Here is a 57,671-nt window from a genome sequence, read left to right on the forward strand (position 1 = left end):
GAGCGATCGATGGGCGACACGAGCTTCGATGTCGACGGTGCGGTCTTCGGCTGGTTCGATCGCTGGCTGAAGGGCGACAAAAAAGCCTTCCCCGACTCGACGCCGCACGTCCGCTATTTCGCGATGGGTGCCAACCAATGGCGCAGCAACGAGAGTTGGCCGCCCAAGGGTACCAAGCCGCTGCGCCTGTATCTCGACAGCGGCGGCGACGCGAACAGCCTCAACGGTGGGGGCCGCCTGGTCGCCGCCGCGCCCGCCACGGATACGCCCGACCGCTTCCGCTACGATCCGATGAACCCCGTGCCGACGGTCGGCGGCGGCGACTGCTGCAACGGCGGCATCGTGATCCCCGGCGCATTCGACCAGCGCGGCGTCGAGATCCGCGACGATGTGCTCGTCTATTCGACCGAGCCGCTGACCGAGGCGATCGAGGTGAGCGGTTTCGTCGACGCGCTGCTGAACGTCTCGTCGAGCGCGGCCGATACCGATTTCGCGGTGAAGCTGGTCGACGTCGCGCCCGACGGCACCGCGTGGATCATCGGCGATACGATTTTTCGCGCCCGCTATCGCGATGGCTTCGACAAGCCGGCGATGATGCGTCCGGGAGAGGTGTATCCAATCAGGCCGTCGCCGATCGCGACGAGCATCCGTTTCGGCGTCGGCCACCGCATCCGCATCGAGGTGACTTCGTCCAACTTCCCCAAATTCGTACGCAACCTCAACACCGGCGGCCCGAACGAGCGCGAGAGCAAGGGCGTCGTCGCAACGAACAGCATCCACCATGCGCCCGGCCGACTGTCCTATGTCGAATTGCCCGTGGTGCGATGAACTTCGGGAAGGTTCTTCGGCTCGAAGGAAATGATTGACGATACCCAATTGGGACAATATCGTCCTGATTAGAAAATTTGCGAAATGGGGGATGATGATGTTATTTTCTCGACGACAGGCGATTTGCGCCGCCGGCGCAGCGCTCGCCGCCCCCCTTGCCGCGCCTTATATCGCCCGTGCGAATCTCCAGATCAGCCCCTTCACGAACCGCGCCTATTCGAAGCGCGCGATCGAACTGGTCCAGCGCGCGGTCGTCGTGGACATGCTGGCCCCGATCAAGATCGATTTCGATCCCAGCTATTATACCAAGGCGCTGAGCGAAAAGGAAACCGCGGACTTTCGCGCCAGCGGCATCAACGCCATCCATCACGCGGTGGGCATCGGCGGCCCGACGGCAAAGGAACAGGCGCTCAGCTTCTTCGCGATCTGGGGCAACTTCGTCGCGCGCAACAGCCATGTCTTTACCGGGGTCGACAAGTTCGCCGACATCCTGCGTGCCAAGAAGGACGGCAAGGTCGCGGTGATCATGGGGCTGCAGAATGCGGACCATTTCAACCGCCCCGCCGACGTCAAGACCTTCTATGAGATCGGGCAGCGCTGCGCCCAGCTCACCTATAACTCGCAAAACCGCATCGGATCCGGGTCGACCGACCGCGTCGACGGCGGCGTCAGCGATTTCGGCGTCGAGATCATCAAGGCGATGAACGAAGTCGGCATGCTGGTCGACGTGTCGCATTGCGGCGACCGCACAACCCTGGACGCAATCGAGATTTCACCGAAGCCGATCGCGATCACGCACAGCAATTGCCGCGCGCTGATCGACCATCCGCGCGTCAAGACTGATGAGGCAATCAAGGCCTGCGCCGCGAAAGGCGGCGTGATGGGCATCACCGGGGTGCGCAATTTCGTGAGCAAGACCGATCCGACGACGATCGTGAACTATGTCGACCATATCGACCATGTGGTGAAGCTTGTCGGCATCGACCATGTCGGCGTCGGCACCGATTCCGACCTCTATGGCTATGACGATACGTCGCCCGAGATGAACAAGATGCTGCGCGGCGCCTATAAGGACAGCTACGCCTTTCGCGAGAAGATCGACATCGACGGGTTCGACCACCCGCGCAAGATGTTCGATCTGACCGAAGAATTGCTGCGCCGCAAATATTCGGACGCGAACATCCTTGCGGTACTCGGCGGCAATTTCCAGCGGTTGCTGACCGCGACCTGGGGCGGTTGATGAACGCGCTGACCGACCGCCTTGCCGGTGCACTTGTGCTGCCGCAGCCCTATGTGCTGTTCCTGGGCGACACGACGATCGCCGGTTACGCCAAAACCGCCTTTGGGCTGAAGGATTGGGCGCCCGACAAATGTGTCGGCGAACTGCGGCTGCCCGGCGCCACGGTCACCACCGGGCTGGAAGCGCTCACCGCCGCCGAAGCGCGGGCACGCGGTGCGCGCGCGCTGGTGATCGGGGTCGCCAACCCGGGCGGGGTGATCCCGGCAAATTGGCGTGCATCGTTGATCGAGGCGCTGGAGGCGGGCCTCGACCTGATCGCGGGCATGCACATGCGTCTCGCCGACATTCCCGAACTCGCCGAAGCGGCGCACCGGCTCGGCCGCCAACTGATCGACGTGCGCGTGCCACCCTCGCAGCTTCCGGTCGGAACCGGGCGGAAACGCAGCGGCAAGCGGCTGCTGACCGTCGGAACCGACTGCGCGCTCGGCAAGAAATATACCGCGCTGGCGCTATTTCGTGCGTTCGAGCAGCGCGGCATCGACAGTGATTTTCGCGCAAGCGGTCAGACAGGCATCATGATCGCGGGCGGCGGCATCCCGATGGACGCGGTCGTCTCCGATTTCGAGGCCGGTGCGGCCGAGCTGTTGTCGCCCGATGCGCCCGCAAACCATTGGGACGTGATCGAAGGTCAGGGCGCGCTGACCCACCCATCCTATGCCGCGGTGTCGCTTGGCCTGCTCCATGGCAGCCAGCCCGATGTCTTCGTCGTCTGCCACGAGCCCGGCCGTACCGAGATGCTCGGCACCGCAGGCTATACGCTGACCAGCGTCGAGGAAGTGGTCGAACTCACGATGCTGCTGGGCCGACGGACCAATCCCGCGATCCGTTGCGGCGGCTTTGCCTTCAACACCTCGGCGCTCGACGAAGAGACGGCGACCGAGCTGATGGCGCGTGAGAGCGCGCGGCTGGGCCTGCCCGTGGCCGATCCGATCCGCGGCGGGCCTGCATTCGACGCCCTCGTCGATAGCTGCCTTGCATGAACCCCTTTGATCTTCGGAGACCTTGCATGACCCGATTCCCGGCCCTGCGCCGTACCGCATATGCCGCCGCGCTGCTCGGCTCGATCGCCCTGCCCTCCGTCGCCACGGCGCAATCCGCTGCGGAAACCAGCTATAGCATCCCGCAGGACCGGATCGGCGGGCTTGCCGATTTCGTCGACGGCGTGATGGCGCAGCAGATCGCGACGCGCGAAGTCGCGGGCGCCATTGTCACCGTCGTCTATCGCGACAAGGTGCTATTCTCGCGCGGTTACGGCTTTGCCGATATCGACAAAAGCGTCGCTGTCGACGGGCAGCAGACGCTGTTCCGACCGGGATCGGTGTCGAAGATGTTCACGTGGAGCGCGCTGCTGCAACAAGTCGAAGCGGGCCGCGTCGACCTTGACGCCGATGTGAACAAATATCTCGATTTCAAAATCCCCGAGTTCGAGGGCAAGCCGATCCGCGTGCGCGACCTTTTGTCGCACACGCCGGGGATGAGCGATGTCGGCGGGCTGACCGCACCGACGCCCGACAAGATCACGCCCTATGTCGAATGGATGAAGACGCATATTCCCGTTCGCCATTGGGCCCCCGGGACCGAGACATCCTATTCCAACTATGGCTCGGTGCTCGCCGGCTATATCGTCGAGCGCGTGTCGGGCGAAGCTTTCCCCGATTATGTCGAAAAGCATATCTTCGCGCCGCTCGGCATGAATGCCACGACCTTTCGCGAACCGCTGCCCGCCGCGCTCGCACCCCGGATGGCGTCGGGCTATCAGGTCAAGGACGGGCGGCTGGTGGCCGAACCGTTCGAACTGTTCAGCCCGGTGATGCCCGCTGGGTCGGGCACGAGCAGCGGCCCCGACATGGCCCGTTTCATGATGGCGATGATGAACGGCGGCGCGCTGGGCAAGGCGCGCATCCTGAAGCCCGAGTCGGTCAAATTGCTGATGACCGATTCGGTCGCCAACGCCCCCGGCCTGCCCGGCATGGCGCACGGCTTTTTTGTCGTTCGTGAAAAGGGCCCGCGCATGGTTGGGCATGGCGGCAACACCGGCGATTTCCATTCGAACATGATTTTGGCGCCCGAGGCCGGGCTCGGCTTCTTCGTCTCCGAGACCGGCGGCCAGGGCAGCTATGGCGGGCGGACCGAACTGACCGAAGCGCTGATCGGCCGGCTGTTCCCGGTCGCTCCCGCCCCGCGCATCGCCGCACCGGCGGGTGAGGTGCTGCCGCTCGGCGCCTATCGCGGCAATCGCCGCGACTATGCGCGCACCCCCAACCCCGAACGCGACCTGAAAATCGCAGCGGCCGGACCGAATGCCGTCACCGTCACCAGCGAGGGCAAAACCACCTATTGGGAACGCGTCGGCCCGATGCGGTTCGAACAGGCCACGGGTGCCCGCGCCGGCGGCCCTTACGAGCAATTGCTGTTCCACGGCGCCGAGGGGCGCTGGCGCCTGTCCTTCACGTCGCAACCGCATGTTCTCTATCATTTTGTCCAACCCTGAGGAGAAGCCATCATGAAGCTGTTGATCGCACTCGCGCTCTCCTGCGCGCCCGTCGCCGCCCTCGCGCAGACCGTCGCGGCCGATACGCCCGGCAAGCTCGCCAGCGGCGTGCAATATGTGCAGCCCAAGGACTGGACCGCATCGAAGCAGGGCCCCGCGCTCGTCTTCACATCGCCCGAGGGAGACCTGCGTATTGTGGTCGCCGAAATCGGCGCTGCCGCCGACGCCGCGGATGCCGCCGCCAAAGCCTGGGCGGTCGTCCGGCCGGGTGCCGTGCCGACGCAGCGCACCAGCACCGCGGCGCCTCCGGCCGACGGCTGGGACGAGCGCGTGAGCTTTGCCTATGAAACATTGCCGACCGAGCGCGCCGCGCGCTCGGCAAGCGCGCTGCGCAAGGGCACCGCGTGGACCGTGCTGATCGTCGATGGTTCGGCTGGTACCGCCGCCAAGCGCTCGGCCGCGATGTCGGTGGTGTCGCAGGGCCTTCGCCCGGCGGGTTTCCAGAAGGAAAGTTTCGCCGGCAAGACCGCGCACGAACTCACGCCCGAGCGGATCAAGCTGCTCACCGACTTCGTCGAGCAGAGCCGTGAGGAACTCGAAGTCCCCGGCGTCGGCTTTGCGCTGATCGACGATGGCAAGGTGCTGTGGCAGGGCGGCTTCGGCGTTCGCGCGCTCGGCTCGCCCGAAAAGGTCGACGAGCACACCAAGTTCATGATCGCGTCGAACACCAAGGGGATGACCACGCTCCTCCTGTCGACGCTTGCCGACGAAGGCAAACTGCGCTGGGACGAGAAGGTCGTCGACCTGTATCCAGAGTTCCGCCTCGGCAATGACGAGGTCACCAAGTCGGTACTGGTCAAGCATCTGATCTGCGCTTGCACCGGTTTGCCGCGCAAGGATTTCGGCTTCATCCTCGCCGACAAGGGACAGCCTGCCGCGGACACGTTCAAACAGCTTGCCGCGACGATGCCGACCAGCAAGTTCGGCGACCTGTTCCAATATAACAACCAGCTCGCCTCGGCGGCGGGCTATGTCGGCGGGCACATCCTCTATCCGAAGATGGAATTCGGCGCCGCCTATGACCGGGCGATGGAAGAGAAAGTCTTCAAGCCGCTCGGCATGAAGGACAGCACCTTCGATTATGCCGAGGGCATGGCGGGCAATTGGGCGGCGCCGCACGGCCTCGACATCGACGGCAAGGTGACTTTGATGTCGAACGACTTCAACTGGTCGCCCTATCCGTATCGCCCTGCGGGCGCAGCCTTTTCCACCACCGCCGACATGGTGCGCTATGTCCAGCTCGAACTCGGCAAGGGCATGCTCGACGGCAAGCGCCTGGTGAGCGAAACCAACCTGCTCGCGCGCCGGGAAAAAGGCGTGCAGGTCGGACCCGACAGCTGGTACGGCATGGGCCTGTTCCAGCGCGACGCATCGGGCGTGCAGGTCGTCACGCATGGCGGCACATTGGTCGGCTATCACAGCACCTGGTTTGCGCTTCCCGAGTCCGGTGTCGGCATGGTGATCCTGACCAACAGCGATCCGGGCGCATCGATGCTGGCGCCGACGCTCCGCCGCCTGCTCGAAATACTCTATGACGGCCAGCCCGAGGCGGCGCGCGATATCACCGCGGCGGCGACACGGATCAAGGCGCAGGCCGGTGCGAAGCGCGAGCGGTTGACCTATCCGGGCGACGCAGCGGTGCTGGCGGGCCTCGCCGGTCACTATCGCGACCCGTCGGTCGGGCAGATCACGATCAGCGAAAAGAACGGCCAGAAATGGATCAAGGCCGGCTTCGTCGAGGGGCCGATCGCGACGCGCAAGAATGCCGACGGCAGCATGTCGATCATCTCGGTCGGCCCCGGCAACATCGGCGTCGATGCGCTGGTCGGCACCAAGGACGGCAAGCGCACGCTCAGCATCAACGACGGCCAGCAGACGCAATATCTGTACGTCGAGGACTGAAAATCAGGGAGATTTCCGCATGACACGGCCGTTCGCGCTTGCCCTTGCCTCGTTGCTGCTGGTCGGCGCGGCCGCGCCTCCGCCCGCCGCCTATGACATCGTCATTCGCGGCGGCCGCGTGCTCGACGGCGCGGGCAATCCTTGGGTCACCGCCGACGTCGCGATCAAGGACGGCCGCATCGCGCGCGTCGGCGTGATCGAGACGAAGGGGAAACAGGAGATCGATGCGCGCGGCCGCTATGTCTCGCCGGGGTTCATCGACATGCTTGATCAGTCGGGACGCGTGCTGCTGCGCGACGGATCGGCGGCAAACAAGCTCCAGATGGGCGTCACCACGCTGATCGCCGGCGAAGGCGGAACCGCGGTCCCCGCGGGCGAACTCGCGGGTTATTTCAACACGCTCGAGACGCAGGGCATCGCCGTCAACTTCGGTACCTATTATGGCGCGATCCAGGCGCGCGTGAAGGTGATGGGCGATGGCGATGGCGCCCCGAACGAAACCCAGATGCGCGCCATGGAGGATGAGGTGCGTACCGCGATGAAGGCGGGTGCATTCGGCATTTCGTCGGCGCTCATCTATTCGCCGGCGAGCTTTCAGGCGACGGACGACCTTGCGCGGCTCGCTGCAATTCCGGGCAAATGCGGCGGCTTTTATGCGACGCATATGCGCGACGAGAGCGACAAATTGCTCGCCGCGATCGACGAGGCGGTCCAGATCGGCGAACGCAGCGGCGCGAAGGTCGAGGTGTTCCACATCAAGGCCGCCTATGCGCCGCTGTGGGGCAAGCTGATGCCGCAGGCGATCGCGCGGATCGAGGCGGCGCGGACGCGCGGCGTCGACATCGGCGCGAATATCTATCCCTATCGCGCCGGTGGCACCGGGCTCGACGTCACCGTTCCGACGCATGTCTTCGCAAAGGGCCGCGAGGCAGCGCATGAAGCGGTGCGCGATCCCGCCGTTCGTGTTCAGCTCAAAAAGGAACTCGCCGCCGGGCCGCAGGCGGACTGGTCGAACCTGGTCCATGCGTCGGGCGGGTGGAAGAATGTCGTGCTCGCTAACGGTCAGGCCGAACAGTACAAGCGCTTCAACGGCCAGAATTTCGCCGAGATCGGCAAGGCGCTGGGCAAGGATCCCGCCGACGCCGCGTGGGACATCTGGCTTGCCGCGCTGCCCGCGCGCGCGTCGGCGCTCTATTTCATGATGGACGACAAGGACATCGACCTCGCGATGAAACAGCCGTGGGTCAGCATCGGGACCGACGCCTCGGCAGCGGACAGCACGGTCGCCGCCGAAACCGCGGGGCGGCCGCATCCGCGCTCCTATGGCACCTTTCCGCGCATCATCGCCGAATATGTCCAGGCACGTCCGGTGCTGACGTTGCCCGACGCGATCCGCAAGATGACCGGCTGGCCGGCGCAGCGGCTAGGCCTCTCCGATCGCGGGCTGCTACGCGAAGGCATGCGCGCCGACATCGTCGTCTTTGACCTCGCGGCGATCAAGGACCGGGCGACCTATGAAGCGCCGACGGCAGCGCCCGAAGGCATCGGCGACGTGATCGTCAACGGCGTCGTCGCTCTGGCCAAGGGGCAACCGACCGGTTCGCGGAGCGGCAACGTCCTGCGTCATGCGTGCACCGCGATCTGAGCCAGCGACTTTTCAATCCGCCGTCACGTCAATCTCGCGCTGCTGGCGGATATCCGCCGATGACGATCCGGCCATGATCCGGTAGCGGCCGGGCACGACGCGCCATTTCCCCTGCTCTGCATCGAATTGCGAAAAGGCGCGGGGATCCAGCGTCACGCTGACGGTTCGGCGCGCGCCGGCCGCAAGGTCGACCTTGGCAAAGCCGCGCAGCGCGATCGGCAGATCACCGGCGGCGGGGGCGAGCGGCGCGACATAGATCTGCACCACTTCCTTGCCGGCACGCTTGCCCGTGTTGCGGAGCGTGAGTTTCGCCGACACCAGTTCGCCGCCGTTGACGCGCACAGGCGCCGACAGCGCCGAATAGGCGAAGCTGGTGTAGCTGAGCCCATGGCCGAAGGGGAACAGCGGCTTCACACCCTTTGTGACATAGCCGCGGTAACCCACGAGCAGGCCTTCGGAATAAGGCGTCTTGGCACCCTTGAGGTTGACCATATCGTCTTCGCTCCGGGCCGGGAAGGTCACGGGCAGTTTACCCGAGGGGTTGACCTTGCCGGTGAGCACGCTCGCGAGCGCCGCCGCGCCGCCTTCACCCGGCAGCCACATGTCGACGATCGCGGGTGCCTTGTCGGACCAGGGCATCGTCATCGCGGCGCCCGCATTGACGACGACCGCAGTCTTCGGATTGGCGGCGATGATCGCCTCGACGAGCTTGTTCTGGTCGCCCGGCAGGTCGAGCGAGGTGCGGTCATACCCTTCGCCTTCGGTTGTCGACGAGGAGCCGACGAACACAAGCGCGGCATCGGCACCGCGCGCCGCCGCGACCGCCTCGTCGAACGAGGGGAGCGGTTCGCGGATACCGAAGCTCAGATACTCATAGGGCGTCTGGCCGGTGACATAGTCGATGCGGATCGGATAGCTGCGCCCCGCTTCGAGCTGGACCGACACCGTCCGGCGCGGGATCGGGAAGCCGAGGACGTCGCGGATGTCGGGCTTTGACGCACTTTCCTTGTTGAGCACGGTCTTGCCGTCGAGCGTGATTGTCGCATTGCCGGTACCGCGCGTGCTGAATTCATAGGTGCCGCTCGTTTCGGGCCAGAACAGCCCCTCCCAGCGGAACGCCGCATAGCCCGTCACCTGCGGTCCGGCGATATTGCCGCTGATCCGCTTCAAAAAGCTCGTCGCGGTTTCGCGTTTCACCGGCTCGCCGCTCATGTCGGCAGTGGCGTAATAGGTCGCGGCGAGGCCAGTGACGCTGCGGTCGGTTCCGGGGCTGAACAATTTGGGGTTCGCGCCCGGCGGCGTTTCCTCATTGTCGACGCCGCGCGCGAAGTCGATCCTGACACCCGGCAGCGCAGCCTTGAGCGCCGCGAGCGGCGTGCTCGTCTCGAACGGTACGACAGCCGAGCTGCCGCCGCCCTGAATACGCACGACGTCGGCGTTCGGGCCGATCACCGCAAGCGTCTTGATCGACGATGGCAACGGCAGAACGCCGCTGTTCTTGAGGAGGACGATCGCCTCTTCGGCGGCGCTCTGCGCGAGCGCTGCATTGCGCGGGGTCGTTTCGGCGATCGGGCGTGCAACGCCGCGCTCGATCGCGCCGCTGCGCACGATCAACCGCACCATGCGGCGCGCATTGTCGTCAAGCTGCGCGGGGGTAACCTTGCCCTCTTCGACCGCCTTTTTGAGCTTTGGCCCGAAATGGTTCGGCGGTCCCGGCATTTCGAGGTCCATGCCAGCGTTGACGGTGGTCGCGGTCGAATGGACCGCGCCCCAGTCGGACACCACGAAGCCCTTATAGCCCCATTCGGTCTTGAGCAGGTCGGTCAGCAGCCAACGGTTCTCCGCCGCATGCGTGCCGTTAATCTTGTTGTACGATGCCATCACCGACCAGGGGTCGCCCTGTTTGATCACGGTCTCGAACGCCTGGAGGTAGATTTCGCGCAGCGTGCGCGGATCGACCACTGAATCGACGATGAAGCGGTTGGTTTCCTGATTGTTCGCCGCAAAATGCTTGAGCGACACGCCGATACCCGCGCCCTGTGCGCCCTTCACATAGCCGAGCCCGATCTGACCAGCCAGATACGGGTCTTCGGAGTAGGTTTCGAAATTGCGACCCCAGCGCGGGGTACGAACGATGTTGACCGTCGGTGCGAGCAGCACGTCGGCGCCATGCGCGATCGTTTCCTTGCCGATCGCCGCGCCGACTTTTGCCGTGAGGTCGGGATTCCAGGTCGCCGCCATCGCGACACCGACAGGGAACACCGTCGCGGGCTTACCCTCCGGCGAGCGCACGCCGGTCGGACCGTCGGTCATGCGGATCGAGGGGATGCCGAGCCGTTCGATCGGGTTCAGCGTCATCGAGCTTTCGCCCGCGAGCAGCAGGATTTTCTCGTCGAGCGTCAGCCGCCCCATCAGATCGTCGACACGCGCCTCGATCGGCGCGGATTTATCCTTGTAGATCATATCCTGCGCCTGTGCGCCGGACAGCGCCACCGTGGAGGACAGCAAACTTGCCGTCAGATAGGCTGTCCGGCCCTTCATCACTTGATCTCCGCCAGGTCCTTGGCGGTCGCGGCGAGCATCTCGTCGGTGATCTTGCCGTTCGAATAGGGTTGAAGCTGCGTCAGGCTGATCGCCTTGAACATCTCATATTCGGGCAGTGCGATCATGCCGGGGAAATGCTTTTCGATCACCGCCTTGCCCTTTTCGTCGGCGACGATGTCCTGCAGCGGGGTGTCGAGGTTGAACTTCGCATCGCTGGCGGGGGCAGCCGCGGCCGGTGCGGGCGCGGCGGGTGCGGGTGCCGGCGCGGTCGTGCCTTGAGCAAAGGCGGGAGCAGCGGCCATCAGCGCCGCAACAAATATGGCAGTTTTCATTCTACTTCTTCCTTTTGAAGATCGGCGACCATCGCTTCTCTGATCAGATATTTCTGGACCTTCCCCGTCACCGTGGTGGGGAATTCGCCGACGATACGCACGTAGCGCGGGACTTTATAGTGGGCGATCTGGCCGCGACAGAATTCGCGTATCGCTTCGGCATCGACGTTGGCATCGGGCTTCAACCGTACCCATGCGCACAGTTCCTCGCCCATGCGTTCGTCGGGGATGCCAACCACCGCCACATCCTCGACAAAGGGATGGCGATAGAGATAATCCTCGATCTCGCGCGGGTAGATATTCTCGCCGCCGCGGATGACCATATCCTTGAGGCGGCCGACGATATTGCCATAGCCCTCGGCATCGATCGTCGCGAGATCGCCCGAATGCATCCAGCCGTCGGCGTCGATCGAATCCGCGGTGCGTTCGGCCTCGTCCCAATAACCGATCATCACCGAATATCCGCGCGTGCAAAGCTCGCCGGCTTCGCCCGAGGGGACGATATTGCCACCGCCATCGACGATCTTGCATTCGAGGTGCGGCTGCACGCGGCCGATCGAGCCGACGCGGCGTTCGAACGGATCGTCGGGCGCTGTCTGGAAGCTCACCGGGCTGGTTTCGGTCATCCCGTAAGCGATCGTCACGTCGCGCATGTTCAGCCGCTCGACAACCTGCCGCATCAGCGGTTCGGGGCAGATTGCGCCGGCCATGCAACCGGTGCGCAGCGAGGACACATCAAAGTCATCGAAGCGCGGATGCGCGAGCACCGCAATGAACATTGTCGGGACGCCGTAGAGCGCCGTGCAACGTTCGGCTTCGACGGCGCGCAGTACGGCTTCGGGATCGAAACCTTCGGACGGATAGATCATCGCCGCGCCGTGGGTGATGCTGGCGAGATTGCCCATCACCATGCCGAAGCAATGATAGAGCGGCACGGGGATGCAGATGCGGTCGCCCTCCCCCAGCCCCTGCGTACGACCGACGAAATACCCGTTGTTCAGGATGTTGCGATGGCTGAGCGTCGCCCCCTTCGGCAGACCGGTGGTGCCGCTGGTGAACTGGATATTGATCGCGTCGTTGGGATCGAGCGCCGGGCCGATGGCGGCGAGACGCTGGCGGTCGGTATCGGTAGCAAGCGTCGCCGCATCGTCGAACGGCAGCCAACCTGGACGCGCTTCCGGACCGATGAGGATCAGCGAGCGCAGGGTCGGCAGACGTTCGGCGCGCAACTGACCGGGCGTGCTGGTGACCGCCTCGGGCGCGAGTTCCTCGATCATGCCCGGATAGTCGCTCGTCTTGAAGCTGGTCGCCGCGACGAGCGCCGAAAGGCCGACCTTGTTGATCGTATATTCGACCTCGGACAGGCGATAGGCCGGGTTGATCGTGACGAGGATCAGCCCGGCGCGCGCCGCGGCAAACTGGGTCAGCGTCCATTCGGCGCAATTGGGTGCCCAGATGCCGATCCGGTCGCCGGGATTGAGGCCAAGCGCAAGCAGTCCGGCGGCGAAAGCGTCGGACCGTTCGAGCAGTTCGGCGAAGGTCCAGCGAATGCCCTGCCCGACCGATACGAGCGCGTCGCTGCTCCCCCAGCGTTCGGCGGCAAGCGCGAGCGCTTCGCCGATCGTATGCTCGATCAGCGGCGGTTCGCTCGCGCCTGTCACATGGCTCGTCATTTCCCGGGCGCCTCGCACGTAAAGCTGGCTGCGTCGTCGGTCGAACCTTTGCCGTCCCACTTTGCGACCTTCGGAAATGCACAGAGCGGCCGCGTCCGCCCGGCCTTGGCGGGCAAGCCGATATAGGCGAACAGGTCGTTGTCATATTTGGTCGCGATGATCCGCTCTGGCGCTGGGCCGCCCTGCCGCCAGCCATCGAGTGCCGCCAGCGGATCGAAGTTGTTCGGTCCCGGTCCCGCAAGGCAGTGCGACATGCCGGGCACCATGAACAGGCGGACCGAAGTCGCCGTAGCCTTCGGGTTCGCCGCGACCAGGCGCTCGTAATAGTCGAGCGTATTCTGTGCCGGAATCCCGGCATCGTTCCAGCCGTGATAGAGGATCAGCTTGCCGCCGCGTTTGTAGAAGGCACCGAGGTCGGTGCTGTCCGCATCAAGATCGCCGCCGACCCGCGCCTTCGCCAACGCATAGTCGCGTTCGAGGTTGAAATCCGAAAGCTGCCAGTCGGGATTGGCGTGGACAAAATAGCGGAAGAAGGCGGTGCCGAACTTTACATGCTGCGACGTCTTGCCCGTCAGCCATTGTGACCAGGTGCCTGCCTCCGCCTCGGCGCCGGGTGCGAAACCGGGGTAGAAGCTCTTGCCTCCGGTCGTCTTTGGACCTTCGTAGAACAGCCTTGCGGTCGCGACTTCGCCCGGCGTCAGGCAATCGGCGCCATCGCCGCCTTTGCAGGCGAGTTTGGCCGGATCGAAATGACATGCGCGCGGATCGTCGATCACGCCATCCTTCACCCCGTCGAGCCCGTCGCACTGGCCGAGCGATGCGGCCTGGAGCAATTTCAGCTTCGCCATCGGCAGGTCGGCGCCGGGCTTGCCCGCCGCGACGGCGTTGTTGGCAAAGGCGCTCGCCATGCGCGTCCATGGCATCGCGGGGGCTCCCGCGATGATCGCGTCATAATCGGCCGGGTATCGCTGCGCGAGGGTCAGCGCCTGCCGCCCGCCATCCGAACAGCCATGGAAATAGCTCGCCGCGAGCGGGTTTTCGTAAAAGGCGGCGATCACCTGTTTCGCAGTCTCCGCGCCGACATGATTGGCGCGCCAGCCATAGTCGCGGATCTTTTCGGGCGCGTTCAGCGCCCAGCTTGCGTCGACATCGGCTTCGCTGAAATGCCCCATGTCAGTACCGACCGCAGCATAGCCCTTTTGCACCGCGCCGCGCATAAGCAGCGACGGCAGCAGCATGTTCGCGCCGAAACCGCCATTGCCCGCGCCGAGCAGCTTGCCGTTCCACCCCGCGCGCTCGGGTAACCAGACCTCGACCTTGATCGACGATCCGGGCACCGGCGACAGCGTAGCCTGTACGCGGCAGAAGGCGGCGGGGGCTGGAAGGCCGGGCTTGCCCGCCTCCAGATTGACCATTGCGCCGCCCGAAAGCGAGGTCGCGGCGTCGACCTTGCCGTCCTTCAGCGTCATGCCGGTCAGCGCTTCGCAGCTTCCGACCTTCTGCGCCGAGGAAGCCGGTGTCGGGGCGGGTTCGTTTGCGGTGCAGCCCGCGAGCAACGATCCGCCGGCGAGCAGGAGGAGCGATGCCGCCCTCATTTGCCGACCAGTCCCTGGCTGCGCAGCCATCCGGACATTGCGTCGGTCCATGCGTCGCTCGGTTTGCCGCTCTTCTTCATGCCGAAACCATGGCCTCCGCTTTCGTAAGTGACGATCGTGCTGCTCGCGCCAGCCGCCTTCCACGCCGCGGCAAGGCGGACGCTGTCGTCATATGCCAGCTTGTCGTCCTTTGCCGCTGCGACGAACAGCGGCGGCGCCTTCTTTGGCACCGCGATTGTGTCGGGCAGCAGGCCCGGATAGATGGCGATCGCGAAGTCTGGACGGCTCGCGGGCTTGTTCGCCGTCAGCGTCCATACCGTCACCGCGCCGCCCGCCGAAAAGCCCATCAGCCCTACCCGGTTCGACTTGATGCGATAGCGGGCGGCATTTTTGCGCACCCACTTCACCGCATTCTCGCCGTCGGCGGTCGCGAGCGGGCGCAGCGGTTCGACCGCTGTGCGCAGCGAAGGAAGATTTGCGAGATAGCGCATCATCTGGAGCGGAAAATCGGCTCCGGTTTCGAGCAGACGATATTTGAGTACGAACGCGGTGACGCCCTGGCTGTTCAGCCATTTGGCGACCGCCTCGCCCTCATTTTCGATCGACAGCATGTGAAAACCACCGCCGGGCGCAACGATTACCGCAGTGCCGTTGGGCTTATCAGCGACATAGGGCGTCAGCGTCGCGTCGGATACATTGCGCACGATCGTCCCGAACGGTCCGGTCTCGCGCACTTCCTTCGACGTCGCGGGAACGGGGTCGGACGACAGGCGGATCGCTTCCCACGCGCAGGCGGGGATCGCGACGATGGCGAGCGCGCCGGCGATGGCGGCAGTAAGGCGCATGGTCATGACTTTCATTATTTTCCGTCCCGTGCGGCGGCGATGGCAGTGAGCGCAGGCGTGGTTGCCGGCGCCATTGCGGTTGCGTCGATACCCATCGACAGAAGCTGCGGCCTTACGGGGTCGAGCCGTACCCATGCGGGAAGTCCGCTTCCGTTCGGATCGCCGGTTTTCGCGAAGTTGGTCCAATAGTCGCCAAGCTGCTTCGCGGCGGCGCGGTCGGCGGCGGTCGCGTCGGCGAGCAGGTTGCCGAACTGGAATGCGACGTCCGACGCGTGAACGGCTCCGACATCGGGCTTGCGCTGGCCTTCAGCGACATAGCCGAAACGATAGAGGAAGGTCGGCACCCCCGCGCGCGCCTGCAACAGGCCGAAAGCGAGTGCCGGCTCGGCGAAGATCGCGTCACCGCCAAGCCGGCGGTTCGCTTCATCCTCGCTCGCATAGGCGGCTTTCACCGCAGCGGCGGAAGCACCGAGCGACTTTTCGACCGGGCCGTTGACCATCGCGCGAAACGGCGCCGGGATGAAGCCGAGTTCATCATCGTTGCTGCCGATAATATAGGGAATGCGCGCCTGTTTACCCTCGGCAAAGATCGTCTCGGCCCCCGCGGGCACGATCGTCCCGTCGGTCATCGGCCCCGAATAGCGATCCTCTTCCTTGCTCATCAAGGCAAGGCTGCCGAGAACCTTGTCGGCGGACAGCGCGCGCAAGGCCGCAGCGTCGGCAGCGCCTGCTCGCGCACCGAACGCCTGCCCCTTCGCTTGTGCATCCGCAAGCGTCGGCCAGTCATCGCGGCCGCCCCCCGAAGCGACGATCGCGCGCGCGAACAGGCCCCTGGCGGCGGGCGACGCCATCAGGCGCGACACCGATTCCCCGCCCGCGCTCTCGCCGAAGATCGTAACCTTGGCCGGATCGCCGCCGAACGACGCGATGTTGCGCTGGACCCATTTCAGCGCAGCAATCTGATCCATCAGCCCCCAGTTGCCGTCCTTGCCCAACGCGCGGTGCGCGAAGAAGCCGAAGCGGCCAAGGCGATAGTTGAAGCTGACGATCACGACGTCGCGCTTCGCAAGCACGCCGCCATCGGTCTCGGGCAAGGTCCCCGACCCACCGACGAAGCCGCCGCCGTGAATCCAGACCATCACCGGCAGCTTCGCTCCCTTGGCTGGCTTCGGTGTCCAGACGTTGAGCGTCAGGCAATCCTCGTTCATCGGCCGCGATCCGGGCTGGATACCGGGGAGCGGATTCTGCATGCAATCGGGGCCGTAAGCGGTTGCGTCGCGTGGTGCACTCCACGGCGCCGCGGGCGCGGGTGCGCTCCAGCGCAGGGCCCCGACCGGCGGCGCGGCATAGGGAATGCCCTTGAACGCCGCAACGCCATCCGCCGTTACGCCCGTGATAGCGCCACTGTCGATCGCCACTTGCTGGGCCGCGACCGGCGATGCCAACAAGGCAGCCGAAACCAATATGCTGCGGATCATTATTTGCCTCCGGTCGTGAAGATGAAACGGCCGGGGCCGGTACGATAGATGAAATAACCCTTGTCCTCGCGAACGGGGCTGGCGCCCGCAGGCGGGGTTACGGCGCCAAAGCGTGTCGGCACCCAAATCTCCCCCGCCGTATTCGCCGGCACCTCGGCGGTCAGCGCCAGCCTGCCCCCGTCGACCTTCCATCCCGAGAGGGCGCGGCCATGCACCGTATCCATTGCGGCTTCGGCACTCGCCAGCCCGTCCGGGATCGCGGGTTTGACCACCACGAGCTTGTACCCCGGTGCGCCGGGACGCAGGCCGGCGAGCCGCTGACGCATCCAATCGGCGATCGACGCGAAATAATGATGGTCGCGCGATCGGCTGTTCAGGCTCCACGTCTCGAACATCGTCGAATGACCGTTCTTGATCCACCAGCCCCAGCTCGGCTCGTCGGTGCGCGTCGCGACGCGATAGGCAAGGTTTGCATGACCGTAATCGCTGAGGATTTCGAGCAGGTAGCGCGCGCCATAGACACCGGTGTGCAGCCCCTGCTTGTCGACGTCGCGTGCGATCGTGTCGGCGACATCCTGTTCGCGGCCCGCGGGCACCATGCCGAACGCGAGCGGCAGGATATTCTGCACCTGCGTCGCCGGACCCGCGACGCCCTTTGCATCGACCGTCCGGTACCAGCCGTTCGCCGCATCCCAATAGCGCGCGTTATAAGCAGCACGGATGTCGGCCGCGAGTTTTCCATAACGCTCGGCGTCGTCGGCCTTGCCGATGATCGCCGACGATTTCGCAAGCAGGTCCGCCTGATGGAAGAAATAGGCCGTGGTCACCGCATCGATGCCGCCGCCGCGCGCATTGCTGTAATCCATGCCGCCCGCCGACGCCCATTCGGACAGTCCCGCCGAGCGTTGATAGTCGGGCGCCTTGATGAAGGTCGCGGTGTAATCGACCAGTCGCCGCTGCATATCCTGATTGTCGGCAAGGATGCGCGTGTCGCCATAGGTCGTATAAAGTTCCCACGGCAGGATCATCGCCGCGACGTCCCAGGGCGTCGTCGGGCCCCAGATCACGTTCCAGCCGGGGGTGTTCTCATATCCGTAGAAAGGCGTCGTCGGCGCAATCTCCGGCACTTCACCCTTGTCCGACTGCGCATCGCGGAAATCGGCCAGCCATTTCGTCCAGACGCGCGCTATATCCAGACTGCGCGCCGCGGCGCCCGCCGATGCCTGTGCATCGCCGCTCCAGCCATTCTTCTCATAGGTCGGCGTGTCGGTCTGGAAGCCATGAAGATTGTTGAGGATCGACGCGATCGCGGCAAAGTCGATCTGATTCAGCAACGGGTCGGCACTCGTGAAGCTGCCGGTACGCGCGACCGCCGAATGGACGATGCGGGCGGTCAATGCACCCACGGGCGGCCTGTCGGGGAAACCGTCGACCTGCACATAGCGAAAGCCACGATAGCCGAAGCGCGGTTCCCATTGCTCGGCGCCCTTGCCTGCCAGCGTATAGCGGTCGGTCTGAAGCTGCGCGTCGATCAGCCCGGCGGCAGGGACGACTTTGCCGTCGTCGGCAACACGCTCGCTCGCGATCATCGAAACGGTCAGCCCGCGCGACCCGCTGACTTTGAGCACCGGCCAACCCGCAACGATGCGCCCGAAGTCATATACATGGACGCCCGGCGCGACCTCCTTCACCGCGACCGGCGCGATATCCTCGACCGGCTCGATCGCTTCGCTGTCGGCGGCGACAATCTGCCCTGCCGGACCAGCAACGACCGAAGCCGCCGACCATTTGCGGTCGCGAAAGCCCGCACGATCCCAGCCTGTCGGCACCAGCCGCGCATCGAAGCGCTCGCCGCGATGCACCGAGTCATTGAGCGTCGGGCCCGAAATGGTGCGCCAGCCGCCATCGGTCGCGACCGTTTCGCGGGTCCCATCGGCGTAGGTGATTTCCAGCTGCGCCTTGAGCGCAGGCTCGGCGTGCCAGGGTGCCGCGTGAAAATACCATTCGTTCGGATCGGTCAGCCCGTACCAGCCGCGCCCCAACTCGGCGCCGATCACATTCTCTCCGCGGCGCAGCAGCGCAGTCACGTCCAGCGTGTAAGCGAGCACGCGCTTATCATAGGCGGTGTAACCGACGCCGAGCGACGAGCCGACGATCGTGCCATTGACCGAAAGCCGGGGCATGCCCCCGCCCGCATAATAGAGCCGCGCGCTCGCGACCGGTTTGCCGAGGCGAAAAGCGCGGCGAACAAGTGGCGCCGGCAGTTCGATCGGGAGGACCAGGTCGACACCCGGAACCCCGCTCGCGACCACCAACCCATCCTTACCAACGCCACCGCCGGTGAAAGGATTGTCGCCGCCCGCAAAATCATATGCAACCGCAGGGCTTTGGGTGCCCGACACGCGGACCGAATGCACGATCGCAGCCGCCGCTTCCTTACCAGCGAAGCCGATCGTGCCATGCTTGTGCGCGTCATTGTCGACCGTCCCGACGACGACCCCGTCGATGCGCGTCACGATCTGACGACCCTCGGCGCGGATCGAAAGCGCGATGCGGCGCCCCTTGAGCGGTGCCGCAAGCTTGACCTGCCCCAGCCGCTCCATCTTGATCGCCGAACTCGTCCCGCCCGGATAGCGGCGGATCGTCTGGATCAGTTCGGGCCCGTTCTTGTCGTCCGCGAGCGTCCAGACATAGGCGTCGCCATAGGTTTTGCCGTTGGGCAGCGCGCGAAACAATATGTCGACGCTCTTGCCCGTCAGCGTCAACTCGGCGTCGAGCGTCAGGTCGCCCCAGTCATGGGCAAGGCGTTGGGGCCCCGAAATCCATTTGGCCTGCCAGTCGCCATCGGCAAGCAATCCCGTTTCCCACCAGGCCGGCGTGCTCCAGCCAGAGACCTTGCCATCGGCGTCCCACACCTGCACCTGCCACCAATAGCGCTGGCGCGACACCAGCGCTGGTCCGGCGTAGGCGATCTGGACATTGTCCGTCGACACGGTCTTGCCGCTATCCCAGAGCGGCGCGCGCTCAAGGTCGGCTTCGGAGGTCGCGACACGTATGCGATATGCGCTCTGTCGCGCCACCGGCGATCGCCAGGCAAGGCGCGGCGCCGCCGTGTCGAGGCCCAGCGGCGCCGCAGCATATTCGGTCCTGAGTTCGGCGGGCGCCGGATCGGCCGCCCACACGGGCGAGGTTGCCATGCCGACGGCCGCGAGCGCACCCAGCAACAGGCCTCGCAAGCTTCCGATCAGCGGCAACCCAACCTCCTCGTCAGAATTTGGTGCGAATACCGAAGGATACCAGCCGGCCGAGCGTGCTGCCATTCGTATATCCCGATGCACTGTTCAGGAACGGCGGATCCTCGTCAAAGACATTGTCGACGTTCAGCGTCAGCAGCGTGTTTGCGAGCATGTCGCCGAGATCGTAGCTGAAGAAAAGATCGACGGTGTCGAACGCGGCGACGCGTTCCTGCGGCGCCAACCCGACGACCGGATAGCCGCTGCGATGGTTGAGCGTCGCGCGCGCCGTAAAATCACCGACCGTCGCGCCGAGCCCTGCCGTGAAGAGGAAGCGACCGGTGCCATTTTTGAGATCGTCGTTGACCGGGCCGCCCTGCACAACCTGCGTCTCGCGATTGAGGAGGTAGCTGCCGGTGAAATTCGCATTGACCGAACCGAAGCCGGTCGGGCGATTATAGGCGAGGTTGAAGTCGACGCCGTCGACATTCACCGCGCCGAGGTTCGCCCGCTGCGCAAGGAACAGCACATAGGGCGAGCTGAACGCAAATAGCGTCGCGAGGTTCGGCACGCCGTCGACGCGGAGATTGCCGGCCGCGGCCTGCGCCTGCGCGAGCGTCGGGTTGAGGATGAAGAAATCCGCATAGGCCGGCGTCGTGAACAAGAGCGGCGACGTGAACGGCGGGACCGCGATGGCGTCCTTGAACTTCACGTTGAAATAGGTCGCGCTGGCGACGAAACCTTCAAGCGCGGCGGGCTTGAGATCGAAGCCAAGCGACCAGGTATCGGCCTTCTCCGGTTTCAGATTGGCGTTGCCGCCCGCGATCGCGATCGTCGGACGCAGCGCGTCGAAGGGCGAGCTGTTCGGCGCGCGGAACGGACTGAACGGAAGCACCTGCACGCGCGCGTCGACCGAGTTGCCCAGGTCGGCAAGGCTTGGCGCGTGGAACGACGTGCCGTAGTTGCCACGGATCGTCAGCGCCTCGAACGGGCGCCAAGTCACGCCGATCTTGGGATTGGTCGTGCTGCCCACATCGCTGTAATCGTCGTAGCGGACCGAGCCCGACAGTTCGAGGCTGTAGAAGCCGGGCGTGCGATTGTCGGCGCCGAAGATCGGGATCAGCAGTTCGCCGAACAGCGACTTCACATTGCGCGCGGCATAAGCGTTCGAGCCGGTGACCGCATTTTCGGGGCCGCTGCCGGTGAAGGAGCGGATATTCTCGTAATGATATTCCCCGCCGACCGCGAGGCGGATGTCGCCGCCGGGCAAGCTGGTCAGCGGACCGTCGAGCACGACGCGCCCTTCGGCCAGTTCCTGCGTCGCGTCGCCATAGTTGACGAAATCGTCGATCGCCGCGAGCACCGCGGGCGACGTTGCCGAGAGGTTATAGGGGTTGAGCGCGGTCGCGGTCGTGGTGCCCGCCAGCGCAAGCGTCGCCAGGGTCGAGTTGAAAGAGCGCTCGGTCGATTCATTCTCGCTGCGTCCGAAGTTGGCCAGCGTACGCAGCTGCCAGCCACCGCCGAGCTCGAAATCGAAGCTGGGGGTGATGCCATAAGAGGTGAAGCTCGACGGGCTGTCGTTGCTGGGCCCGAAGACATCGTCGAATGCGAACGAAACGGTGTGCGCGAGTTCGGTGCCGATCGGGCGGAAGAAGGGATTCGCAGCGGTGATCGTTCCGCTCGCGCTGCTTTGCGCACTGCGGTGCAGCGTATCGCGCTTCGACCAATAGGCCGACAGCTTGAACGCGACCGAGTCGCTGAGGTCCTGCGTCAATCCGGCGAAAACGCTGTGGCGTTCCTCGCGCGGATAGATTGCCGCATAGTCGGTCTGGTCGCAGCGATTGACGCCCGGCGTCCGGCCGGGAAGCGCATAGGTCGTCGTGCCGACGGTGATATTCGCCAACGCGCAGGCGGTGCTGCGGAAATCGCCGCCGCCGCGATCGGTCTGGTTCGCGGTCGCATAGCCGCGGTCGAGCCCGATAAGGTCGTCGTGCCAGGCGTAGGAATAGGAGATGAAGACCGAGCCCGAACCCCAATCCTTGCCCGCGATGACGCTGGCGTCGATCGTCTGGTAATCCTTGGCAAAGCCATAGCGCGCATTGACGCCGATGCCGTCGTAGCGGTCGCGCGTGATGAAGTTGATCACGCCGCCGATCGCGTCGGAGCCATAGATGGACGAACCGCCATCGGGAATGACATCGACACGCTTGATGACGTCGGGCGGGATGACCGACGGGTCGAAACTCGTCTGCAAAATACCCGCGCCGACCATGCGGTGCCCATCGACGAGCACGAGCGTGGTCGAACCACCGCTGTTGCCAAGATTGCGAATGTTCGGACGCACGATCGGATTGCCGAAATTGCCCAGGCCCGCCGGGATCGTACCGAAATTGCCGACCTGCGGGATCGAGGCGAGAAGGTCGTTCGCCGAGGCTGCGCCCGAGGCGACGACATCGGCCTCGCTGACCGCGACGACATTGGTGCCGACCGGCGCAACGCCGCGCAGCAGGGTACCGGTCACGACGATATCGGCATTGGTCGGTGCTTCGGAATCGGCATCCTGCGCATGGACACCGGTCGCGCCGAGCAGCGCCCCCGCACACGCCATTGCCGAAATGCCCCGCCGCCACGCGTTCCGCCGCGCAGCAAAATCCAGACCCGCGTTCGTCATCGCCTTCATCGCATCCTCCCTGCACTCGCCCTCGCGAGTTGTCCCTTTTGACGGAGGCGCCTGTCCGGCAATCTTGTTCCTCCGATGCCACGCTTCGCTGAGCGTTTCTGCATCAATGCTCATTATTTGTCTTTATCAATCACGTCAACGATCAATTTCAATCATTCGTGCCTGAACGGCACGCCAGACCGCGGTTTTCTTTTTAAGGGTTCTGGAAAATTCAGGCGATGATGACGCGGATGCCGGCGGCTTCCATCATCGCGACATGACGCGTTTCGATTCCAGAGTCGGTGACGACGACGTCGATCTCGTCCAGCGCACATACGACGTTGCCCGACGGGCCCGAAAATTTAGAACTGTCGACGAGCACGATGATCTCGTCGGCGCGTTCGATCAGCCGGCGTTCGGCCGCAACAAGGATCACGTCGGCCTGCATTAGCCCCGCGGGACCCATCGACGCCGCACCCATGAACAGCTTCGGCGCGTGAAAGCGCGGCATGCCGTCATCGCCGGCGGCCGACAGGACGATATTCTGTTCGCGAAAGACCTGGCCCGATGGAATGAGGATCCGCGTCGTCGACTGCGGCAACAGCGCGCTGACGATGTGAAGCGAGTTGGTCAGAACCTGCAGGCTCAGCCCGTCCAGGTGCGGGCACATCTGCAGCGTCGTCGAGCCGCCGTCGATCATGACGCCTTCGCCCGGAATGCAGAGCCCTGCGGCGGCGCGGCCGATCGCTTCCTTGGCGCCGCGATTGCGGCCGATATTTTCGTGGAATGGAACGCCCGACAGTCCGTCTTCGGACGTACTGGATGTAACGCTTCCGCCTCCGACGCGCTTCGCCCCGCCACGTACGCGCGTGATGACGCCCGCCTCTTCCAGCCGGTCGAGATCGCGTCGGATGGTGGCTGGCGACGCGGCGACGCGGCTTTCGAGGTCGCGGAACGAGACGAAACCGCTCTCGCCCAGGCTATCGAGGATCATTTTTTCGCGTTCGGCTGCGTGCATCGGGGTCCCTGTCTGATTGCGTCTATTTGACGGGAGCTGCGCCGAGTTGCAATCGAATGATTAGACGATCCCCGCCGTCGTGCCCGCCGCGCGCCGTTCCTGCGCCTTGCGATCCCGCCACCCGCTCGCGCGATAGGCCGTAATTGCATCGATCGCCCCGCCCGCCTCGGCGCGCGCCGCCGCGAGGATCGGGGTGACGTCGGTGCGGTACGCGACGCGCAGCGCCTGGAACGCCATCATCGTGTCGTTCGCTTCCTGCGCCGCGAGCAAAGCCTCGCGGTCGACGAGCAGCGCCTTGGCATAGGCCGCGACGATCGCCTCGGCCGACGACAACATGCTTTCGATCGGGTCGGTCACATTGTGCGACTGGTCGATCATGTAGGCGGGGCGGAAATCGCCGCGCGGGTTCATCTCGGCCTCGATCAACTCGTTGAAGACGAGGAAGAGCTGGTGCGGATTGATCGATCCCGAGTCGAGGTCGTCGTCGCCATATTTGCTGTCGTTGAAGTGGAAGCCGCCGAGCTTTCCGAAGCGATGGAGCCGGGCGACGATCTGTTCGATGTTTACGTTCGGCGCGTGATGCCCAAGATCGACAAGGCATTTCGCCTTGTCGCCAAGCTCCTGCGCGACGAGGATCGAACTGCCCCAGTCGGCGATCACGGTCGAATAGAAGGCGGGTTCGAACATCTTGTGTTCGATCAGCATACGCCAGTCGTCGGGGAGCGCGGCATAGACCTGCGCAGCCGCATCGAGATAGCGGTCGAGGCTGCGACCGAGATCCTGCTGTCCCGGAAAATTGGTGCCGTCGCCGACCCAGACGGTCAGGTCGGTGACGCCAAGCTGCCGGCCAATCTCGATACATTCGATGTTGTGCGCGACCGCCTGCTCGCGCACCTCAGCGCGCGTTGAGGAAAGCGAGCCCGTGGCGTAGCTTGCCGCCTGCCCTGGCTGATCCTGAAAGGTGTTGCTGTTCACCGCATCGAAGCCGAGCCCGAGCGCCGCCGCTTCCTCGCGCAACCCGCGGTAGTCGCCGACCTTGTCCCACGGAAAATGTGGACTGACGCGCGGCGTCGCGCGCCCGAGTTGCTGAATGACCGCACAATCTTCAAGCTTTTCGTGAATGTTGGTCGGCTCGCCGGCAATCGGGAATTTGGCGAAGCGCGTGCCGCCGCGCCCGGCGCCCCAACTCGGCACCGCGACCGAGAAACCCGCGACCTTTGCCTTCACGCCGTCGATGTCGATCCCCCGCCGGCCAAGCTGGCGGCCGAGGCTGCCATAATCGTCGTCGAGCGCATCGATCAGACCGGCGTTCAGCCGCTCGATGTCATCCTGTGCGAGCGGCAGGTCGCCGGCCATAAATCTCTCCTGATTCCGTATCTTATCGCGTAAATGCCTGCGCGTTGCCCGCGTCGACGTTGATCATATTGCCGGTCGACTTTGCCGACATATCAGAACTGAGGAAATAGACCGCTTCAGCGACATCCTCGGGCAGCACGTCGCGCTTCAGCATCGACCGGTTGCGATAATGTTCTTCGAGCTCGCTGCCCGAATCGATGCCGTGCGCACCCGCGCGTTCGCGGCGCCAGTCGCCGTCCCAGATACGCGATCCCTTGATCACCGCATCGGGATTGACCGTGTTGACGCGGATACCGAACGGCGCCCCTTCCAGCGCGAGGCAGCGCGCAAGGTGCAGTGCCGCCGCCTTTGCCGACGCATAGGCCGAGGCGTTGGTCGCCGCGGCGATCCCGTTCTTCGACCCGATGAAAACGATCGAACCGCCGCCCTGCGCCTTCATCAGCGGAAAGGCTGCGCGCGCGGTGAGGAAATAGCCCTGCGCAAGCACATCGTAATTGCGCTGCCACAGTTCGAGCGTCGTATCCTCGATCGGCGCCGACGAGGCGATGCCCGCGTTCGCGACAAGAATGTCGAGCCCCCCGAACTCGCGCGCGCAGTCCGCAAAGGCCGCCGCAACCTGCACTTCGTCGGTCACGTCGCACACTGCCGAGCGAATGCGGTCGCGGCCAAAGCGGCCTTCAAGTTCCTGCGCCGCCTTGGTCAGCGCATCGGCATCGCGGTCGACAAGCAGCACGCACGCATCGTCAGCGGCAAGGCGTTCGGCGGTTGCGGCACCGATGCCGCCCGCGCCGCCGGTTACGAGCGCGATGCGACCGGCGAGAGGCTTGCGCTTCGGCATGCGCTGGAGCTTCGCTTCCTCGAGCAGCCAATATTCGATATCGAACGCTTCCTGCTCGTCGAGCCCGACATAGGCGCCGATCGCCTCGGCACCGCGCATCACATTGATCGCGTTCGCATAGAATTCGCCCGCAAGCCGCGCGGTCGTCTTGTCACCGGCAAATGTCATACGGCCGATGCCGGGAACCAGCACGACGACGGGATTGGGATCGCGCATTGCCGGCGAACCCGGCCGCGCGCATCGCTGATAATAAGCGGCATAGTCGGCGCGATACGCCTCGATCCGCTCCGCCAGATAGTTGCTGTCGTCGATCCGTGCCGGGTCGAGCACGAGCGGCGCAATCTTGGTGCGCAGGAAATGGTCGGGGCACGAAGTGCCGATCACTGCGAGTTTTGCAAAATCTCGGCTGCTCGTGAATTCGAGCGTTTCGGCATCGTCGGCGAAATGCCCCACGCGCCGTCCCCCCATCAACCCGCGCAGCAGCGGCATCAGCCTGGCGGCTGCGAAGGCGCGTTCGGCGGCTGGCAGCGGCGCGATGACCTCACCTCCGAACCCCGACTTGGTGGCCAGCTTGGCGTTCAGATGCCTCGCGGCATCGGTGATCAGCGCGATGGTGTTATCGTAACAGACCTTGGCGCTATCGCCCCAGCAGATGATGCCATGGCCCGCGAGCATCACGCCGCGAAGACCCGGATGAGCGGCAACATAGTCGCGCAATTTGAGCCCGAGATCGAACCCGGGGCGCTGCCAGGGCAGCCAGCCCACCGCTCCGCCCCAGATCGCCTTGGTCGCAGCCTCGCCTTCGCTCGACGCGGCGAGCGCGATGATCGCGTCCGGATGGACATGGTCGACATGTGCAAAGGGCAGATAGCTATGGAGCGGGGTATCGATCGACGCCGCGCGCGGATTGAGCGCGAAGGTGCAGTGCGGCAGATAGCCGACCATCTCGTCTTCATGCTCCAGCCCGCGATAGAGCTTCTCGAGACCAAGAAGCTTGCTCTGGTAGAGTGTCGAAAACCCGTCGAGCTTCATCGAACCGATGTCGCCCCCCGATCCCTTCACCCACAGGACCGGCACCGTTTCGCCGGTGAGCGGATCGCGCGCATCGAGCTTGGCCGATGTGTTCCCCCCGCCGAAATTGGTGACGGTGAGGTCCGACCCGAGCCGGTTAGAGCGATAGAGCAGCAGATCTTCGGGCGACTTGTCCGCCGCCTCTTCGTCCGACCAGCGATTCGCCGGAATGACGAATGGCAGCGCGGCAGCGTTGGATTTCGGTGGGACGTCCAGAAGATCGGGCATGAAGGAAACTCGTTGTTTCGACTATGACAAGCCATGTATCGAAAACGCTGGCGTCCTGCAATCAGTTTCGATAAAGTTCGATCAAATTCGGTCGCAACGAAGCAAAGGGAGAGGGATGAAGGGTCGCGCCACCATAGTCCTCGATATCGGGAAAACCTTGGCAAAGCTGAGCCTCTGGTCGCCGGATGGCGCCTTGATTGAACGGCGCGTGCGGCCGAACGAGCGCATCAGGACGGCGGGCTATGCCGCGCTCGACACGGCCGGGATCGAAGCCTGGGCCGTCGAGGTGCTGCGATATTTCGCGACGCTTGCGGACGTAGGCGCGATCGTTCCGGTGGGCCATGGTGCCGGCGCAGCGATTATTCGCGGCGACCATCTTGCTTGCCCCCCGCTCGACTATGAAGAAGCGCTGCCGGCGGACTTGCGCACAGCCTATGCGGCCGAGCGGGACGCCTTTGCAGAGACGGGCTCCCCCGCCCTGCCCGACGGGCTCAATCTCGGCGCGCAGCTTTTCCGTCTTGAGCGTCGCGACCCCACGCTCGCGCGCGGCACGCAAATCGTGCCTTGGGCGCAATATTGGAGTTGGCTATTGAGCGGGGTGGCCGCATCGGAGGTGACCAGCCTCGGCTGTCATACCGATCTCTGGAACCCGATCGCCGGCAGGCCGTCCGGACTCGCCGAACGGCACGGCTGGGCGGAACGACTTGCCCCGCTGCGCACGGCGGGCGACATATTGGGCACGCTGCGGCCCGAATGGGTTTTCCGGACCGGGCTGCCCGCCGACACCGAGATCCATTGCGGCCTTCATGATTCGAACGCGGCGCTGCTCGCCGCGCGCGGCTTCGCCGAAATCGCAGATCATGAGTCGACCGTGCTGTCGACGGGCACATGGTTCGTCGCGATGCGATCTCCCCAGGACGCGGCGTCGGTCGACATCGCCCGCCTCGACGAGCGTCGCGATTGCCTGATCAACGTCGATGTCCACGGCACACCGATCCCGTCGGCCCGATTCATGGGTGGGCGCGAGATCGAGACATTGATCGGCCTCGACACGCGGCAAAGCGACATTGCGCCTGACCAACCCGCACTGCTGGACGCGCTGCCCGATACGCTCGCCGGTGGCGCAATGCTGCTGCCCACCTTCGCGCCGGGCTTCGGCCCCTTCCCGCATGGTCGCGGCCGATGGATCGCCGAGCCTCCGGGGCAGCCCGCGCGCCGCGCCGCAGTGTCGCTATACGCCGCGCTGGTCACCGACGCGTCGTTGGGCCTGATCGGCACAAGGGAACGCCTGTTGATCGAGGGCCGCTTCGCCGAAGGGCAGGTTTTCGTCCGCGCGCTTGCGGCGCTGCGGCCCGACCTTCGCACCTATATCGGTAAGGCGCACAATGACGTTTCCTATGGTGCGCTGCGGCTCTTGGACGCCGCGTTGCCCACGGCAGAACCGCTCGAACTGGTCGAGCCGCTCGATATCGATCTTGGGCCCTATCGCGACCGCTGGCGCGAAGAAGCCGAACGGGTGGAAGAAACCGCGTGAAAGCAGCATCGATCGGCGACTATCGCGAAGCCGCCCGGCGACGCCTGCCGCACTTCCTGTTCGAATATTTCGACGGCGGCTCCTATGCCGAGCGGACGCTACATGCCAACATCGCCGACCTGCAGGACATTGCGCTGCGCCAGCACGTGCTGAACGACGTGTCGGCGATCGACCTGTCGACGACGTTGTTCGGCCAGCCAGTATCGATGCCCGTCGCGCTCGGTCCGATCGGCCTCGCCGGAATGGCTGCACGCCGCGGCGAGGTACAGGCCGCGCGTGCGGCGGCAGCGAAGGGTGTGCCCTTTACGCTGTCGACCGTTTCGGCCTGCTCCCTCGCCGAGGTCGCGCAGGGCTCCCCGACGCCCTTCTGGTTCCAGCTCTATATGATGCGCGACCGCGGCTTTATGCGATCGCTGCTCGACGAGGCCAGCGAGGCCCGCTGCCCCGTGCTCGTCTTCACCGTCGACATGCCGCTCCCGGGCGCGCGCTATCGCGATGTGCGCTCGGGCCTGTCGGGCGCCTCGGGACTTCGCGGGCAACTGCGCCGTATCGGCCAGGCCATGACCCGCCCCGGCTGGGCATGGGACGTCGGCATCCATGGCCGCCCGCATCAGCTAGGCAACGTCGCGCCGCTGCTCGGCCCGAAATCGGGACTCGAAGACTTCTTGGGCTGGATGAAAAATAACTTCGATCCGGGCATAACTTGGGCCGACCTGGATTTCGTTCGCGCCCACTGGGCCAGACCTATCGTCTTAAAGGGCATTTTGGACACCGAAGACGCACGGCGCGCCGCCGAGGCGGGGGTCGACGGGATCATCGTATCGAATCATGGCGGGCGCCAGCTCGATGGAGTGCCGTCGGTCGCGCGCGCGCTGCCCGCGATCGCCGATGCGGTCGGTGACCGGCTGACGCTGCTCGCCGATGGCGGCGTGCGGTCGGGCCTCGATGTCGTGCGGATGCTCGCATTGGGCGCCAAAGGCGTGCTGCTCGGTCGGGCCTGGGCATTTGCGCTCGCGGCGGACGGGGGACGCGGCGTGCGACACGTGCTCGACCTGATCGAGGCCGAAATGCGTGTCGCAATGGCGCTTACCGGGGTGACCGGGGTGGACAGGATCGGGCCGGAGACATTAGCCGCCTGACGGGAATGAGGGGAGAAAAAGGATGGATGCGAACCCGCTGCTCGGCGTGTTCTTTCACTGGCTGGGCGGGCTATCGTCGGCGAGCTTCTATGTGCCGTACAAGCGCATCCGCGCCTGGTCGTGGGAGGTTTTCTGGATCACCGGCGGCATCTTCTCGTGGCTGATAGCTCCTTGGCTCTTCGCCTCGATCCAGACCCACGACCTGGTCGGTGTCCTCAGCCGGACGCCCGGTGATATCTGGTTCTGGTGCTGGTTCTGGGGCGCGATGTGGGGACTTGGCGGACTGACCTTCGGGCTCACCATGCGCTACCTTGGCCTCTCGCTTGGCATGGCGGTCGCGCTCGGGCTGACGACCGTCATCGGCACGATGGGGCCGCCGATCTTTCGCGGGACCTTGGGAGAATTGTTCGCCACGACCAGCGGGCAGACGGTGTTTCTCGGCATCGCGATTACGCTGATAGGGATCGTCATTGTCGCGCAGGCCGGACGCCGCAAGGAACGTGAGATGGGCGCGGCGGTCGCAGAGGCCGACAAATCCGAATTCAATCTCCGCAAAGGATTGGCGATCGCAGTCTTCTCCGGCATCATGTCGGGCTGTTTCGCCTGGGGCCTCGACGCCGGCGCGCCGATCCGCGAGCTGACGCTCGCCGCCGGGACCGACCCGCTATGGCAGGGACTGCCCGTTCTGTGCGTCGTGCTGCTCGGCGGGCTTACGACAAACCTAATATGGTGCGCGATCCTCATCGCGCGCAACCGCAGCATACGCCAGTTCGCCGGCGAAGCCGCGCCCGGTGCGACCGAACGGCCGCCGCTCGCGCTCAACTATGGCCTCGCTGCGCTCGGCGGCACGCTCTGGTATTTCCAATTCTTCTTCTACACGATGGGCGAAAGCCAGATGGGGCGCTTCGGCTTCTCAAGCTGGACGCTGCATATGGCGAGCATCATCCTCTTTTCGACCCTCTGGGGCTTCGCGCTCAAGGAATGGGCGCCCGCGGGCCAGCGCACCCGCGCGCTGGTCTGGCTCGGGATTGCAGTGCTGATGGCGTCGACCGTCGTGATCGGCCTCGGCAACAGCCTCGCGTAATCTCTCCTAGGCAGGCGTTGCGGTAAGTTCGCCGCGCGCCTGCCGGAACACCTCGACGCTTCCCCAGATCGCGAGTGCAGCCATGATCGCAGCGACGATCAGGTCGGGCCAACTGCGCCCGGTGCCGAACACGCCGAGCGCCGCGCCCATCACCGCGATATTGCCGATCGCATCGTTGCGCGAGCAGATCCACACCGAACGCATGTTCGCGTCGCCGGTGCGATAGCGATAGAGCATAAGCGCGACCGCCACATTGGCAGCGAGCGCGAGCGCGCCGATCAGTCCCATCGTCTCGGCATGCGGCGCCGATCCGCTAACAAAACCCCAGACCGCCGATCCGAATACCCAAAGGCCGAAGGCGAGCATCGTCCCCGCCTTCAGCAAAGCGGCGCGCGCACGCCATGCGAGCGCCATGCCCGCAACGCCAAGGCTGATCGCATAATTTGCGCTGTCGCCGAGGAAGTCGAGCGCATCAGCCTGAAGCGCGCGCGAGTCCGCCGCGACGCCCGCGACGATCTCGACGCCGAACATCGCTGCGTTAATCAGCAGCGCGATCCACAGGATACGCCGCCACTTGGGATCGTTGAGCGCGGTCTTGCCACTTTTGCCGGCACAGCATTGATCGGCCATCGCCGAAATCTCCTGTCATCTTCGAGTCGGCACCCTATATGCACCCTGTAGCAACTACAGGGTCAAGCGATGAAAATTGGCGAACTGTCGCGTGCCACCGGCACGAATATCGAAACCATCCGCTATTATGAGCGCATCGGTCTGCTGCCCGCGCCGAGTCGCACCGCCGCGAACTACCGCAGCTATGGCGACGCGCATCGGTCGCGGTTGAGCTTTGTGCGCCATTCGCGCGATCTGGGCTTCACGATCGAAGAGATTCGTTCGCTGCTGGACCTGTCGGACGATCCCGCGCGCGATTGCGGTGAGGCCGACCGTATCGCGACCGCGCATCTGGAACAGGTCGAAGAAAAGATCGCGCAATTGACCGCGCTGCGTGACGAGCTCGCGCGGATCGTCGGGCGTTGCCGCGGTGGTGCGGCGGCCGACTGCCGGGTGATCGAGGCACTTGGCGATCACCGGCACTGCGAAAGCGCGCATTGATTTGGGAAAGGTGGGACGATTCTGTTGCCCGGCTCGTCCCCAGCCGCTGGTATCCGATTCTGTTGCCCGGTTCGGTCCGAACCGCGTTCTATTTGTCTAACCTTAGGCCGTGAGGCTTATCGGTTAGGCAGCCAGAGCGAGTGCTTCGTTATCGTTAGCACCTATTGGTTTTGAGCCTTTAACGGGTTACTCAGCCCGGAAGAAAATATCGTCTTTGAACACACGTCGATCCTGGTTCGGCCCCGTCAGAAGCCCGCGCGCCCATCGAAGAAACGCGGGTTTGTGGTGGAGCCGCCGGGTACTGCCCCCGGGTCCGCTGTGTCTATTCCACGACACCATTTATCCTCATAGCCGGCCGAAACCGGCACGACTTATATAGGAAGCCCGCCCGCACTTGGAAAGAGCGCAGGCGGGCCATTCGTCCCGTAACGGGCTCAACTCCCTTATTTCTTTCGCAATTCGTCCCGGATTTCGGTGAGGATATCGACCTCGGTCGGACCTGCGGGCGCGTCAGGCGCCTTCCGCACGACCTTGTTCACCGCCTTTACCAGCAGAAAGATGATCCACGCCAGAATCAGGAAATTGATCGTCGCCGTGATAAAGGCGCCATAGCCGAACATCGCGACCCCGGCCTCTTTCAGCGCCGCATAGTCGGTCGCCGAAACGCCCTCAGGAACCGGGCCGAGACGAATAAACATGTTCGAGAAATCGACCCCGCCAAAGAGCGCGCCGACGACTGGCATGATGATATCTTCGGTCAGCGATTTGGTGATCGTCGCAAACGCGCCGCCGATGATCACACCGACCGCAAGGTCGATGACATTGCCGCGCGCGATAAATTCCCTGAATTCACTCAGCATCTTGTCGTACCCCGGATTGTTGAGCCTTGCCGAGAAAGGTGCCGCGACGATTGCACAAAGGCAAGCGGCTTCCTATTATGTGTATTGTTGCGGCAAAACGCCGCCGGAGGGAGTTTTTGACCATGACCTATCGTTCCGCTCGCTGGTTGATCCTGCCTGTCGCCGCGATGAGCCTGTCCGCCTGCGGCATCAACAGCGTCCCGACCAAGGAAGAAGCGGCGAAAGCCAAATGGGCGAATGTCGAAGCCGCGTACCAGCGCCGCGCCGACCTGATCCCCAACCTCGTCGAAACCGCAAAGGGCGCGTCGAAGATCGAACAGTCGACGCTTGAGGGCGTAATCCAGGCGCGCGCCTCGGCGACGCAGGTCAAGCTCAGCACCGACGACCTCAATGACCCCGCGAAGGTTCAGGCCTTTCAGCAGGCACAGGGCAATGTGTCGGGTGCGCTGGGCCGCCTGCTCGTCACCGTCGAACAATATCCCGACCTCAAGAGCCAGGCCCGCTTCGCCGACCTGATGACGCAGCTCGAGGGCACCGAGAACCGCATCAACGTGACGGTGCAGGACTATAATGCCGCGGTGCAGGACTATAATACGACGATCCGCACCTTCCCCGACATCATCGGCGCAAAGATCGTGCATGGCGCGCAGCCGATGACGCCATATAAGGCTGTCACGCCCAACGCCAACCAGGCGCCGAAGGTCGACTTCGGGCAATAAGGTGGGCGTGCCCACCCCATTTCGATCGCTGACAGCAGCGGCCCTGGCAGGGCTGCTGCTGTTCGCGGCGCCTGCCGCGGCGCAGACTTTTCCCAAGCTCGCGGGGAATCCGGTCGTCGATCAGGCCGATATCATTCCGGCGGCGGAGGAAGCGGCACTCAATACACAGTTGCTCGAACTCCAGCAAAGGACCGGGCATCAGCTTGTCGTCGCGACGGTACGCGACCTCGAAGGCCATGACGTCGCCGATTACGGCTACCGCCTCGGCCGCGAATGGCAGATCGGCGACAAGGAAAAGGACGACGGCGTCGTCTTCCTGATCGCGCCGAACGAACGGCGGATGAATATCGCGGTCGGCTATGGCCTCGAACCGATCCTGACCGACGCCTTGTCGGGCCGGATCATCCGCGACGTCGTGACGCCGAAGTTCAAGGCGGGCGATATGCCCGGCGGAATTCAGGACGGCGTCAACGCTATCGCGCAGCAGATCCAGCTTACACCCGAGGAAGCCGCCGCGCGCGCCGCCGCCGCCGACAAGGCCGAGCGCGACCGCGCCGGCGACGGCAATTTCGGCGGGTTGTTCTTCATCGGTTTCATCTTCTTCATCTTTTTCGTCATCCCCTGGCTGTCGAGCCGGTCGCGGCGCGGCAAGAAGCGGCGCAAGGACAGCCCGTGGGGCGCCCCGCCGATCATCATCTGGGGCGGCGACGACGATGACCATTGGGGATCGGGCGGCGGCTCTTCATGGGGCGGCGGCGGTGGCGGCTTCGGCGGATTTTCGGGCGGCGGCGGCAGCTTCGGGGGCGGCGGCGCCTCCGGCGGCTGGTAAGGGAGCGGGCGCATGAAAGTCAGCCATGTCAGCGAAGCCGACCACGATATCGTCACCGCCGCGGTCGCGGCGGCCGAGACGCACACAAGCGGCGAGATCGTCACCGTCGTTGCCGGCAAATCCAACGACTATGACGATGTCGCGCTAGTCTGGGCGAGCATCATCGCCTTTCTCGCGATGTCGATCGTCGCGCTTTTTCCCGAATTCTACCGCGGCCTGTACGACCGGTTGACCGGCGGCTGGGGACATGAGCTGACGGCCAATCAATGGCTTGGAACGGTGATTGCGATCGGCGTCGTCAAATGGATCGGCATGTGGCTGATTCTGCTCTGGCGGCCGCTGCGCATGGCGCTTACCCCGCGCAGCATCAAGGCCGAGCGCGTGCGCGCCCGCGCGATCGACCTGTTCAAAGTCGGAACCGAGGGCAAGACCGTGGGCCGCACCGGCGTTCTCCTCTACCTCAGCCTTAAGGAGCATCGCGCCGATATCGTCGCCGACGAGGCGATCGCCGCCAAGGTATCCGCCGATGTCTGGGGCGACGCGATGGCTGCGCTGATCGAACGCGTACGCGCAGGAGAGCCGGGTCAAGGCATGGCCGAAGCGGTGCGCCAGATGGGCATCGTGCTTGCCGCGCATTTCCCGCGCGGTAGCGAAAATCCGAACGAATTGCCGGACCGGCTCATCGAATTATAGTCCTTCGTCGTTGCGAGCGGTGAAGCCGCGTGGCAATCCAGCGCAGCGCAAACCGGCCTGGATTGCGTCGCTCCGCTCGCAATGACGATAGGATAAGATATGCCCCTCCCCTTACCCGACGCCCCCATCGAAACGCGGTGGGAAGGCCGCTTCATCACGGTCAAGCAGCAGGGCACGTGGGAATATGTCTCGCGCTCGCGCGGCATTCACGCTGCGGTGATTCTCGCGATCGACGAGGCCGACGATGGCCGCCATGTCATCCTTGTCGAACAATATCGCGTCCCGCTGAAGGTTCGGTGCATCGAATTGCCCGCAGGGCTGGTTGGCGACGATGGGATCGCGGAAGTTGCAGAAGTTGCCGCGCAGCGTGAGCTGGAGGAAGAGACGGGGTATCAAGCTACCCGTTGGCGTACCGTCGGCGAATTCTACAGCTCGCCGGGAATGGTCAGCGAAAGCTTCACCCTGCTGGTCGCAACCGGCCTGACGAAGATCGGCGAAGGCGGCGGGGTCGATGGCGAGGATATCATCGTCCACCGCGTACCGCTGGATAGCATCGCCGATTTCGTGGCGGCGAAACGTGCCGAGGGATGCGGGATCGATGTCCGCGTGGCGATGCTGTTGGCGGGTGGATTGTTGGCCGGATAGTGGATTTCGAGCGGAAGCTGTCGTCTCTCTCGTCGTCACCCCGGACTTGATCCGGGGTCACGCTTGATACCGAAGGTAGCGCGTGCGTCAAAAAAGCGGGATCCCGGGTCAAGCCCGGGATGACGGAAGTGGGTGACTGAACGTCGGCCCCACCCCAAAGCCGATATTCTCGTCAGATCCGGTAACTAGCGCGCGCCGAAGCGCCAGCGGAGTAGTGGGCGCGCCAGCAGGAGGCCGGCGAGGAAGCCGCCGACATGCGCCCAGATCGCGACCGCGCCGAACCCGCCGCCGCCCGTAAAACCGATAAGCAGCTGAAGCCCGATCCACGCCGCGGCGAGCCAGAGCGCGCGCACCCAATGGCCGGGAATCGGGCCGATCGCAGAAGCCTTTGACCGGCTGAAGATCAGCGCGAAGACGGCGATCAGCGCCGAGATGGCGCCGCTTGCACCGATCATCGGCACCGCCGATGCCGGATCGGCGAGATATTGGGCAAGCGCGCCGCCATAGGCGCCGACAAGCAGCAGTACCGCCATCGCTTTCGATCCCAACGGCGCCTCTAGCTGGCGGCCGATGAAAAGCAGCACCAGCATGTTGAAGGCGATGTGCAACACGCCGCCATGCAGGAAGGCCGACGACAGCGGCGTCAGCACAAAGGGAACCATCGTCCCCGGCGGCAGGATCAGTTCGGAACCGAAACGCGCGGGGATGAACCCCGCGCGCACGATCGCGTCGATCTGGAAGCCGGTGATCCAGAGGAGCACGAAGACGACGACGCAGACGAGCGCATAGCCCGTGACCAGCGGCGCGTCCTGAGGCTTCATCCTCGCAGCGCCCGTCAGATGAATTCGATCTTGGTCACCAGATAATATTTGTCGCCCGCAGGCACGGTGACTTCGACCTCGTCGTCGACGCGACGACCGATGAGCGCACGGCCGAGCGGCGAATTATAGCTGATCTTGCCGTCCTTGGCGTCGGCTTCGGCCTGCCCGACGATTTGATAGCGGACGGGCTTGTCATCCTCGTCAGCGAGCGTGACGGTGGCACCGAACACGATGCGGTCGCCCGACAGCGTCGTCGGGTCGATCACCTGCGCGCGCGAAAGCTTGTCCTCGAGATCGCCGATCGTCGCTTCAACCTGACCCTGGCGTTCCTTCGCGGCGTGATATTCGGCATTTTCCGAAAGGTCGCCATGCGCGCGTGCTTCCTCGATCGCATCGACGATCAACGGTCGCTCGGCTTTGAGGATCGCGAGTTGCGCGTTCAGCTTCTCATAGCCTTCTGCCAGCATCGGCACCTTTTCAACGCTTGCCATTATCCTGTTGTCCTTCGTCAATAATCCAGCGCCAGCGAAACTTCGCCGGGCGGCTGCGCCGCTGTTCCGTCAATGTCGGGGAGTTGGAGCGGTGCCTTCAATAATAGTCCTGAAGCGGCTTCACTTCAAGAGAGTGCGCGCGAAGCGCCCCGATCGCCTGCGTCGACGCGTCACTTGCCGCAGCCGTCGTGTAATAGGCGATGTCCGCCGCGAGCGCCGACGCGCGGATCGACTGCGAATCCTGCAACGATTGCCAACCCTCGGTCGTGTTGAAGATCAGTTGGACGTCGCCGTCCTTGATCCTGTCGACGATATGCGGACGACCTTCGGCAACCTTGTTGACGCGCTCGACCTCGATGCCCTGCCCCGCCAGAAAATCGGCGGTGCCGCCGGTCGCGACGACCTTCCAGCCCCAGTCGGTCAGTTGCTTCACCGCGCCGAGAATGCGCGGCTTGTCGCTGTCCTTGACCGACACGAAGACACGGCCCGTCGTCGGCAGGCGGTCGCCCGCGCCGAGCTGCGCCTTGGCAAAGGCGAGGTTGAAATTGCGGTCGATTCCCATGACTTCGCCGGTGGACTTCATTTCGGGCGACAGCACCGGATCGGTGCCCGGGAAGCGCGCGAAGGGGAACACCGCTTCCTTCACCGCGACATGCGCGATGTCGCGGTTGATCTTGGGAAGGTAGGCAAGCTTCTCGCCCGCCATCACACGCGCCGCGATCTTGGCGATCGGCGAACCGACGGCCTTTGCGACGAAGGGCACGGTACGGCTGGCGCGCGGATTGACCTCGATCAGATAGACCTCGTCATCCTTCACCGCGAACTGGATGTTCATGAGGCCGCGGACCTCTAGCGCGCGCGCGAGCGCTTCGGTCTGTCGTTCGATTTCGGCGATGATTTCGGCCGACAGGCTGTACGGCGGGATCGAGCAGGCGCTGTCGCCCGAATGGACCCCGGCTTCCTCGATATGCTGGAGCACGCCCGCAACGACGACGTCGGTCCCGTCGCACAAGGCATCGACATCGACCTCGATCGCGTCGCGCAGATAGCGGTCGATCAGCACCGGCGAGTCGCCCGACACCTGTACCGCGGTCTCGATATAATTTTCGAGCTGCGCCTGATCGTCGACGATCTCCATCGCGCGGCCGCCGAGCACATAGGAGGGACGCGTGAGCACCGGGTAACCGATGCGCGCCGCAACCGCGACGGCTTCCTCGCGGCTGCGCGCGATGCCATTCTCGGGCTGTTTCAGGCCAAGCTTGTTGACGAGTGCCGCAAAGCGCTCGCGGTCTTCGGCTAGGTCGATCGCATCGGGCGAGGTACCGAGGATCGGGATACCCGCTTCGGCGAGCGCCTGCGCAAGCTTCAGTGGGGTCTGCCCGCCGAACTGCACGATCACCCCGACGAGCTCGCCCTTCGACATTTCGACGTGCAGGATTTCGAGCACATCTTCGGCGGTCAGCGGCTCGAAATAGAGGCGGTCCGACGTGTCATAGTCGGTCGACACCGTCTCCGGGTTGCAGTTGATCATGATTGTTTCATAACCCGCTTCCTCAAGCGCGAAGCAGGCGTGGCAGCAGCAATAATCGAACTCGATTCCCTGCCCGATCCGGTTCGGGCCGCCGCCGAGGATAACGACCTTCTTCCGATCGCTCGGGTTCGCCTCATTCTCGGGCTCGCCAAAGGTCGGCGCTTCGTAGGTAGAATAGAGATAGGGCGTCTGTGCCTGAAATTCGGCGGCACAGGTGTCGATCGTCTTGAACACCGGGCGGACGCCCAGCTTGTGGCGCAGCGCGCGCACTTCGGCCTCGGTCACGCCGCCGGTCATCGCCTTTACCGCTTCGTGGATCAGGCCCGAACCCCGCGCGGTCGCGCGCTTCGATCCGGGGCGCAGATTCGCCGACTGAAGCGCAAGATAGGCGAGACGCTTGTCCGAGAAGCCCATGGCTTTCAGCTTGCGAAGCCCCTCGGCGTCGCGCGGCAGGCCGTTTTCGCAAACATCCTGTTCGGCCGCAACAATCTCGGCGATGCGTTCGAGGAACCACATGTCGTAACCCGCGACGCGGTTGATCTCGGTGAGCGGCAATCCCTCGCGGATCGCCTGCGCGGTATTGAGCAGCCGGTCGGGGGTGCGCTTCGCGAGTTCGCTGCGAAGCTGGTCGTGGCTCGCGCCCTTGAGGCGATCGACGAAGTTGAAGCCGCTCAGGCCCGTCTCCAACCCGCGCAGCGCCTTTTGCAAGCTCTCGTGGATCGTTCGGCCGATCGCCATCACTTCGCCAACCGACTTCATCGCGGTCGACAGCGTCGCCTCGGCGCCCTTGAACTTTTCAAAGGCGAAGCGCGGGATTTTGGTTACGACATAGTCGATGGTCGGTTCGAACGACGCCGGGGTGACGCCCGTGATGTCGTTCATGATCTCGTCGAGCGTGTAGCCGACCGCGAGCTTCGCCGCGACCTTGGCGATCGGGAAGCCCGTCGCCTTCGACGCGAGTGCCGACGAACGCGACACGCGCGGATTCATCTCGATCACGATCAGGCGGCCGTCCTTGGGATTGACCGCGAACTGCACGTTCGAACCGCCTGTTTCGACGCCGATTTCACGCAGCACCGCGATGCTCGCGTTGCGCATGATCTGATATTCCTTGTCGGTCAGCGTCAGCGCCGGCGCGACGGTGATGCTGTCGCCGGTATGCACGCCCATCGGATCGACATTTTCGATCGAGCAGATGATGATGCAATTGTCCTTGCGGTCCCGGACAACCTCCATCTCATATTCTTTCCAGCCGAGGAGCGATTCCTCGATCAGGACCTCGGTCGTCGGCGACGCGATCAGGCCGCCGCGGACGATATGCTCGAATTCCTCACGGTTATACGCGATGCCGCCGCCGGTGCCGCCCATGGTGAAACTGGGACGGATGATCGACGGCAGGCCGGTGCGTTCGAGTACGGCGAACGCCTCTTCAAGCGTGTGCGCAATGCCCGAGCGCGCGCTTTCCAGCCCGATCTTGTCCATCGCGTCGCGGAACTTGATCCGGTCCTCGGCCTTGTCGATCGCCTCGGCATCGGCGCCGATCATCTCGACGCCATATTTCTCCAGCGTTCCGTCGTTGAACAGCGCCAGCGCGGTGTTGAGCGCGGTCTGCCCGCCCATCGTCGGCAGCACCGCATCGGGGCGCTCCTTCGCGATGATCTTCGCGACGATCTCGGGCGTGATCGGCTCCACATATGTGGCGTCCGCCAGATCGGGATCGGTCATGATCGTCGCGGGGTTGGAGTTGACGAGGACGATGCGATAGCCCTCCTCCTTCAACGCCTTGATCGCCTGCGTTCCCGAATAGTCGAACTCGCACGCCTGACCGATAACGATCGGGCCGGCGCCGATGACGAGGATGGATTGGATGTCGGTTCTTTTGGGCATTATTTTTTCGTCTCGTTCTTCGCCACAAAGACGGCTTCGACCATCTCAGCTACTTGTTTTTGATCGAATATGAGCTTGCTGGAATAGCCACAGATCTCGTTCGTGGCGTTCAGCAAAACCAGCAGGTTTTCGTTGAAAGCCTTTTGGATGTCCGCGCCGGACACCCCTCGCTTCAGCGGCACAACGATCGACGGATTTTCGATAATCTTTGTTCGATCCTGTTTCGGTGTGCAAAGACCGATCTGTTTGATCTCCATACCTTGGTCGACCCGTTCGACAAGAATTGGAGGAGGTTGGCTGGAAGCCAAAGCATTGCATAGCGGCTCACCGTCGCGACCCTGCTTACCTGCGGGGCACTCGATCACCCATTCCGGAAACTCTACCGGAATAGACATCACCTGCGCATTCGCGGCGAGTAGCGACATGATTGCCGAGACGATCACTTCAGCCCACCCACAAACTTCTCAAACAGATAGAAACTGTCCTGCGGGCCCGGGCTCGCCTCGGGGTGATATTGCACGCTGAACGCCCGCTTGCCCGTGATCGCGATGCCGCAGTTCGATCCGTCGAACAGGCTCTTGTGCGTTTCGACCACACCGGCGGGCAGCGTCGCGGCGTCGACTGCGAAGCCATGGTTCATGCTGGTGATCTCGACCACGCCATCTTCGGCGCGCTGTACCGGGTGGTTTGCGCCGCGATGGCCTTGATGCATCTTTACCGTTTTCGCGCCCGCCGCGATGCCGAGCATCTGGTGGCCGAGGCAGATGCCGAAGATCGGCACGTCGCGTTCGAGCAGACCCTGGATCACCGGCACCGCATAATCGCCCGTAGCCGCGGGATCGCCGGGACCGTTCGAGAGGAACACGCCCGCGGGCTGGTGGCTGAGCACCTCGTCGAGGGTCGCGGTTGCGGGCACCACTGTGACGCGCGCGCCGGCTTTCACGAGATTGCGGAAGATATTGTCCTTCGCGCCATAGTCGATCGCGACGACATGCGGGCGCTCGCCGCCCTCTTCGCTCGCATAGCCATGCCCCAGCGTCCACGCGCCGCCGGTCCAGTCGCCGGTGTCGGTGCGGCTGACACCCTTCGCAAGGTCCATACCCTCGAGTCCCGCCCAGCCGCGCGCTTGTCCAAGCAGTTCGTCGATATCGAACTTGCCGTCGGGGCTGTGCGCGATCACGCCGTTCGGCGCCCCCGCGTCGCGGATGCGGCGCGTCAGTGCTCGCGTGTCTATGCCGGCGAGGCCGATCACGCCCTGCTCCACCATCCATTCGGGGAGCGTCTGGACGCTGCGGAAGTTGCTGGGCTGCGTCGGCAGCTCGCGCGTGATGGCACCGAGCGCGCCGTGTACGCCGCGTTCCATATCCTCGGGGTTCGCGCCGACATTGCCGATGTGCGGGAAGGTGAAGGTGACGATCTGCCCCGCATAGCTGGGGTCGGTCAGGATTTCCTGATAGCCCGTCATCGACGTATTGAAACAAATCTCGCCCACAGCGGCGCCCGCAGCGCCATAGCCGACGCCCCACAGGATCGTGCCATCGGCAAGGACAAGGACGCCAGTCGCCCCGGAAGGCTGGTTTTTGGGCGCGGCAGAGGGGTTGGCAGGTGCCATTCAACATGCTCCGGACGGGGGGCTAAACGGCCGACCAAGTAGGAGGCAAAAAAGTGATTCACAAGCTATCGGATTAGGAAACTTCTCGCTAGAGAGGGCCTTTCCGAAATTTGCAGCGCATGGGGACACGCATGATTCGTGACGACATCAAGGCTGCGCAGGTCGCCGCGATGAAAGCCGGCGACAAGGCGCGGCTCGGCACCATCCGGCTGATGCTGGCCAAGATCAAGGACAAGGACATCGAGCTTCGCACCGGCACCGCGCCGGCCGACGACGATGTGCTCGTCACCGACGTGCTTCAGAAAATGGTGAAGCAGCGCCGCGAATCGATCACCATGTACGAACAGGGCGGCCGCCAGGAACTCGCCGACATCGAGGCGGCGGAAGTCGTCGTGATCGAGGATTTCCTGCCCGCGCAGCTTAGCGACGACGAAGCGACCGCGGCGATCAAGGCGATCGTGGTCGAACTGGGCGCCGACAGCCTCAAGGACATGGGCAAGGTCATGGCCGCCGTGAAAGACCGGCTGGGCAGCCAGTTGGACATGAGCAAGGCGAGCGGGTGGGTTAAGGCGGCGTTGAGCTAACGCGTCGGCGAACCTCGCTTTCCGTTCGTGTCGAGCGAAGTCGAGACACCCATCGCATTAGCCAAAACGCGACGGGCATCTCGACTTCGCTCGGTGCGAATGGGTAAGGAGGATGGATGGCGTTTTGGACCTACATCCTGCTTTGTGCCGACGGGCTTTGCTACACCGGTCATACGGATGATCTTGAACGCCGCATCGGTCAGCATCAAAGTGGCGCGATCGAAGGTTTCACGTCCTCTCCAGGCCCGTTCGTCTGATGTGGTCGCAAGACTTTTCGACGCGCTTCGAAGCATTGGATGCAGAACGCCGGATCAAGAAATGGTCGCGAGCGAAAAAGGAAGCCTTGATCCGTGGCGATTGGGAAACTGTGAGCCATTTCGCCAAGCCCCCTCAGGAACGCCATCCCTCTCCGTTCGCATCGAGCGAAGTCGAGATGCCGGGAGGCCATGCGCCGACGATGGGTGTCTCGACTTCGCTCGACACGAACGGATTTGGGACTGAGGGCCTTTCCTCGTGAGCCTCACCCCCCAATGGCTCGACGAACTGCGCGCCCGCATCACCCTGTCGACCCTCATCGGCCGCACCGTGAAAGTCACCCGCGCCGGCCGCGAATATAAGGCCTGCTGCCCCTTCCATAACGAAAAGACGCCCAGCTTCACGATCAATGACGAGAAGGGCTTCTACCACTGCTTCGGCTGCTCGGCGCATGGCGATGCGATCCGCTGGATGACCGATCAGCGCGGGCTGTCGTTCATGGACGCGGTCAAGGAGCTGGCCGCCGAGGCGGGCATGGACGTCCCTGCCGCCGACCCGCGCGCCGCGAAAAAGGCCGAGGAGCAGGCGAGCCTGCGCGACGTCACCCAAGGCGCCGCCGACTGGTTCACCCAGCAACTCGACAGCAGCAACGGCGCTCCGGCGCGCGAATATCTGGCGAAGCGCGGCATTTCGGACGCGACGCGCAAAGCCTTCGGCTTCGGCCTCGCGCCCGACAGCCGCAGCGCGCTGAAAGAAGCGCTCAAGAAATTCCCGACCGCGATGCTCGTCGAATCGGGAATGCTGATCGCCGTCGACGACAAGGAACCCTATGACCGGTTCCGCGGCCGGCTGATGATCCCGATCCGCGATGCGCGCGGGCGCGTGATCGCGTTCGGCGGGCGCATTTTGGGCGACGGCGAGCCCAAATATCTGAACTCGCCCGACACGCCGCTCTTCGACAAGGGGCGGACGCTCTACAATCTGGACAAGGCGAGCCCGGCGTCGCGGCAGACGAACCGGATCATCGTCGTCGAGGGCTATATGGACGTCATCGCACTCGCCGAGGCGGGGATTGCCGATGCCGTCGCGCCGCTGGGCACCGCGCTCACCGAGAATCAACTCGGGATGATCTGGCGGATGGTGCCCGTGCCCGTCCTCTGCTTCGACGGCGACAGCGCCGGCCAAAAGGCGGCGATGCGCGCCGCGATGCGCGCCCTCCCCCTGCTCCGCCCCGGCTTCAGCCTGTCCTTCGCGACGCTTCCCACCGGGCAGGATCCCGACGATATCGTCCGCGCGCGCGGCGCGGCAGGTTTCACAGAAATCCTCGAAGAGGCACAGCCGCTCGTCGAGCGGCTGTGGGCGCACGAAGTCGCGGCGGGGCCCCTTGCCACGCCCGAAGAGCGCGCGGCGCTGAAAACCCGCCTGCTCACGCACGCGGATGCTATTCAGGATGCCGACGTCCGCCACCATTATCGCGAAGCGTTCCGCGAACGGCTCGACGCGCTGTTTGCTCGAAAAATGCCGGAACGGCCGCAGCGCCAGCCATGGACGCCCAACGCGCCGCGCGACGGGTTCGGTGGAGGGGGTCGCCGCTTCGCGCCAGACCCGCGGCTGCAACCTCCGGCCGACGAGACGCGTTCCATCGGACAAGCCGGGATTTCAGCCCCTTATGTCGCGGCATTGATCGGCGGATTGCTGCGCTATCCCGAAGCGCTTCGGCGCAACGAGGAGGCGCTGACGCGCCTGCCAGTGAGCGATTCCGGCGACGCCGAATTGCTCGGCATAATGCTTGACAGCGCAATGTGCCAGGAAGGGCTTGATTGCGAGGGGTTGCTTGCCATATTGGAGCCAATGAAAGTGTATAATAGGGCGACGACATTGCTCAGAGCCGACGGAATGCACTTCTCGTTCAATCGCAGGCTGGAAAGCAATGACGAGGCCGCAGCGGCGCGGGAAACGGCGCTTCGCGACCTCGACGAATATATCGGCGTGCTGGTCACCCAGCCCGAAATCCGCGAGCGGCTGGCACAGGCCACGGCGGATTTTCAGCGCACGATGGATGACGAAGGCCTGGCGCGTCAGCAGAAACTGCGCGCCATGGACGAAGACCTGACCCGCCGCCTGGCCGCGCTGTCCGAGAGCAGCAGCCAGTAACGACCAGTAAATGCCCCTTCAGGCAGGAAGATATAGATGGCCACCAAGAACACCGAAGCCGATACCGACGCCCCGCTGATCGACCTCAACGAGGCCGACGTCAAAAAGCTGATCGCGCGCGGCAAGAAGCGCGGTTACCTGACCTATGACGAACTGAACGAGGCGCTGCCGCAGGACGAGATGTCGTCGGAGCAGATCGAGGATATCATGTCGGCGATCTCCGACATGGGCATCAACATCGTCGAGAGCGACGAGGATGTTCAGGAAGAAGCCGAGCAGGAAACCGACGACGAAGTCGATGTTTCGGCCGGCACCGGATCGGTTTCGAACCCCGCGATCGAAAAGAAGAAGGAAACGGTCGATCGCACCGACGATCCCGTTCGCATGTACCTGCGCGAGATGGGGGCGGTCGAACTGCTCAGCCGCGAAGGCGAAATCGCTATCGCGAAGCGCATCGAGGCGGGCCGCGACACGATGATCCTTGGCCTGTGCGAAAGCCCCCTGACGTTCAACGCGATTATCGACTGGTCGACCGCGCTCAACAACGGCGACATGCAGCTGCGTGAAATCGTCGACCTGGAAGCGATGCTGTCGAAGGACCCCGCGCCCGAGAATATGGACGAGGAAGGCGCCGAGGACGACGGCGAGATCAGCGAAAAGACCGCCGGCGTCTCGTTCAAGGACGAGGACGAAGTCGAGGAAGAACCGTCGGCCGACGGTGACGACGAAGACGGCGAAGGCTCGTCGGGCAAGCGCGAAAGCTTCGAGGAGGATGAGGAAGACAACACGCTCAGCCTCGCCGCGATGGAAGAGTTGCTGAAGCCCGATGCGCTCGAAAAATTCGCGAACATCACCAAGAGCTTCAAGGCTTTCCAGAAGCTGCAGGAAGCGCGCCTCGAATCGCTCTCGGGCGGCGAGGAATTCCCTGCGGCGTCGGAAAAGAAGTACCACAAGCTGCGCGAGGAACTCACCGCGCAGGTCGAAAGCGTGCAGTTCCACGGCACCAAGATCGAATATCTTGTCGACCAGCTCTACAGCTACAACCGCCGCCTGACCGCACTCGGCGGCCAGATGCTGCGCCTGGCCGAGCGCCACAAGGTGCCGCGCAAGTCGTTCCTCGACAATTATGTCGGGCGCGAGCTGGAAGAGAACTGGCTCGACGAAGTTTCGGGTCTCGACAAGAAATGGGCCGCCTTCGCCGAGAATGAAGCCGGCGCAGTCGACCGTATTCGCATCGAGATTTCGGAAATCGCGCAGGCGGCGGGCATGAGCCTCGTCGAATTCCGCCGCGTCGTGAACATGGTCCAAAAGGGCGAGCGCGAAGCGCGCATCGCCAAGAAGGAAATGGTCGAGGCGAACCTGCGTCTCGTGATCTCGATCGCCAAGAAATATACGAACCGCGGCCTGCAGTTCCTCGACCTCATCCAGGAAGGCAATATCGGCCTGATGAAGGCGGTGGACAAGTTCGAATATCGTCGCGGCTACAAGTTCAGCACCTATGCGACCTGGTGGATCCGACAGGCGATCACTCGCTCGATCGCCGACCAGGCGCGCACGATCCGCATCCCGGTCCATATGATCGAGACGATCAACAAGCTGGTGCGCTGCAGCCGCCAGTTCCTCCACGAAAGCGGCCGCGAGCCGACGCCGGAGGAAATGGCCGAGCGTCTGTCGATGCCGCTCGAAAAGGTCCGCAAGGTGATGAAGATCGCCAAGGAGCCGATTTCGCTCGAAACGCCGATCGGCGACGAGGAAGACAGCCACCTGGGCGATTTCATCGAGGACAAGAATGCGGTGATCCCGGTCGACGCCGCGGTGCAGTCGAACCTTAAGGAAACCGTTACGCGAGTCCTGGCGTCGCTGACTCCGCGTGAGGAACGTGTTCTCCGCATGCGCTTCGGCATCGGGATGAACACCGATCACACGCTCGAAGAAGTGGGCCAGCAGTTCAGCGTGACGCGCGAACGCATCCGCCAGATCGAGGCCAAGGCGCTCCGCAAGCTGAAGCATCCGTCGCGCAGCCGCAAGATGCGCAGCTTCCTCGACCAGTAAACGAATGGCCCCGCCTCGGCGGGGCCTTTTTTTTTGGACGGCAGCTATATGTCTGTGGGCCTATCGCCGCGATGTCGGCTTTGGGTTTGGTAGCGGCCCTCGCCTCTTCGTTCGCCATCGCGGAAAGCGGCGAGGCGCCGGACATCGCCTCCAGACGAGCCCGGCACTCCGCTAATCTACGCCGCGGGTTGCGCCAGATATTCCGACGACGACGGGAGCAGTCCAGGGACTCGACGGCCCAGCGATCTGTTGGCGCAACAATCGTTACCAGACTGGCCGCATCCTGGCAGCGATTGGTGGAAGCCGTTTCGATGGCAGAAATCGAACGGAATGGAGACGGATATCATGGCTAGCCTGCGCATCGCCGACGGAATAGCGCCCTGAAATGATACCAGAATGTCTGCTGGACCGCTCATTGAACGGTTTTAGGTTAACATCGGAAATGGCCGAATTTGGGCAAGGCGCATGGAATATGTTATCCCTTGTTAAGGAAACATTGCGCCAAGCATGTTCCTGACAGCACGAGAAATGACTAACCGAGCGGAATGAAAGTCGTGGCCTCGCATAGCCCATCACCCGGAGACTTTGATTTCCTGACAGAGAAGCAGGTCGCTGTGCTCGACCTGCTGGCGAACAATCGAACCAGCAAGGAAATTGCCTGGACGCTCGGCGTGTCCGAAACCGCCGTCAACCGCCGGGTCGAGGTGATCCGATCGCGCCTTGGCGGCGTCACGCGCCAGGAAGTGGCCCGGCGTTACCGTGAATGGAAGGCGACCAAAAGCAGCACCGCCGCACCGACGAGCCGTGACAAGTCATTGAAAGACAAGGATACCACATGTGTAGATTCTGAAACCCGGATTCTACAACTGGCCGGCGACCCGACAATCGACACAGAAACGCCTCAGGACGGCGAGGCTTCCGCCGCGACCTTCGAGGACCCGGTCACAATGTCGATCGACGCGCCTTGGAAGGAGTGGAAGGAGCCCCGCATTGTCCCGAGGGTGCTCGACGGCGATAATGCCACTTTCACCCGCGGCGCCGCGATCGGGATCTTGCTGACCCTGATTCTCGCCAGCCTGATCCTCGCGATCACGGTGGCACAGTCGCTCGCGGATGCAGTGCGCTAGCCGACCCTGAAGGACTGGACAGAATTGGGGGGTGGGGACGAGCGCCGCCGCCAAGGGGAATATTATGACCATCGAAGCCGCCAAGCCTGCTCCGGCCTATATGGCACGGATTCGTAAGCAGATCCGCGATGCCGAAGCCAAGGCCGACGAGAGCCTGATCGCCAAGCTTGAACTGATGAGCTCGATTCTTCGGGCACGACAGGTCGAGGATATGCCCGCACCGCACGTCGGCCAGGACGCGATCATCCGCATCGGCCGCGCAGTCGCCTCGGACATCAGCTCGGCGAACGATATTTTCCGTTCGCACAATGCGCTTGTCGATGCGCAGACGCAGATCACCGGATGCCCGCCGGGCCATGGCGACACGCTTGCCTTTGTCGATGAAGACGGGAAGCGTCAGGCAGCCGCCTGATCCTTGACGCCGCCCGGCAGGAGGCTCACCACCATCCGGTGGACCCTTTTCTGATCATCAATCTTGTCTCGGTTGGCTTTCTCAGTGCGGCTGCGCTGCGCTGGGGAGCCGGTCCGGAAAAGATATGTGCGGCGGCGATCTTCGCGATGACCTTCGGCGACCCCGTGTACCATCTTTTGGTGGCACACGGCCCCAGATACGGGACGGTCGACGTCGGGCATTTCATAATGGACGTTGCCGTTGCCGCCGTCTTCACGGGCGTCGCGCTTCGGGCGAACAGGGTTTACCCGATATGGCTCGCGGCCTTTCAACTGGTCTCGCTCCTCTCGCACTTCGCGCGCGAGGTGACCGACTTCTTTCCCAAGCTCGCCTACGGGCTGATGAGCTATGGACCCTATTACACGACCCTGCTGATCCTGGCTCTGGGCATAGCGGCGCATGCGCGGCGGAGCCGACACCTGGGGCCATACCGGTCGTGGCGACGCTCCTCGAACCATTCGCGGGCAAGCGAGCTGGCGCAGCAGCCGAACGGCTGATCGGACATTTCGGCGGACTTGGCCGTGCCCTTGCAGCCTCGCACGAGCAGCTCGGTGCAGCCCTTAGTGAAGACCCCGATGTTGTCAGTTCGATATTGGCCGCGCGCAATCTGTTCGGTGCGGCGCTCCACGAACAGGTCAGCCGCACGCGTATATCGGCCGACGACCCCGATTACCGGCGCTATCTGCGCTTTACCATCGGCAAGGGGACGGTCGAACGGCTGCACGCGACCTTTGTCACGGCCGACTGGTGCTATCTTGCCGACGACCAGATCGCTCTTGGGACGACATCTCAAGTCGCCATAAATCTGCGCTTCCTCCTCAGCCGAGCCTTTGACGTCGGCGCGCACGGTGTCCTCTTGGCGCATAACCATCCATCAGGTTCCGCCGAGCCAAGCGCCCGTGACATTAGCCAGACGCGCGTCATCGCGCGGGTCATGCGCATGGTCGAGATCGAGTTGCTCGATCATCTGATCATCGGGGCCGACGCAATCGTCAGCATGAAAGATCGGGGGCACCTCGCATGACCGGCCGTTCGAGAAAAATATCGCTCGCGGCCGGTTTCGGCCACCCTTCTCACGCGACTGTCGAAACAGGTGTCTACGGCGGCCGTGCACACGCCCCGCGCGCCGAGGAGGCAGTTGACGCTGGAGCGGCTCCCGAGCATCGGGCCCAAATGGCCGCAGTCGCCAAGGCCGAATATGCTGCGCGTCGTCGCCGCGACAGGATATTCGCCACGGACCTGTTCGCCGATCCGGCGTGGGACATGCTGCTCGATCTTTATGTCCAACGGCATCTGTCGCGACCGGTGAGCATTCACAGCCTCTGCATCGCCGCCGCGGTGCCTCAGACAACTGCTCTGCGCTGGATCGGGAAGCTAGATCGCTCCGGACTAATCGTCCGCCGCCGCTGTCCCTATGACAATCGCGTCATCCATGTGTCGCTGAGCGACGAAGGCCTGAACGTGATGGAGCGCTATCTTGTCGGCCAACTGGGCGAAAGCGGTACCGCCGCCGGTCCACGACCAACGCTCAGTTGAGTGAAAGCCATAGGAGACCGCAGCACCGCAGTCGTTTGCGCGGTGATCAGAAGGCGGAACGCAAAATCGGTACGGTGAGGATCGAAAGGGGCCGGCCGACAGATCGATATGGCGGTCGATCTGATCCGCGATGCCGTGGCCGTTGCCGGACGTCCGACGGCAAACTGCACCCCCTATTGTCCGACGACGCGCAGGAAACCTGGGATGCCCACAACCGCCTCTGCCGGCCCGCCAAACAGAAACCCTTGCGCCTGCGGACAACCTTCCTCGAGAACCATGCGACGCTGCTCCTCGGTTTCCACCCCTTCCGCTACCACTGGGAGATCAAGGCTGCGGCCGAGCCCGACGATCGCACGGATGATCGAGCGCGCCGATTCATCGTCGGTCACATGGCTGACGAAACTCCGATCGATCTTGATCTTGTCGAACGGAAAGGCCTGAAGGTTCGACAGTGACGAATAACCCGTACCGAAATCGTCCATCACGATCCGCACACCGAGGGCCTTTAACCGGTGAAGCGTCGCGAGCGCGCTCTCCCGATCCCGCAGCATGACGCTTTCGGTTACCTCGAGTTCGAGCCGATCGGCGGCAAGCCCGGCCTGAGTAAGGGCATCCTCCACAATTGCAGCCAGATTGGGCAGCTGAAACTGCACCGCCGACACATTGACCGCGATGTTGACATGCTCCGGCCATTGCATGGCAGCGGCACATGCCTCGCGCAGCACCCACTCACCTATTGGGATGATCGCGCCGACATCTTCGGCGATCGGCACGAAGATTTCGGGAGGGATCGGCCCACGCGTCGGGTGCGCCCAGCGAAGCAGCGCCTCATAGCCGACGATGCGCCCGCCCGATGTCGCAACGAGCGGTTGGTACATGAGACTGAGCTGGGCGCGCGTAATGGCGTGGCGGAGATCATGTTCGAGTTCGCGACGTTCGCGGACGAGTTGATCCATTTCAAGATCGAAGAAGCAGGCCATCCCGCGGCCGCGCTCCTTCGCCCGATAAAGCGCAACATCAGCATGGTGACGAATGGCCTCAGCACCGGCCGCATCGCCAGGGAAGAGTGCGACCCCGATGCTCACGCCCACCGCCATCGGGTCGCGTGTGATGTCCATCTTCGCGGCAAAGGCATCAAGAATGTCGCGCGCGAGCCGCCGCGCATCAGGCAGATCGTCGATGCCGCGTTGGATAATCAGAAATTCGTCGCCACCGATGCGCGCGACAAGATCCGCCTCGCTGGTCACATCGCGGAGCAGCGCGGCGACCCGACAAAGGATCGCGTCCCCGGCCGCATGACCGAAGATGTCGTTGACCGCCTTGAAACGATCGAGATCGAGCGCGAAGAGCGCAAAACTCTCTCCGCTTCGGACCAAGCCATCCAGTACCGCAGTCAACCGCGCGCGATTGGGGAGCCCGGTCAATACGTCATGGGCGGCGAGATGTTCGACCTGAAGTTCAGCGCGCTTCCGCGCCGTGAGATCGCGCACCGCGAGCACTTCGCAGCGACGTCCACGATATTCGACGGCATGCGTTGCGACCTCGACGATCAGATCGTCGCCCTCACCGCGAGTGATGACCGCCTCGGCTGCTCCCGTCCGCGGGGCTGAGAGGTCCTGACCGTCGACAGGTGCCAGCCAGCGACCGGGGTCGCTCCCAATCAGTTCAACCGGCGATACGCCAAGAAGCGCGGCAAGCTGGCCATTCGCCTCGACGATCCGGCCTCGGCTCAGAATAGCCAGCCCTTCGAGCGTCGCCTCGGTAAGGCCCCGCAAATCGGTAAGCATACGATCAAGGAAAGCGCCTCCCAGAACCACAGCAATCAGGCCGAGCGTCGCCGCGACGATCGCAACGATCAACCATTCATGCCCAGCGACGGCCGCAGGATCGAATCTGGCGGGATCGGGTGCGAGAACAGTTGCCGACATCGCTGTGAAATGAAGCGCAACAACGCCGGCGACCGAAAGCAGTGCGGGCAGGATGATCCGCCATTGCCCGGCCATCCGACCGAAAGCGAACAGCGCGAGACCGAAGCAGGAGGCGAGAATCAGGAAAGCGACCGCGATCGCGCCAAAATCATATCGGACGACCGCGGGCGCAATGATCGCGGCCATGCCGATGAAGTGCATCGCGGCAACACCGATGGCGGCGATGAGGCCGGCCACCATAGAAGCCGGCGGTTCGAAATTGCGGCCTGCGACGAGAAAGCTCAACCAGAAGGCGAAGATCGCGATCGCCACGGAGAGCATCGTCAGGCCGGGATCGAAGCTCAACGGCATCGATCCGTCATAGGCGAGCATCGCGATGAAATGGGTTGCCCAGACTCCGACGCCCGCCGCGACCGCAGCAACCGCGACCCATTGTCGGCGGCGCGTCTCCACGCAGTCGATCGAACGCGCGAGCAACAGGAACAGCGCGGCGCTGCCAAGTATCCAGACCATCGCTGCCAGAAGGACGAACCGCAGATCATGCTGCCCGACAATACATTCGAAAACCCTGAACATGAATCACCCCCCGTTTCGGCAAAGATCATCCGGAGGGGCTAAATTCGCCGTTATGGTCGGACGAAGAGACTTATCCGGATCGGATCAATTGGGCCCCAAGGAAGAAAGCATCGACGGCATCGACGGACTCGCGATGGAGATCAGGCAAACTCGACGAGCATTCGGGCCTGACCGAAAGAATCCTGCCTTCACGGTCCATCATAAAGCGATCACGGCCTGTTCGGAATGAGGTCTCCCGCTGCTATAGTGCGATCGGCGCCATCGGGGATCGTCAGGATGAATTGCGTCCGGTCCGGGTCGGTCAGGGTGATCCGCCAGCGCCCGGGCGCGAGACCGGTCGCACCGAACCGGCCAGCGCCGTTGGTGAACAGCGGGACGGGCTCGCGCTCGGGATGCGCCTCCTCCACCGCGCTGCCGGCGACCAGCGCGATCGGTTCGCCATTGGCGCCAAGCAGGCGCCCGACGGCGCTGATCATATAATCCGATCCCACCGTCAGCCGGTATCCGCTGCGATAGCCGGGCAGCAGCCGGAACGATCCCTCGCCCAGGTCGGTGCCGATCGGCGCGTCGGGTGCGGTCACGAGCAGATTGCGCTCGCTGTAGCTGCTGAGGCTCGGTTGCAGCGCGGTGCCAAGTGCGCCGCTGTTCGCGGTCGAAAAGCGGCCGTTGGCGTCGATGAAGATGTTGGTGCCTTGAAGCGAAGGGTGTGCACTTACGATGGCGAAACTGTCCTGGATCGGGCGCCCGATCGAGAAGGCGCCGTCGGCGACCGCGAGCGAGGTGCCGAAGCGTAGCGAGGTGCGCTGGCTGGTCGATCCACCCAGATCGCGCTCGAACGTCCCGAAATGGCTGAAGCCGAGTTCGGCGCGGTTGCTGTAATAGATGCCGTTCGCCGTGGTCGCGACGCCAAGGTCGCTATGCTCGACATCGGCACTGAAATTATACGCACCCGTGCCCGAGCCATGATAGGTCTGGTACGTCATGCGCTTGCGGTCGTTGCGGCTGTCATAGTCCGCGCGCACGCTGGACGCGCGATCGAGGCGGAAGACAAGCGACAGAAAGACGCCGACACGATCCTGCCGGCCGGCACGCTCGTAGCTGACGTCGCCGGTCAGGTTAAAACGCGGCGAAATGCGCCAGCCGCCCGTCGCGCGCAGGCTCGCGACATTGGGCTCGTCAGCACGCCCGCGCGAATAGCGTGCATCGAGCCCCGCATAGAGCGCGTCATTGATCGCGCCATTATAACTCGCGCCCGCGACATAGCGGTACGGATTCGACGGTAGACCGACGCCGATCGGCGCGAAGTTGCGGCTGCGCGCCTCGAACGACAGCGACAGAGCGTCAGCGCCGCCGCTGCGCCGCGCAATCGTGCGCTGAAAGGTCAGGATCGACGCCCAGCCCGACCCGATATCCCTGACGTGCGAGGCCGAGGCAAAGCCGCCGAACGAACCGATCGGGGTCGCGATCACCGCCTCCGCACCCCCCATCCAGCCGCCGCGATCCGCCTGCGCATTGACGCCGAGGGTCAACTGGTCGCTGACCCCGCGCCGATAGAAGCCGCTGAACGCCATATCGTCGCTATAGACCGGGCCACGCCGGCCGAGCGGCGCAAGCACCCCGGCATAAAGGCCGAACTCGCTGAGCCCTTCGGCAAGCTGCGCCTGATCAAGAAAGATGTCGAAATTGAAGGATTCGGTACGCCCGGCATCGTCCGTGATCGTGAGGCGAACGTCGTTCGAGCCTTGGGTAAAGGGAAAGTCCTTAAGGTCGAACGTTCCCGGGTCGAGTTCGAGGCGCCGGACAAGCTGGCCGTTGACGCGCACTTCGACGACCGAGCGCCGCTCGATACGAAAGCTGCGGTTGCCACGCGGACGGATGATCCGCTGCGGGTCGAGCAGCGAATAGAAGCGCGACACCGACAGGCCGCTGATTTCCGGCGCCGCCTGAAAGCCACGCGCGAGCGTCTGCAAATCACCGCCCGTCCAACGCACAAGATTGTTGCGGTCGTCATAGACAAGGCGCGTGCCGCGGCGCTGGAAATCTGCGCCGCGCGCGCCGGCCTGCCAATTCGCTTCGCTTTCGAGCACGACTCCGCCGAGACGCGCGGCGCCGTCGAGGAAGGTGATCGGCGCGGCCAGTCCCTCGTCGCTGCCCTGCTGCACCCAGTCCATCGACCCGCGGATATTGAGATAGGCGCTGAAATCGGCGGGCGCGATATAGTTGACGGTGCCCCGCGCCGCGTCGTCGCCAAGCGTGACCGACCGGCTCGCGCGGCTGGCGGGCGCGATCTCCATCACCAATTGCAGCGTTTGGGGGTCGTAACGAATTCCAACGCCGACGCCCTGGAGGTCGGTCCGCGTGATCGTACCCCGTTCGGCAAGACGCGCACGCAACCGATCGACGAGCACGGGCGCGAGCCGCGGCGCCAGCAGCGCGAACAGCCGTTCGGCCGAAAAGCTCGCCTGCCCGCCGGGTTCGAGCGTCAGCGTCGTGTCGCCAAGATAGGCCTGTCCGTCGAGCAGCGGCGCGGTCAGCACGACGGCACGGCCGGTCGCGTTGATAGCCGCGCCGTCGGCGCCCGGGTCGATGACCACGCGGGAGCCGGCGTCGGGCGTGCCCTGCGCCTGGCTGGCGACTGGAATCGCCGAGGCAGCCAATAAGAATCCTGCAACGAAAAGAGGGTTCATGCGACCCGCCGGTGTCTTCAGCTATCGGGCGTGAACAGCGCCTCGATCCGCCCACCCGGTTGCGGAAGGCGCATGGGCAAGGTCATCCGGCGCGTCTGCCCGCCGCCGATCAAACCGTAACCGAGCGTTTGCTGAAGTTCGGGCCCCGAAATTTCTTTGCGGAAGATTTCCTTTCCGTCGGGCGCGAACTGGACGACGCGGACGCGGCCGCGCGACAGATAGCCGTGCGCAGCCGATGCATTGGCGACCGCGATCACCGGCGCCGGATTGCCCTCGGCGTCCTTGCCGATTTCGGCCGACGCGATCGACAGAGCGGGTTTGACGCCGTCGGGCGAGACGCTGACAAGAATCTGGAAATTATAGAGAAGCTGGACATTCGACTGGGTGTCGTTCGTCTGCACCGGCAGCTGCGCCGCGGTAAGGAAATAATGCTTGCTGCGTGCGAGCGCCGGTTCGCCGACATATTGCACGCGAAAGCTCTGCCGCTGGCCCGGCTGGATCAGCGTCTGCGGGGGAAAGATCGACAGGTCGCCCGGATCCTTGCCGGTTGCGTTGACGCCATCGGGCGTCAGGTCGAGCCCCTCGACGCGCATTTCGACCGGCAACGGCTTGTCGAAGGTATTTTCGACCGTCACCACCTGGCTCATCGCGCGACCCGAGGTCGTGAGGTCGATGACCACCGGCTGGACGACCATTGCATAGGTTGCGACCGATACGGCGGCCGCGATCGCCACAGCGACCAACGCGCCACCAAAACTCCTGAGCAACTGCAATGACCTACTCCTCGCCCGTTGCCCCACCCGCTGGCGCGACGATGGACCGAAGCCTGTAATCCGCCAAGAAAGAAATTTAGTAATCATAGCGTTATCCATAAAGGCGACCGGCTTTCCGGCCGGCCGCCTTCATTTGGGAAGAGGGACCCCCAACCAGTCGGCCCGCCGCCCGAACGCGGGCATGTCGGCCATTCGTTCATATTCCGCTGCGAGAAAAAGCAGTTCGGCCTGCTCCTGCGGTTCGGCGTCAAGCGCGCGAAGGCGGAGTTCGGCCGCTAGGGCTTTGGGATTTCGCATGACCATATCCTTTAAAAGGCTAATCCCGGCAGGCCAGTGGACGTTGGCCTGCCGGGAACACCCCCCCAGGTGTCAGGCGGTCGGAGCGATCGTGATTTCGACCTTGCCGGCATAGGTGCCGGCGTCGAGGATCGCCGTCGAATCTGCGGTTGCGCCGCTGCCAACGGTCAGCGTGATGTTGTTCGAGACGGCAGCGAGACGATCGCCAACCTGACCCGAAGTCGCGCCCGAGCTCAGCGACTGGTCGGCGACCGAGGTCGTGCCGCCCTTTGCGCCCATCGCAACGAGCGTCGCGGTGTAGTGCACGGTGTTGGTGTAGCCGTTCGGCGAGTTGGTCGCGGCAGCATTCACCAGCGGCTTGGCGTCGACCGTGATCTTTGGGTTCGCGCCGTTGCACTTCACGGTGAAGTTGCGGCTGAGGCCCCCGGTGTTGCCCGCGAAGGCAGGGTCGACGGTGCCGTCGGCCTTGGCAAGTTCGCCGAGCGTGATGCTGCCGGTGATCGGCGTGACGGCCGAGCAGCGAGCGGCGACGGTACCGGTCACATCGACCGAACCAGCGGCAGTCTGGGCGAAAGCGGGAGCAGCGGCGAAGGTCGAACCGATGATCAGGGCCGAGAGAACAAGCTTTTTCATTTCATATCTCCAATCGAAAATCCTGAGGGGCTCATCGCCCCGACGAGTTGGAGATAGGCCGGATCCACGCCCGGCAATATTTAGCGTCCGGCAAAAACGAAGCTAACTTCGGGCATCATTCCCTATACCCGACGATATAGCGAGAGGGTCAGAGCCCGGCGCAGCTGGTCGCCGAGCTTGCGGTGACGATCGGCGTGAAGGTGATGCTGATGATGTCGCTATAGTTGGTCGCGGGCGTCTTCGCCGATCCGCCTTCCTTTAGCGTCGCACGCAGCGGCAGCACCCCAGCGCTGCCGTCCATGCCCGCGCGCGCGCAGGTACGCGTGCCGAAACCGCTGTTCGAGCTTATATCCTGCCCAAGGAAACGCGCGCTGTAACGGATCGTCTGTGCCGCGTTGGACAGGTTGCCGCCGGGATAGGTCAGCTTGAAATCATTCTGCGAGCGCATCTTGACCTCGAACGGCCCCGAACTGCGCACGCGCAGCGAGTTCGCCGCCGAGGTCGTGTAGCGATCGGGCGCCGCGAGCACCGCCGCGGTCGTCGCGTCGCCGATCTCGCCGAAATCGA

At 64.0% G+C, this 57,671-nt stretch carries 47 protein-coding genes and 1 other RNA gene (2 of these 48 running past the window's edge); 23 read left to right on the forward strand and 25 right to left on the reverse strand.

The window, feature by feature from the left end; genetic code table 11:
- The 6 genes in view from KEC45_RS13675 to KEC45_RS13700 are tightly spaced (at most 34 nt apart) and all read left to right on the forward strand, a layout consistent with a single transcriptional unit that may run on beyond the window.
- Positions 1 to 828, forward strand: the end of a protein-coding gene (locus tag KEC45_RS13675) for a CocE/NonD family hydrolase (protein ID WP_202966782.1). It extends 1,056 nt beyond the left edge of the window; the window shows 828 of its 1,884 coding nt (coding positions 1,057-1,884); its start codon lies off the left edge, out of view; it ends in the stop codon at positions 826 to 828.
- A 34-nt stretch (positions 829 to 862) separates the two neighbouring features.
- Positions 863 to 2,068, forward strand: a complete 1,206-nt coding sequence (locus KEC45_RS13680) for a dipeptidase (protein WP_252171112.1) — start codon at positions 863 to 865, stop codon at positions 2,066 to 2,068.
- Positions 2,068 to 3,108, forward strand: coding sequence for a DUF1611 domain-containing protein (locus KEC45_RS13685; protein WP_062178189.1), 1,041 nt, complete (start codon positions 2,068 to 2,070; stop codon positions 3,106 to 3,108). The genes KEC45_RS13680 and KEC45_RS13685 overlap by 1 nt, the downstream gene beginning before the upstream one ends.
- A 26-nt stretch (positions 3,109 to 3,134) precedes the next feature.
- Positions 3,135 to 4,619, forward strand: a complete 1,485-nt coding sequence (locus tag KEC45_RS13690) for a serine hydrolase (RefSeq protein WP_062178186.1) — start codon at positions 3,135 to 3,137, stop codon at positions 4,617 to 4,619.
- 12 nt (positions 4,620 to 4,631) lie between these two features.
- Complete coding sequence (locus KEC45_RS13695) at positions 4,632 to 6,581, forward strand: serine hydrolase (protein WP_062178183.1); 1,950 nt, start codon at positions 4,632 to 4,634, stop codon at positions 6,579 to 6,581.
- Between the two features lie 19 nt (positions 6,582 to 6,600).
- The gene (locus KEC45_RS13700; protein ID WP_062178179.1) at positions 6,601 to 8,226 is read left to right on the forward strand and encodes an amidohydrolase family protein; all 1,626 of its coding nucleotides are present in this window, start codon (positions 6,601 to 6,603) and stop codon (positions 8,224 to 8,226) included.
- 12 nt (positions 8,227 to 8,238) lie between these two features.
- Here KEC45_RS13700 and KEC45_RS13705 read toward each other — a convergent pair whose 3' ends face one another.
- From KEC45_RS13705 to KEC45_RS13755, 11 genes are all read right to left on the reverse strand, one after another.
- Positions 8,239 to 10,767, reverse strand: a complete 2,529-nt coding sequence (locus KEC45_RS13705) for a glycoside hydrolase family 3 C-terminal domain-containing protein (RefSeq protein ID WP_083435682.1) — start codon at positions 10,765 to 10,767, stop codon at positions 8,239 to 8,241.
- Positions 10,767 to 11,102, reverse strand: a complete 336-nt coding sequence (locus KEC45_RS13710) for a hypothetical protein (protein WP_193749109.1) — start codon at positions 11,100 to 11,102, stop codon at positions 10,767 to 10,769. Before KEC45_RS13710 ends, KEC45_RS13705 begins: the two co-directional genes overlap by 1 nt.
- The gene (locus KEC45_RS13715; RefSeq protein WP_062178175.1) at positions 11,099 to 12,775 is read right to left on the reverse strand and encodes an AMP-binding protein; all 1,677 of its coding nucleotides are present in this window, start codon (positions 12,773 to 12,775) and stop codon (positions 11,099 to 11,101) included. The genes KEC45_RS13710 and KEC45_RS13715 overlap by 4 nt, the downstream gene beginning before the upstream one ends.
- Complete coding sequence (locus KEC45_RS13720) at positions 12,772 to 14,370, reverse strand: tannase/feruloyl esterase family alpha/beta hydrolase (protein ID WP_062178172.1); 1,599 nt, start codon at positions 14,368 to 14,370, stop codon at positions 12,772 to 12,774. Before KEC45_RS13720 ends, KEC45_RS13715 begins: the two co-directional genes overlap by 4 nt.
- The gene (locus KEC45_RS13725) at positions 14,367 to 15,230 is read right to left on the reverse strand and encodes an alpha/beta hydrolase (RefSeq protein ID WP_062178170.1); all 864 of its coding nucleotides are present in this window, start codon (positions 15,228 to 15,230) and stop codon (positions 14,367 to 14,369) included. The genes KEC45_RS13720 and KEC45_RS13725 overlap by 4 nt, the downstream gene beginning before the upstream one ends.
- A complete protein-coding gene (locus KEC45_RS13730; RefSeq protein WP_062178167.1) occupies positions 15,230 to 16,693 on the reverse strand; it encodes a carboxylesterase/lipase family protein in 1,464 nt (487 codons plus the stop codon). Before KEC45_RS13730 ends, KEC45_RS13725 begins: the two co-directional genes overlap by 1 nt.
- Positions 16,693 to 20,013 carry an alpha-L-rhamnosidase gene (locus KEC45_RS13735; protein WP_083435679.1) on the reverse strand — a complete coding sequence of 1,107 codons (3,321 nt, stop codon included), beginning with the start codon at positions 20,011 to 20,013 and terminating at the stop codon, positions 16,693 to 16,695. The genes KEC45_RS13730 and KEC45_RS13735 overlap by 1 nt, the downstream gene beginning before the upstream one ends.
- On the reverse strand, positions 19,961 to 22,606 hold the full coding sequence (locus KEC45_RS13740) for a TonB-dependent siderophore receptor (protein WP_252171113.1): 2,646 nt from the start codon (positions 22,604 to 22,606) through the stop codon (positions 19,961 to 19,963). The genes KEC45_RS13735 and KEC45_RS13740 overlap by 53 nt, the downstream gene beginning before the upstream one ends.
- A gap of 211 nt (positions 22,607 to 22,817) precedes the next feature.
- Complete coding sequence (locus tag KEC45_RS13745; RefSeq protein ID WP_238586568.1) at positions 22,818 to 23,579, reverse strand: DeoR/GlpR family DNA-binding transcription regulator; 762 nt, start codon at positions 23,577 to 23,579, stop codon at positions 22,818 to 22,820.
- An 84-nt stretch (positions 23,580 to 23,663) separates the two neighbouring features.
- Positions 23,664 to 24,959, reverse strand: coding sequence for an L-rhamnose catabolism isomerase (gene rhaI / locus KEC45_RS13750; RefSeq protein ID WP_062178157.1), 1,296 nt, complete (start codon positions 24,957 to 24,959; stop codon positions 23,664 to 23,666).
- Between the two features lie 22 nt (positions 24,960 to 24,981).
- On the reverse strand, positions 24,982 to 27,096 hold the full coding sequence (locus tag KEC45_RS13755; protein WP_062178154.1) for a bifunctional rhamnulose-1-phosphate aldolase/short-chain dehydrogenase: 2,115 nt from the start codon (positions 27,094 to 27,096) through the stop codon (positions 24,982 to 24,984).
- Between the two features lie 115 nt (positions 27,097 to 27,211).
- Here KEC45_RS13755 and KEC45_RS13760 point away from each other — a divergent pair, with 115 nt between their 5' ends.
- Genes KEC45_RS13760 through rhaT form a run of 3 tightly spaced genes read left to right on the forward strand, consistent with a single transcriptional unit; the run spans position 27,212 to position 30,853 of the window.
- Complete coding sequence (locus KEC45_RS13760; RefSeq protein WP_062178151.1) at positions 27,212 to 28,630, forward strand: FGGY-family carbohydrate kinase; 1,419 nt, start codon at positions 27,212 to 27,214, stop codon at positions 28,628 to 28,630.
- A complete protein-coding gene (gene lldD, locus KEC45_RS13765; protein WP_062178148.1) occupies positions 28,627 to 29,769 on the forward strand; it encodes an FMN-dependent L-lactate dehydrogenase LldD in 1,143 nt (380 codons plus the stop codon). The genes KEC45_RS13760 and lldD overlap by 4 nt, the downstream gene beginning before the upstream one ends.
- A gap of 22 nt (positions 29,770 to 29,791) precedes the next feature.
- Positions 29,792 to 30,853 (forward strand): L-rhamnose/proton symporter RhaT, encoded by a 1,062-nt coding sequence (rhaT, locus tag KEC45_RS13770; protein WP_062178146.1) that lies wholly within the window; start codon positions 29,792 to 29,794, stop codon positions 30,851 to 30,853.
- A 6-nt stretch (positions 30,854 to 30,859) separates the two neighbouring features.
- On the opposite strand, the gene KEC45_RS13775 is transcribed toward rhaT, so the two are convergent.
- Positions 30,860 to 31,483, reverse strand: a complete 624-nt coding sequence (locus KEC45_RS13775) for a cation transporter (protein WP_062178143.1) — start codon at positions 31,481 to 31,483, stop codon at positions 30,860 to 30,862.
- A 69-nt stretch (positions 31,484 to 31,552) separates the two neighbouring features.
- Between KEC45_RS13775 and KEC45_RS13780 the strand changes: the two genes are divergently transcribed.
- On the forward strand, positions 31,553 to 31,963 hold the full coding sequence (locus tag KEC45_RS13780; protein ID WP_062178140.1) for a helix-turn-helix domain-containing protein: 411 nt from the start codon (positions 31,553 to 31,555) through the stop codon (positions 31,961 to 31,963).
- Positions 31,964 to 32,011: 48 nt separating this feature from the next.
- Here the strand turns inward: KEC45_RS13780 and ssrA are convergent.
- Both ssrA and mscL read right to left on the reverse strand, forming a co-directional pair.
- Positions 32,012 to 32,368: a transfer-messenger RNA gene (gene ssrA, locus KEC45_RS13785) on the reverse strand.
- 38 nt (positions 32,369 to 32,406) lie between these two features.
- Positions 32,407 to 32,823, reverse strand: coding sequence for a large conductance mechanosensitive channel protein MscL (gene mscL, locus KEC45_RS13790; RefSeq protein WP_062178138.1), 417 nt, complete (start codon positions 32,821 to 32,823; stop codon positions 32,407 to 32,409).
- A 122-nt stretch (positions 32,824 to 32,945) separates the two neighbouring features.
- Between mscL and KEC45_RS13795 the strand changes: the two genes are divergently transcribed.
- The 4 genes from KEC45_RS13795 to KEC45_RS13810 all read left to right on the forward strand — a co-directional run bounded on the left by KEC45_RS13795 (position 32,946) and on the right by KEC45_RS13810 (position 35,709).
- Positions 32,946 to 33,542, forward strand: coding sequence for a LemA family protein (locus KEC45_RS13795; protein ID WP_062178136.1), 597 nt, complete (start codon positions 32,946 to 32,948; stop codon positions 33,540 to 33,542).
- Positions 33,543 to 33,549: 7 nt separating this feature from the next.
- Positions 33,550 to 34,371 carry a YgcG family protein gene (locus KEC45_RS13800; RefSeq protein WP_252171114.1) on the forward strand — a complete coding sequence of 274 codons (822 nt, stop codon included), beginning with the start codon at positions 33,550 to 33,552 and terminating at the stop codon, positions 34,369 to 34,371.
- Positions 34,372 to 34,383: 12 nt separating this feature from the next.
- Positions 34,384 to 35,064 (forward strand): TPM domain-containing protein, encoded by a 681-nt coding sequence (locus tag KEC45_RS13805; RefSeq protein ID WP_062178133.1) that lies wholly within the window; start codon positions 34,384 to 34,386, stop codon positions 35,062 to 35,064.
- 99 nt (positions 35,065 to 35,163) lie between these two features.
- Positions 35,164 to 35,709 carry an NUDIX hydrolase gene (locus KEC45_RS13810; RefSeq protein WP_062178130.1) on the forward strand — a complete coding sequence of 182 codons (546 nt, stop codon included), beginning with the start codon at positions 35,164 to 35,166 and terminating at the stop codon, positions 35,707 to 35,709.
- Positions 35,710 to 35,894: 185 nt separating this feature from the next.
- Here KEC45_RS13810 and KEC45_RS13815 read toward each other — a convergent pair whose 3' ends face one another.
- The 5 genes from KEC45_RS13815 to carA all read right to left on the reverse strand — a co-directional run bounded on the left by KEC45_RS13815 (position 35,895) and on the right by carA (position 42,051).
- Entirely contained in the window at positions 35,895 to 36,530 is a 636-nt protein-coding gene (locus KEC45_RS13815; protein WP_062178126.1) for a rhomboid family intramembrane serine protease, read from the reverse strand.
- 14 nt (positions 36,531 to 36,544) lie between these two features.
- Positions 36,545 to 37,021, reverse strand: coding sequence for a transcription elongation factor GreA (greA, locus tag KEC45_RS13820; protein ID WP_062178124.1), 477 nt, complete (start codon positions 37,019 to 37,021; stop codon positions 36,545 to 36,547).
- Between the two features lie 97 nt (positions 37,022 to 37,118).
- Positions 37,119 to 40,439 (reverse strand): carbamoyl-phosphate synthase large subunit, encoded by a 3,321-nt coding sequence (carB, locus tag KEC45_RS13825; protein ID WP_252171115.1) that lies wholly within the window; start codon positions 40,437 to 40,439, stop codon positions 37,119 to 37,121.
- The gene (locus tag KEC45_RS13830; protein ID WP_152682297.1) at positions 40,439 to 40,882 is read right to left on the reverse strand and encodes a hypothetical protein; all 444 of its coding nucleotides are present in this window, start codon (positions 40,880 to 40,882) and stop codon (positions 40,439 to 40,441) included. Before KEC45_RS13830 ends, carB begins: the two co-directional genes overlap by 1 nt.
- Positions 40,879 to 42,051, reverse strand: a complete 1,173-nt coding sequence (gene carA / locus KEC45_RS13835) for a glutamine-hydrolyzing carbamoyl-phosphate synthase small subunit (RefSeq protein WP_062178115.1) — start codon at positions 42,049 to 42,051, stop codon at positions 40,879 to 40,881. The genes KEC45_RS13830 and carA overlap by 4 nt, the downstream gene beginning before the upstream one ends.
- A 131-nt stretch (positions 42,052 to 42,182) precedes the next feature.
- Here carA and KEC45_RS13840 point away from each other — a divergent pair, with 131 nt between their 5' ends.
- From KEC45_RS13840 to KEC45_RS13880, 9 genes are all read left to right on the forward strand, one after another.
- A complete protein-coding gene (locus KEC45_RS13840; protein ID WP_062183557.1) occupies positions 42,183 to 42,635 on the forward strand; it encodes a GatB/YqeY domain-containing protein in 453 nt (150 codons plus the stop codon).
- A gap of 116 nt (positions 42,636 to 42,751) precedes the next feature.
- Positions 42,752 to 42,892 carry a GIY-YIG nuclease family protein gene (locus tag KEC45_RS21980; protein WP_368389946.1) on the forward strand — a complete coding sequence of 47 codons (141 nt, stop codon included), beginning with the start codon at positions 42,752 to 42,754 and terminating at the stop codon, positions 42,890 to 42,892.
- Positions 42,893 to 43,148: 256 nt separating this feature from the next.
- The gene (gene dnaG, locus KEC45_RS13850) at positions 43,149 to 45,044 is read left to right on the forward strand and encodes a DNA primase (protein ID WP_062178112.1); all 1,896 of its coding nucleotides are present in this window, start codon (positions 43,149 to 43,151) and stop codon (positions 45,042 to 45,044) included.
- 36 nt (positions 45,045 to 45,080) lie between these two features.
- Entirely contained in the window at positions 45,081 to 47,096 is a 2,016-nt protein-coding gene (gene rpoD, locus KEC45_RS13855) for an RNA polymerase sigma factor RpoD (RefSeq protein ID WP_062178109.1), read from the forward strand.
- A gap of 614 nt (positions 47,097 to 47,710) precedes the next feature.
- On the forward strand, positions 47,711 to 48,223 hold the full coding sequence (locus KEC45_RS13860) for a hypothetical protein (protein WP_252171116.1): 513 nt from the start codon (positions 47,711 to 47,713) through the stop codon (positions 48,221 to 48,223).
- Positions 48,224 to 48,287: 64 nt separating this feature from the next.
- A complete protein-coding gene (locus KEC45_RS13865) occupies positions 48,288 to 48,635 on the forward strand; it encodes a hypothetical protein (protein ID WP_062178104.1) in 348 nt (115 codons plus the stop codon).
- A 38-nt stretch (positions 48,636 to 48,673) separates the two neighbouring features.
- Positions 48,674 to 49,171: a hypothetical protein gene (locus KEC45_RS13870; protein ID WP_062178102.1), complete on the forward strand. Its 498-nt coding sequence runs from the start codon at positions 48,674 to 48,676 to the stop codon at positions 49,169 to 49,171.
- Complete coding sequence (locus KEC45_RS13875; RefSeq protein ID WP_062178098.1) at positions 49,111 to 49,698, forward strand: JAB domain-containing protein; 588 nt, start codon at positions 49,111 to 49,113, stop codon at positions 49,696 to 49,698. The genes KEC45_RS13870 and KEC45_RS13875 overlap by 61 nt, the downstream gene beginning before the upstream one ends.
- 149 nt (positions 49,699 to 49,847) lie before the next feature.
- The gene (locus KEC45_RS13880) at positions 49,848 to 50,210 is read left to right on the forward strand and encodes a winged helix DNA-binding protein (protein WP_062178094.1); all 363 of its coding nucleotides are present in this window, start codon (positions 49,848 to 49,850) and stop codon (positions 50,208 to 50,210) included.
- Positions 50,211 to 50,383: 173 nt separating this feature from the next.
- Here the strand turns inward: KEC45_RS13880 and KEC45_RS13885 are convergent, their stop codons facing one another.
- The 6 genes from KEC45_RS13885 to KEC45_RS13910 all read right to left on the reverse strand — a co-directional run.
- Positions 50,384 to 52,714, reverse strand: a complete 2,331-nt coding sequence (locus KEC45_RS13885; protein WP_062178091.1) for an EAL domain-containing protein — start codon at positions 52,712 to 52,714, stop codon at positions 50,384 to 50,386.
- 209 nt (positions 52,715 to 52,923) lie between these two features.
- Positions 52,924 to 55,371, reverse strand: a complete 2,448-nt coding sequence (locus tag KEC45_RS13890) for a fimbrial biogenesis outer membrane usher protein (protein WP_062178088.1) — start codon at positions 55,369 to 55,371, stop codon at positions 52,924 to 52,926.
- A gap of 47 nt (positions 55,372 to 55,418) precedes the next feature.
- Positions 55,419 to 56,174 (reverse strand): fimbria/pilus periplasmic chaperone, encoded by a 756-nt coding sequence (locus KEC45_RS13895; RefSeq protein ID WP_238586566.1) that lies wholly within the window; start codon positions 56,172 to 56,174, stop codon positions 55,419 to 55,421.
- Positions 56,175 to 56,303: 129 nt separating this feature from the next.
- Complete coding sequence (locus KEC45_RS13900) at positions 56,304 to 56,471, reverse strand: hypothetical protein (RefSeq protein ID WP_193749108.1); 168 nt, start codon at positions 56,469 to 56,471, stop codon at positions 56,304 to 56,306.
- A 72-nt stretch (positions 56,472 to 56,543) separates the two neighbouring features.
- Entirely contained in the window at positions 56,544 to 57,104 is a 561-nt protein-coding gene (locus KEC45_RS13905) for a hypothetical protein (RefSeq protein WP_062178083.1), read from the reverse strand.
- Between the two features lie 148 nt (positions 57,105 to 57,252).
- Positions 57,253 to 57,671, reverse strand: the 3' portion of a protein-coding gene (locus tag KEC45_RS13910; protein WP_152682296.1) for a hypothetical protein. Its footprint extends 517 nt past the window's final position; the window shows 419 of its 936 coding nt (coding positions 518-936); its start codon lies beyond the right edge, outside the window; its stop codon occupies positions 57,253 to 57,255.

Origin of the sequence: Sphingopyxis sp. USTB-05 (assembly GCF_023822045.1) — a bacterium.
GTDB lineage: Bacteria > Pseudomonadota > Alphaproteobacteria > Sphingomonadales > Sphingomonadaceae > Sphingopyxis.

Coding starts and splice junctions, on each gene's coding strand:
- KEC45_RS13725 (WP_062178170.1), bottom strand. CDS start 15,230: ATGAAAGTCATGACCATGCGCCTTACTGCCGCCATCGCCGGCGCGCTC.
- KEC45_RS21980 (WP_368389946.1), top strand. CDS start 42,752: ATGGCGTTTTGGACCTACATCCTGCTTTGTGCCGACGGGCTTTGCTAC.
- KEC45_RS13755 (WP_062178154.1), bottom strand. CDS start 27,096: ATGCCCGATCTTCTGGACGTCCCACCGAAATCCAACGCTGCCGCGCTG.
- KEC45_RS13720 (WP_062178172.1), bottom strand. CDS start 14,370: ATGAGGGCGGCATCGCTCCTCCTGCTCGCCGGCGGATCGTTGCTCGCG.
- KEC45_RS13900 (WP_193749108.1), bottom strand. CDS start 56,471: ATGCGAAATCCCAAAGCCCTAGCGGCCGAACTCCGCCTTCGCGCGCTT.
- KEC45_RS13695 (WP_062178183.1), top strand. CDS start 4,632: ATGAAGCTGTTGATCGCACTCGCGCTCTCCTGCGCGCCCGTCGCCGCC.
- KEC45_RS13840 (WP_062183557.1), top strand. CDS start 42,183: ATGATTCGTGACGACATCAAGGCTGCGCAGGTCGCCGCGATGAAAGCC.
- greA (WP_062178124.1), bottom strand. CDS start 37,021: ATGGCAAGCGTTGAAAAGGTGCCGATGCTGGCAGAAGGCTATGAGAAG.
- KEC45_RS13775 (WP_062178143.1), bottom strand. CDS start 31,483: ATGGCCGATCAATGCTGTGCCGGCAAAAGTGGCAAGACCGCGCTCAAC.
- KEC45_RS13865 (WP_062178104.1), top strand. CDS start 48,288: ATGACCATCGAAGCCGCCAAGCCTGCTCCGGCCTATATGGCACGGATT.
- KEC45_RS13685 (WP_062178189.1), top strand. CDS start 2,068: ATGAACGCGCTGACCGACCGCCTTGCCGGTGCACTTGTGCTGCCGCAG.
- carA (WP_062178115.1), bottom strand. CDS start 42,051: ATGGCACCTGCCAACCCCTCTGCCGCGCCCAAAAACCAGCCTTCCGGG.
- KEC45_RS13700 (WP_062178179.1), top strand. CDS start 6,601: ATGACACGGCCGTTCGCGCTTGCCCTTGCCTCGTTGCTGCTGGTCGGC.
- KEC45_RS13740 (WP_252171113.1), bottom strand. CDS start 22,606: ATGAAGGCGATGACGAACGCGGGTCTGGATTTTGCTGCGCGGCGGAAC.
- KEC45_RS13885 (WP_062178091.1), bottom strand. CDS start 52,714: ATGTTCAGGGTTTTCGAATGTATTGTCGGGCAGCATGATCTGCGGTTC.
- KEC45_RS13805 (WP_062178133.1), top strand. CDS start 34,384: ATGAAAGTCAGCCATGTCAGCGAAGCCGACCACGATATCGTCACCGCC.
- rhaT (WP_062178146.1), top strand. CDS start 29,792: ATGGATGCGAACCCGCTGCTCGGCGTGTTCTTTCACTGGCTGGGCGGG.
- KEC45_RS13735 (WP_083435679.1), bottom strand. CDS start 20,013: ATGGCAGCACGCTCGGCCGGCTGGTATCCTTCGGTATTCGCACCAAAT.
- KEC45_RS13730 (WP_062178167.1), bottom strand. CDS start 16,693: ATGATCCGCAGCATATTGGTTTCGGCTGCCTTGTTGGCATCGCCGGTC.
- KEC45_RS13715 (WP_062178175.1), bottom strand. CDS start 12,775: ATGACGAGCCATGTGACAGGCGCGAGCGAACCGCCGCTGATCGAGCAT.
- KEC45_RS13880 (WP_062178094.1), top strand. CDS start 49,848: ATGGCCGCAGTCGCCAAGGCCGAATATGCTGCGCGTCGTCGCCGCGAC.
- KEC45_RS13815 (WP_062178126.1), bottom strand. CDS start 36,530: ATGAAGCCTCAGGACGCGCCGCTGGTCACGGGCTATGCGCTCGTCTGC.
- rpoD (WP_062178109.1), top strand. CDS start 45,081: ATGGCCACCAAGAACACCGAAGCCGATACCGACGCCCCGCTGATCGAC.
- KEC45_RS13745 (WP_238586568.1), bottom strand. CDS start 23,579: ATGATCCTCGATAGCCTGGGCGAGAGCGGTTTCGTCTCGTTCCGCGAC.
- KEC45_RS13810 (WP_062178130.1), top strand. CDS start 35,164: ATGCCCCTCCCCTTACCCGACGCCCCCATCGAAACGCGGTGGGAAGGC.
- mscL (WP_062178138.1), bottom strand. CDS start 32,823: ATGCTGAGTGAATTCAGGGAATTTATCGCGCGCGGCAATGTCATCGAC.
- carB (WP_252171115.1), bottom strand. CDS start 40,439: ATGCCCAAAAGAACCGACATCCAATCCATCCTCGTCATCGGCGCCGGC.
- KEC45_RS13780 (WP_062178140.1), top strand. CDS start 31,553: ATGAAAATTGGCGAACTGTCGCGTGCCACCGGCACGAATATCGAAACC.
- KEC45_RS13690 (WP_062178186.1), top strand. CDS start 3,135: ATGACCCGATTCCCGGCCCTGCGCCGTACCGCATATGCCGCCGCGCTG.
- rhaI (WP_062178157.1), bottom strand. CDS start 24,959: ATGGCCGGCGACCTGCCGCTCGCACAGGATGACATCGAGCGGCTGAAC.
- KEC45_RS13760 (WP_062178151.1), top strand. CDS start 27,212: ATGAAGGGTCGCGCCACCATAGTCCTCGATATCGGGAAAACCTTGGCA.
- KEC45_RS13905 (WP_062178083.1), bottom strand. CDS start 57,104: ATGAAAAAGCTTGTTCTCTCGGCCCTGATCATCGGTTCGACCTTCGCC.
- KEC45_RS13795 (WP_062178136.1), top strand. CDS start 32,946: ATGACCTATCGTTCCGCTCGCTGGTTGATCCTGCCTGTCGCCGCGATG.
- KEC45_RS13705 (WP_083435682.1), bottom strand. CDS start 10,767: ATGAAGGGCCGGACAGCCTATCTGACGGCAAGTTTGCTGTCCTCCACG.
- KEC45_RS13710 (WP_193749109.1), bottom strand. CDS start 11,102: ATGAAAACTGCCATATTTGTTGCGGCGCTGATGGCCGCTGCTCCCGCC.